General features: G+C 62.7%; 56 protein-coding genes (2 of these 56 running past the window's edge). 27 read left to right on the top strand and 29 right to left on the bottom strand.

The annotated features are described in order from the left end of the window. The 5 genes from NO932_RS17250 to NO932_RS17230 form a co-directional block, all read right to left on the bottom strand. On the bottom strand, positions 1-964 hold the 5' portion of the coding sequence (locus tag NO932_RS17250; protein ID WP_309208627.1) for an ABC transporter permease. Its footprint begins 5 nt before the window's first position; the window shows 964 of its 969 coding nt (coding positions 1-964); it begins with the start codon at positions 962-964; the stop codon falls past the left edge of the window. Between the two features lies 1 nt (position 965). After that, positions 966-1,910 carry an ABC transporter permease gene (locus NO932_RS17245; protein ID WP_309159888.1) on the bottom strand — a complete coding sequence of 315 codons (945 nt, stop codon included), beginning with the start codon at positions 1,908-1,910 and terminating at the stop codon, positions 966-968. Further along, entirely contained in the window at positions 1,907-3,403 is a 1,497-nt protein-coding gene (locus NO932_RS17240; protein ID WP_309208626.1) for a sugar ABC transporter ATP-binding protein, read from the bottom strand. Before NO932_RS17240 ends, NO932_RS17245 begins: the two co-directional genes overlap by 4 nt. Before the next feature lie 99 nt (positions 3,404-3,502). Next, positions 3,503-4,507 carry a substrate-binding domain-containing protein gene (locus tag NO932_RS17235; protein WP_375142895.1) on the bottom strand — a complete coding sequence of 335 codons (1,005 nt, stop codon included), beginning with the start codon at positions 4,505-4,507 and terminating at the stop codon, positions 3,503-3,505. Positions 4,508-4,651: 144 nt separating this feature from the next. After that, positions 4,652-5,023: a hypothetical protein gene (locus tag NO932_RS17230; RefSeq protein ID WP_309208625.1), complete on the bottom strand. Its 372-nt coding sequence runs from the start codon at positions 5,021-5,023 to the stop codon at positions 4,652-4,654. Between the two features lie 197 nt (positions 5,024-5,220). Here NO932_RS17230 and NO932_RS17225 point away from each other — a divergent pair, with 197 nt between their 5' ends. The 3 genes from NO932_RS17225 (at position 5,221) to NO932_RS17215 (ending at position 8,054) form a co-directional block, all read left to right on the top strand. Then, positions 5,221-6,174, top strand: a complete 954-nt coding sequence (locus NO932_RS17225) for a DMT family transporter (RefSeq protein WP_309208624.1) — start codon at positions 5,221-5,223, stop codon at positions 6,172-6,174. A 75-nt stretch (positions 6,175-6,249) separates the two neighbouring features. Continuing rightward, positions 6,250-6,840 (top strand): helix-turn-helix domain-containing protein, encoded by a 591-nt coding sequence (locus NO932_RS17220; RefSeq protein WP_309208623.1) that lies wholly within the window; start codon positions 6,250-6,252, stop codon positions 6,838-6,840. Further along, positions 6,837-8,054 (top strand): MFS transporter, encoded by a 1,218-nt coding sequence (locus NO932_RS17215; RefSeq protein WP_309208622.1) that lies wholly within the window; start codon positions 6,837-6,839, stop codon positions 8,052-8,054. Before NO932_RS17220 ends, NO932_RS17215 begins: the two co-directional genes overlap by 4 nt. Before the next feature lie 7 nt (positions 8,055-8,061). Here the strand turns inward: NO932_RS17215 and NO932_RS17210 are convergent, their stop codons facing one another. Then, entirely contained in the window at positions 8,062-8,850 is a 789-nt protein-coding gene (locus tag NO932_RS17210; RefSeq protein WP_309208621.1) for a DUF3108 domain-containing protein, read from the bottom strand. Between the two features lie 253 nt (positions 8,851-9,103). Between NO932_RS17210 and rpmB the strand changes: the two genes are divergently transcribed. Together rpmB and NO932_RS17200 are read left to right on the top strand one after the other, a co-directional pair. Then, positions 9,104-9,388: a 50S ribosomal protein L28 gene (gene rpmB / locus NO932_RS17205; protein WP_309159894.1), complete on the top strand. Its 285-nt coding sequence runs from the start codon at positions 9,104-9,106 to the stop codon at positions 9,386-9,388. A 157-nt stretch (positions 9,389-9,545) separates the two neighbouring features. Continuing rightward, a complete protein-coding gene (locus NO932_RS17200; RefSeq protein ID WP_309159895.1) occupies positions 9,546-10,181 on the top strand; it encodes a queuosine precursor transporter in 636 nt (211 codons plus the stop codon). Positions 10,182-10,216: 35 nt separating this feature from the next. On the opposite strand, the gene NO932_RS17195 is transcribed toward NO932_RS17200, so the two are convergent. The 6 genes from NO932_RS17195 to NO932_RS17170 all read right to left on the bottom strand — a co-directional run bounded on the left by NO932_RS17195 (position 10,217) and on the right by NO932_RS17170 (position 16,783). Further along, a complete protein-coding gene (locus NO932_RS17195; protein ID WP_309208620.1) occupies positions 10,217-11,260 on the bottom strand; it encodes a M20/M25/M40 family metallo-hydrolase in 1,044 nt (347 codons plus the stop codon). A 4-nt stretch (positions 11,261-11,264) separates the two neighbouring features. After that, a complete protein-coding gene (locus NO932_RS17190; RefSeq protein WP_309208619.1) occupies positions 11,265-12,272 on the bottom strand; it encodes an esterase-like activity of phytase family protein in 1,008 nt (335 codons plus the stop codon). A gap of 128 nt (positions 12,273-12,400) precedes the next feature. Then, a complete protein-coding gene (cobT, locus tag NO932_RS17185; protein ID WP_309208618.1) occupies positions 12,401-14,281 on the bottom strand; it encodes a cobaltochelatase subunit CobT in 1,881 nt (626 codons plus the stop codon). A 5-nt stretch (positions 14,282-14,286) separates the two neighbouring features. After that, entirely contained in the window at positions 14,287-15,024 is a 738-nt protein-coding gene (locus tag NO932_RS17180) for a class I SAM-dependent methyltransferase (RefSeq protein ID WP_309208617.1), read from the bottom strand. A 14-nt stretch (positions 15,025-15,038) separates the two neighbouring features. After that, positions 15,039-16,019, bottom strand: coding sequence for a cobaltochelatase subunit CobS (gene cobS / locus NO932_RS17175; protein ID WP_309159900.1), 981 nt, complete (start codon positions 16,017-16,019; stop codon positions 15,039-15,041). Between the two features lie 110 nt (positions 16,020-16,129). Next, a complete protein-coding gene (locus NO932_RS17170; protein ID WP_309159901.1) occupies positions 16,130-16,783 on the bottom strand; it encodes a J domain-containing protein in 654 nt (217 codons plus the stop codon). A gap of 124 nt (positions 16,784-16,907) precedes the next feature. Here NO932_RS17170 and NO932_RS17165 point away from each other — a divergent pair, with 124 nt between their 5' ends. Beyond that, complete coding sequence (locus tag NO932_RS17165; RefSeq protein WP_309208616.1) at positions 16,908-17,171, top strand: BolA family protein; 264 nt, start codon at positions 16,908-16,910, stop codon at positions 17,169-17,171. Here NO932_RS17165 and NO932_RS17160 read toward each other — a convergent pair. Genes NO932_RS17160 through NO932_RS17150 form a run of 3 tightly spaced genes read right to left on the bottom strand, consistent with a single transcriptional unit; the run spans position 17,155 to position 20,146 of the window. Continuing rightward, complete coding sequence (locus NO932_RS17160) at positions 17,155-18,438, bottom strand: HlyC/CorC family transporter (RefSeq protein ID WP_309208615.1); 1,284 nt, start codon at positions 18,436-18,438, stop codon at positions 17,155-17,157. The genes NO932_RS17165 and NO932_RS17160 overlap by 17 nt on opposite strands. Then, positions 18,438-19,556, bottom strand: coding sequence for a 3-dehydroquinate synthase (gene aroB / locus NO932_RS17155; protein WP_309208614.1), 1,119 nt, complete (start codon positions 19,554-19,556; stop codon positions 18,438-18,440). The genes NO932_RS17160 and aroB overlap by 1 nt, the downstream gene beginning before the upstream one ends. Continuing rightward, positions 19,553-20,146, bottom strand: a complete 594-nt coding sequence (locus NO932_RS17150; protein ID WP_309208613.1) for a shikimate kinase — start codon at positions 20,144-20,146, stop codon at positions 19,553-19,555. The genes aroB and NO932_RS17150 overlap by 4 nt, the downstream gene beginning before the upstream one ends. Before the next feature lie 114 nt (positions 20,147-20,260). On the opposite strand from NO932_RS17150, the gene NO932_RS17145 reads away from it, so the two are divergent. The 5 genes from NO932_RS17145 to NO932_RS17125 all read left to right on the top strand — a co-directional run bounded on the left by NO932_RS17145 (position 20,261) and on the right by NO932_RS17125 (position 24,283). Then, entirely contained in the window at positions 20,261-20,896 is a 636-nt protein-coding gene (locus NO932_RS17145) for a LysE family translocator (RefSeq protein ID WP_309208612.1), read from the top strand. Between the two features lie 17 nt (positions 20,897-20,913). Further along, on the top strand, positions 20,914-21,069 hold the full coding sequence (locus tag NO932_RS17140) for a histidine kinase (RefSeq protein ID WP_309159907.1): 156 nt from the start codon (positions 20,914-20,916) through the stop codon (positions 21,067-21,069). Then, positions 21,066-21,962, top strand: coding sequence for a site-specific tyrosine recombinase XerD (locus NO932_RS17135; protein ID WP_309208611.1), 897 nt, complete (start codon positions 21,066-21,068; stop codon positions 21,960-21,962). Before NO932_RS17140 ends, NO932_RS17135 begins: the two co-directional genes overlap by 4 nt. 127 nt (positions 21,963-22,089) lie before the next feature. Continuing rightward, positions 22,090-23,049 carry an acetyl-CoA carboxylase carboxyltransferase subunit alpha gene (locus NO932_RS17130; protein WP_309208610.1) on the top strand — a complete coding sequence of 320 codons (960 nt, stop codon included), beginning with the start codon at positions 22,090-22,092 and terminating at the stop codon, positions 23,047-23,049. A gap of 193 nt (positions 23,050-23,242) precedes the next feature. Continuing rightward, complete coding sequence (locus NO932_RS17125; protein WP_309208608.1) at positions 23,243-24,283, top strand: murein L,D-transpeptidase family protein; 1,041 nt, start codon at positions 23,243-23,245, stop codon at positions 24,281-24,283. Here the strand turns inward: NO932_RS17125 and NO932_RS17120 are convergent. The 4 genes from NO932_RS17120 to NO932_RS17105 form a co-directional block, all read right to left on the bottom strand. After that, positions 24,280-24,678 (bottom strand): (deoxy)nucleoside triphosphate pyrophosphohydrolase, encoded by a 399-nt coding sequence (locus NO932_RS17120; protein WP_309208607.1) that lies wholly within the window; start codon positions 24,676-24,678, stop codon positions 24,280-24,282. The two genes, NO932_RS17125 and NO932_RS17120, sit on opposite strands and share 4 nt — an antisense overlap. Next, positions 24,675-25,427, bottom strand: a complete 753-nt coding sequence (locus NO932_RS17115; protein ID WP_309208606.1) for a GNAT family N-acetyltransferase — start codon at positions 25,425-25,427, stop codon at positions 24,675-24,677. Before NO932_RS17115 ends, NO932_RS17120 begins: the two co-directional genes overlap by 4 nt. Positions 25,428-25,429: 2 nt before the next feature. Continuing rightward, positions 25,430-26,662, bottom strand: a complete 1,233-nt coding sequence (gene argJ, locus NO932_RS17110; protein WP_309208605.1) for a bifunctional glutamate N-acetyltransferase/amino-acid acetyltransferase ArgJ — start codon at positions 26,660-26,662, stop codon at positions 25,430-25,432. 72 nt (positions 26,663-26,734) lie between these two features. Then, positions 26,735-27,130: a VOC family protein gene (locus tag NO932_RS17105; RefSeq protein WP_309208604.1), complete on the bottom strand. Its 396-nt coding sequence runs from the start codon at positions 27,128-27,130 to the stop codon at positions 26,735-26,737. Positions 27,131-27,244: 114 nt separating this feature from the next. On the opposite strand from NO932_RS17105, the gene uvsE reads away from it, so the two are divergent. Continuing rightward, positions 27,245-28,279, top strand: coding sequence for a UV DNA damage repair endonuclease UvsE (gene uvsE, locus NO932_RS17100; RefSeq protein WP_309208603.1), 1,035 nt, complete (start codon positions 27,245-27,247; stop codon positions 28,277-28,279). 25 nt (positions 28,280-28,304) lie between these two features. Here the strand turns inward: uvsE and NO932_RS17095 are convergent, their stop codons facing one another. Beyond that, positions 28,305-28,595, bottom strand: a complete 291-nt coding sequence (locus NO932_RS17095; RefSeq protein WP_309208602.1) for a hypothetical protein — start codon at positions 28,593-28,595, stop codon at positions 28,305-28,307. Positions 28,596-29,043: 448 nt separating this feature from the next. On the opposite strand from NO932_RS17095, the gene NO932_RS17090 reads away from it, so the two are divergent. Beyond that, on the top strand, positions 29,044-29,658 hold the full coding sequence (locus tag NO932_RS17090; RefSeq protein WP_309208601.1) for a TetR/AcrR family transcriptional regulator: 615 nt from the start codon (positions 29,044-29,046) through the stop codon (positions 29,656-29,658). 59 nt (positions 29,659-29,717) lie between these two features. Here the strand turns inward: NO932_RS17090 and NO932_RS17085 are convergent, their stop codons facing one another. Beyond that, positions 29,718-30,707 carry a peptidylprolyl isomerase gene (locus NO932_RS17085; RefSeq protein WP_309208600.1) on the bottom strand — a complete coding sequence of 330 codons (990 nt, stop codon included), beginning with the start codon at positions 30,705-30,707 and terminating at the stop codon, positions 29,718-29,720. A gap of 268 nt (positions 30,708-30,975) precedes the next feature. Here NO932_RS17085 and secA point away from each other — a divergent pair, with 268 nt between their 5' ends. Together secA and NO932_RS17075 are read left to right on the top strand one after the other, a co-directional pair. Continuing rightward, on the top strand, positions 30,976-33,645 hold the full coding sequence (gene secA / locus NO932_RS17080; protein WP_309208599.1) for a preprotein translocase subunit SecA: 2,670 nt from the start codon (positions 30,976-30,978) through the stop codon (positions 33,643-33,645). A 189-nt stretch (positions 33,646-33,834) separates the two neighbouring features. Beyond that, a complete protein-coding gene (locus NO932_RS17075; RefSeq protein WP_309208598.1) occupies positions 33,835-35,607 on the top strand; it encodes an SLC13 family permease in 1,773 nt (590 codons plus the stop codon). Here NO932_RS17075 and NO932_RS17070 read toward each other — a convergent pair. Then, complete coding sequence (locus NO932_RS17070) at positions 35,604-36,467, bottom strand: SAM-dependent methyltransferase (protein WP_309208596.1); 864 nt, start codon at positions 36,465-36,467, stop codon at positions 35,604-35,606. The two genes, NO932_RS17075 and NO932_RS17070, sit on opposite strands and share 4 nt — an antisense overlap. A 50-nt stretch (positions 36,468-36,517) precedes the next feature. Here NO932_RS17070 and NO932_RS17065 point away from each other — a divergent pair, with 50 nt between their 5' ends. From NO932_RS17065 to NO932_RS17050, 4 genes are read left to right on the top strand one after another with little or no spacing between them, the layout of a single operon-like run. Further along, positions 36,518-37,309 carry a ComF family protein gene (locus NO932_RS17065; protein ID WP_309208595.1) on the top strand — a complete coding sequence of 264 codons (792 nt, stop codon included), beginning with the start codon at positions 36,518-36,520 and terminating at the stop codon, positions 37,307-37,309. A gap of 29 nt (positions 37,310-37,338) precedes the next feature. Next, positions 37,339-37,599, top strand: coding sequence for a glutaredoxin 3 (grxC, locus tag NO932_RS17060; protein WP_309159922.1), 261 nt, complete (start codon positions 37,339-37,341; stop codon positions 37,597-37,599). After that, the gene (locus NO932_RS17055; RefSeq protein WP_309208593.1) at positions 37,596-38,438 is read left to right on the top strand and encodes a carbon-nitrogen hydrolase family protein; all 843 of its coding nucleotides are present in this window, start codon (positions 37,596-37,598) and stop codon (positions 38,436-38,438) included. Before grxC ends, NO932_RS17055 begins: the two co-directional genes overlap by 4 nt. Then, on the top strand, positions 38,435-38,857 hold the full coding sequence (locus NO932_RS17050; protein ID WP_309208592.1) for a DUF1178 family protein: 423 nt from the start codon (positions 38,435-38,437) through the stop codon (positions 38,855-38,857). The genes NO932_RS17055 and NO932_RS17050 overlap by 4 nt, the downstream gene beginning before the upstream one ends. Positions 38,858-38,860: 3 nt before the next feature. Here NO932_RS17050 and ubiG read toward each other — a convergent pair whose 3' ends face one another. Beyond that, entirely contained in the window at positions 38,861-39,598 is a 738-nt protein-coding gene (ubiG, locus tag NO932_RS17045; protein ID WP_309208590.1) for a bifunctional 2-polyprenyl-6-hydroxyphenol methylase/3-demethylubiquinol 3-O-methyltransferase UbiG, read from the bottom strand. A 144-nt stretch (positions 39,599-39,742) separates the two neighbouring features. Between ubiG and NO932_RS17040 the strand changes: the two genes are divergently transcribed. From NO932_RS17040 to prfA, 3 genes are read left to right on the top strand one after another with little or no spacing between them, the layout of a single operon-like run. Beyond that, entirely contained in the window at positions 39,743-41,002 is a 1,260-nt protein-coding gene (locus tag NO932_RS17040) for an aspartate kinase (protein ID WP_309208589.1), read from the top strand. A gap of 52 nt (positions 41,003-41,054) precedes the next feature. Then, positions 41,055-43,319 (top strand): phosphoenolpyruvate--protein phosphotransferase, encoded by a 2,265-nt coding sequence (gene ptsP, locus NO932_RS17035; protein ID WP_309208588.1) that lies wholly within the window; start codon positions 41,055-41,057, stop codon positions 43,317-43,319. Between the two features lie 33 nt (positions 43,320-43,352). Then, positions 43,353-44,426, top strand: coding sequence for a peptide chain release factor 1 (prfA, locus tag NO932_RS17030; protein WP_309208587.1), 1,074 nt, complete (start codon positions 43,353-43,355; stop codon positions 44,424-44,426). A gap of 6 nt (positions 44,427-44,432) precedes the next feature. On the opposite strand, the gene NO932_RS17025 is transcribed toward prfA, so the two are convergent. Both NO932_RS17025 and NO932_RS17020 read right to left on the bottom strand, forming a co-directional pair. Then, a complete protein-coding gene (locus NO932_RS17025) occupies positions 44,433-44,729 on the bottom strand; it encodes a hypothetical protein (RefSeq protein WP_309208586.1) in 297 nt (98 codons plus the stop codon). A gap of 152 nt (positions 44,730-44,881) precedes the next feature. After that, positions 44,882-45,955: an NAD(P)/FAD-dependent oxidoreductase gene (locus NO932_RS17020; RefSeq protein ID WP_309208585.1), complete on the bottom strand. Its 1,074-nt coding sequence runs from the start codon at positions 45,953-45,955 to the stop codon at positions 44,882-44,884. Positions 45,956-46,054: 99 nt separating this feature from the next. On the opposite strand from NO932_RS17020, the gene prmC reads away from it, so the two are divergent. The 3 genes from prmC to clpB all read left to right on the top strand — a co-directional run bounded on the left by prmC (position 46,055) and on the right by clpB (position 50,744). Beyond that, entirely contained in the window at positions 46,055-46,945 is an 891-nt protein-coding gene (gene prmC, locus NO932_RS17015; protein ID WP_309208584.1) for a peptide chain release factor N(5)-glutamine methyltransferase, read from the top strand. A gap of 349 nt (positions 46,946-47,294) precedes the next feature. Further along, positions 47,295-47,951 (top strand): DUF4167 domain-containing protein, encoded by a 657-nt coding sequence (locus NO932_RS17010; RefSeq protein WP_309208583.1) that lies wholly within the window; start codon positions 47,295-47,297, stop codon positions 47,949-47,951. Positions 47,952-48,131: 180 nt separating this feature from the next. Continuing rightward, positions 48,132-50,744, top strand: a complete 2,613-nt coding sequence (gene clpB, locus NO932_RS17005; RefSeq protein ID WP_309208582.1) for an ATP-dependent chaperone ClpB — start codon at positions 48,132-48,134, stop codon at positions 50,742-50,744. A 48-nt stretch (positions 50,745-50,792) separates the two neighbouring features. Here the strand turns inward: clpB and NO932_RS17000 are convergent, their stop codons facing one another. From NO932_RS17000 to NO932_RS16990, 3 genes are all read right to left on the bottom strand, one after another. Further along, positions 50,793-51,479, bottom strand: coding sequence for a hypothetical protein (locus NO932_RS17000; RefSeq protein ID WP_309208581.1), 687 nt, complete (start codon positions 51,477-51,479; stop codon positions 50,793-50,795). Between the two features lie 319 nt (positions 51,480-51,798). Then, complete coding sequence (locus tag NO932_RS16995) at positions 51,799-52,212, bottom strand: GIY-YIG nuclease family protein (protein ID WP_309208580.1); 414 nt, start codon at positions 52,210-52,212, stop codon at positions 51,799-51,801. Between the two features lie 829 nt (positions 52,213-53,041). Beyond that, on the bottom strand, positions 53,042-53,422 hold the full coding sequence (locus NO932_RS16990; RefSeq protein WP_309208579.1) for a hypothetical protein: 381 nt from the start codon (positions 53,420-53,422) through the stop codon (positions 53,042-53,044). Positions 53,423-53,645: 223 nt separating this feature from the next. On the opposite strand from NO932_RS16990, the gene NO932_RS16985 reads away from it, so the two are divergent. Together NO932_RS16985 and NO932_RS16980 are read left to right on the top strand one after the other, a co-directional pair. Further along, the gene (locus tag NO932_RS16985) at positions 53,646-54,557 is read left to right on the top strand and encodes an oxygenase MpaB family protein (protein WP_309208578.1); all 912 of its coding nucleotides are present in this window, start codon (positions 53,646-53,648) and stop codon (positions 54,555-54,557) included. Positions 54,558-54,606: 49 nt separating this feature from the next. Beyond that, entirely contained in the window at positions 54,607-54,951 is a 345-nt protein-coding gene (locus tag NO932_RS16980) for a VOC family protein (protein ID WP_309208577.1), read from the top strand. Here the strand turns inward: NO932_RS16980 and NO932_RS16975 are convergent, their stop codons facing one another. Further along, positions 54,952-55,918, bottom strand: the final stretch of a protein-coding gene (locus NO932_RS16975; protein ID WP_309208576.1) for a M23 family metallopeptidase. 992 nt of this gene lie beyond the right edge of the window; only the last 967 of its 1,959 coding nucleotides appear in the window; its start codon lies off the right edge, out of view; its stop codon occupies positions 54,952-54,954. It lies immediately after the preceding gene.

Below are 55,918 nucleotides of genomic sequence, written 5' to 3'. Positions count from 1 at the left end.
CGCGAAGTTGTTTCTGGCGCCCGTAGAGCAACATCAGTGCGAGCAGTGTAAGACCGAAGATCACCTGACGCATCCACACGTCCATGTTGAGCGTGATCAGGACGCTCTGGAGAATGGTGAGCGCCACCGCGCCGGCCATTGTGCCCCAGTAGCCGCCGATACCGCCGGCGAGCGAAGTGCCACCGATCACTACGGCGATCACCGTGGGCAGGACATACTGGTCGCCCACCGAAATGAAGGACGAGCCGGTATAACCGATGACGCAGAGCCCGGCGAGGCCGGCGAAGAGACCCGAGAGCCCGAAAATCATCACGCGCACGAAGCGCACGGGAATACCGTTGAGGGTGGCGGCGCGTTCGTTGGAGCCCATGGCGTAGACCGCATAGCCGAAGGCGGTGCGGCGCAGCAGGAACCACATGGCGATGGCAATCAGCACCCAAACGAAAAGGATGCCGGGAATGCCGAAGAGGAACGGCCGGTTGATGAAAGCCGAGAGCATGGGCGCGGCCTGACCCGAGGGCACGCCCTGGGAATAGACCACAAGGCCGCCCTGGATCACGGCAGTCATGCCCAGGGTCATCACCAGGGGTGGAATGCGCACGAAGGTGACGCCGAGACCGTTGATGAGGCCAATAAGGAACGGAACACCCGCCGCAACCAGGATGGCAAGCGGGATCATTTCGTTCTGGCCGTTCATCATGTTGCCGGCGAGAACGGCGCCCAAGGAGATCATGGCGCCGACGGAAAGATCGATGCCCTCGCGGCCACCGAGGATCACGAGGTTCTGCCCGGCGGCGACGATGCCCAGGATGGCGGCGACGGTCAGAAGCCGCACGATCTGCTGGCCCTGCGCGAAACCGGGGGAAACCAGTTCGCCGATCAGCAGCAGGGCGATGGAGGCGCCGATCGCCAGGGTGAGCGGATCGGTGAGGATCGATGTGATGCGGGACGTTGGATTGGCCATGTTACCGCCTCGTTACGAATACGCCGCCGGCAAGGGCGAGAAGAACGATGATGCCCTGGACGAGCGTTTGATATTCGAAAGGCAGGCCGGCAAAGAAGATGACGTTGCCGATCATGCCCAGCACCAGGGCGCCGATGATCGAGCCGAAGGCACCACCGAAGCCGCCGGCCAGCGCCGTGCCGCCCAACACCACCGCCGAAATCGAAGAGAGCGCCAGTGTCTGGCCCAGGAGCGGATCGCCCGAAGCGGTTTCGCCGGTAAGGCATAGAGCGGCAAGGGCCGAAAAGAACCCCGCGATCATGAACGAGACGATGCGAATGCTGCCCAGACGAAGCCCGGACTGGAAGGCCCCTGTACGATTGCCGCCGGCCGCCAGAAGGTGGCTGTGGAACACGGTGCGCGAGACCACCAGGGTAAAGACGACGCCGAAGATCAGGACCCAGGCAACCAGCGGAACACCGAAAAAGCTCTCGCCATAGGTGCGCCAATAGTTCTGTGGCACGGGAAGGCCAGCCTGGGGAAGCACCCACAGGGCGAGGGCGGCGAACAGAATGCCGGTGGCGAAGGTCGTGACGATCGGCTGGAAGCGCAGGCCAGAGATCAAGAGGCCATTGACGAGGCCACAGGCCAGGCCCACACCCACGCCGCTGGCCATGCCGATCCAGATAGCGAGGTCGGTGCCACCCATGGCGGCGATCACGGTGACGGTCACCACATTGGCCAGCGCCACGATGGAGCCGACCGAAAGGTCGATGTCACCGGCCAGGATCACGTAGGTCTGCCCGATGGCAACCAGCACCAGGGGCAGGAAGGTGGCGAGATTCGAGCGCAACACGCCGGGATTGGTGAACGAGGGCTGCAGCGCGATATTGATCGCAACCAGCAGCACCAGAACGAGAACGGTGATGAGCCAGGGGCGGCTCCTTACAAATCCCAGCGCGTTCATGCAGCCTCCCCGAAAGCGGCGCGGGCCAGATTGACCGGATTGATGGCATCGCCCATGAGTTCGGCCGAGATTTCACCGCCATTGAAAACGATGACCCGGTCGGCATAGTCGAGGATTTCCGAATCTTCCGACGAATAGAAAAGAATGGTGGCGCCGCCATCGGCCAATTGCCGCATCAAGGCGAAAAGGTCCGACTTGGCGCCCAGATCGATACCCTTGGTGGGGTCGTCGAGCAGCAGGAGCTTGGGCTTGGTTGCCAGCCAGCGGGAGATGAAGATCTTTTGCTGGTTGCCGCCCGATAGCGTGCCGATCGGCGCATCGAGATGAGAAAATTTGGTCTTCAAACCCTTTGAAACCTCCTCGACGCGAGGCTTGAGGGTTCCCGGGTTGACGATCTTCAATCGCTCGCGGACGGTCAGCGCGCTGACGAGGTTTTCAAAGATCGAGCGCCCGCCCAGGGCCGCGTCGCGGGCGCGATCGCCCGAAACATAGGCAAAGCCTTCGCGAACGGCCTGGCCAGGGCGCTTGATCGAAAGCGCGCGACCTTCGAATCGCAATTCGCCCTCGGTAAAGGGCCGGGCGCCGAACAGGCCTTGGAGCAGCGCCGACTGACCCTGGCCCTGCAGGCCGGCAAGGCCGAGGATCTCGCCGCGGTGGGCCTTGAGGGACACGTTGGAAACGCGGAAATTTCTCAGGTTGCGGACTTCGAGGGTCACTTCGCCAGCGGGTTCGGCGGAACGGTCGCGGCGGGCGGGGGCGGTGACATCGCCGACCATGTTGTGAACCACCTCTTCGCGCGTCGTGGCGGCGGTATCGACTGAGGTGATGGTTGCGCCATTGCGCATGACGGTGATGCGGTCACAAACGGCGAAGACTTCATCAAGCCGGTGCGAGATCATGATGGTGGAGACACCTTGCGCCTTTTTTTGGCGCAGGATGTCGAAAAAGCGCTCCGACTGACGGCCATCGAGGGCGGCGGTCGCCTCGTCCATGATCATCAGGCGCGGGTTCTTGGCGAAGACTTTCAGGATTTCGACGATCTGACGCTGATCGGGCGGCAGGTCGGCAACGATGACGTCGGGGTCCAGGCCCACCCCGGCGACACCGTCGAAAAGCGCGATGAGTTCGGCCGATTTTTCACGGAGCGCCTTGCGGTCGACGAAGGCGCCCTTTTTGGGCTCATGGCCGAGGAAGATATTGTCGGCGACGCTCAATTGCGGAATGAGGCTCAGTTCCTGATAGAACAGCGCGATACCGGCATGTTCGGCGGCGCGGGGGCTGGAGAAATCGGCCCGCTGGCCTTCAAAGACGATCTCGCCCGAGGTTGGCGACACGGCGCCGGCGATGATCTTGCACAGCGTGCTCTTGCCGCAGCCATTGGCGCCCATGAGCGCATGGATTTCGCCTTCCTCCACGGAAAGCTGCCCATCGACCAGCGCCTTGACGGCGCCGAAATGCTTGACCACGTCCTTGGCTTGAAGCGCAACAGACATCTGTCCTCCTCGTCGGCTGCCGGAGGCGCCGATCTCGAGTATTCTTATTGGACCATCCGGGCCAACCCAAGGGGGGCGCCCGGATGGTCTATGCGATTGTTACTGGAAGAATTCCTGGGCTTCTTCCGGGGTCACGACTGCGGTGACCGACCAGTAGCCCGGCTGTCCTTCGGAAGCAGCCACGTTCTCGGCGAGGTTGTCGTTATCGACGAACGGGATCGGGATATAGATGGCATTGCCATACTGGCCGGTGAACACGTCTTCGCGGAACTCATTGCCCTGCAGCGCGAGCACGGCGACATTGAGCGCCGAGGCCATCACGCCCGGAGGGTTGACCGAAGCGGCCGAATTGAGGCCCTGCTCCTGCCAGCGTACCAGGAAGTCGCGGCGGATTTCACCGGTGGCGGCAATGTCCTCAGTGCGGCCGGCCGCCTCGATGGCGCGCCAGGCGCCGTCGGCCATGCCGTCCTGGACCAGAACGCCATCGATATCGGGATAGGTAGCGAGCAGGTTCTGCATTACCTGCTGACCCTGTGCCTGATCCCAGTTGGCATTGGCCTGATTGAGGACATTGATGCCCTCATGCTGGGCGAAGACTTCCTCATAGCCAGCGACGCGGGCCTCGTTAGCGGGGTTGCCGGCGATGCCGTCGATGGTGACGACATTGCCTTCGCCGCCGAGCGTTTCAACCAACCATTCGGCGGCCTGCACGCCATACTGCTTCTGGTCGATGCCGACATAGATGGCGTCGGGGGAGGAGACTTCGGCGTCGGTGGCGATCACGAGGATGCCGGCAGCGGCGGCCTGGGCAAAGACCGGATCGAAAGCGGTCGGGCTCTGGGGGTTGATGATGATGGCATCGACACCCTGATTGATGAAATTGCGGATGTGGCCGATCTGGCCCTGGACGTCGACATTGCCGCTCTGGACGATGACTTCGACTTCCACCCCGTTTTCAGACCAGGCCTCGGCTGCGGCCTGAGCCTCCTCGATCATCTGGGTACGCCATTCGCTACCCACGAAACCGTTGGAAAGGCCGATGGTAAAGCTATCCTGACCGAATGCGGTCGAGGACAGGCCGGCAGCCGCAAGGGCCACCAAAATTGCAGATTTGCGCAAGATTTCCTCCACTAAGCGTGCGTGCGGTTTTTAGCACAAGACATTTATGCAACCGGTTGCAGAGTGAGTCAAGATCGCGGTTTTCGCCTGCAACCAGGAAGAGATTTCGCCGCAAGAGCGGCAATGGCCTCATTGCTCGGCGACGAGACCTGCGTCGGTGCAATCCTCAAGCGTGATGGCATCGAGATCGACTGTGGCAAGGTCCTCGTTTTCTTCCGCGGGTTCATCGGCGGTGCCTTCGGAGAGCATTTCCTGGGGCATGCCCTGATCGGCGCGGGCGTCGGTATCGGCGGGTGTGTCGGTGGCCTCGCCGGAAGCGCCTTGCTCGGCGGGATCTTCGAGCGGTTGGCCGGCCAGTTCGGCGCAATGGTTCTCAACGATGGGCCAATCGGCCTCGCTGATCTCCTGACCGCCGACGGTCTGGGCAAAGCCCGCCGAGGTCAGCGACAGCAGCGACGACGTGGCAAGAGCGAGCGTGGCGGCAAGCGGCTTACTGATCATAAGCTCCTCCTTTGGGGGTAGGGTGCCTAGCCACAATGCCGAACGGGCCGAGGCGTTCCTGGAACGCCGACGCCTGCATGTCATGCAGAGCCGCTATGCGCTTTGTCGGGCGAGACAGGAGCGGTTAGGCGCGGTAACGGCAGCAGCGGCCCCGCCAGTCTTGGGGCCGCTTTATTGTTTCAGGTTCGGAGTGCTTGATGGCAACGGCAGTTCTCAATTCGGCGGCACAGAACAGGGTGGGCTATGGCCTTATACTGGCGTTCTCCGCCTTTGCCGTCTTTGCCTGGAGCGACGCATTCATCAAATTCCTGCATGGGGCGATCAATCCGTTCGAGATCGCTTTTTTCGGCGCGGCCTTCGGCTTCGTGGCGCTGCCCTTCCTGCGGCGGCCGGGGGACCAGTGGAGCGATATCGTGCGGACCACCAATCGCCCGCTGTGGCTGGTGCGGTTCGTGTCTTCGGGCGTGGGCGCTGTGGGGAGCGTCACAGCATTCAGCTATCTGCCCATGGCCGAAGCGTTTTCGCTGATCTTCCTGCTGCCGTCCTTCGTCACCATCATGTCGGTGTTTTTCCTCAAGGAGAAAGTCGGCATCAGGCGCTGGGGCGCGGTGATCGTGGGGTTCATCGGCGTGCTGATCATCCTCAGGCCCGGTTTCCGCGAGCTGTCGATCGGCCATCTGGGGGCGATCTTCGGTGGATTGAGCGGGGCGATCTCGATCATCATCTTCCGGGCGATGGGCCCCAAGGAAAAGAACCTCTCGCTTTATGGCGCGGGTGTACTGGGATGGCTGATCATCTGCGGCATCGCCATGATCCCGGTGTTTACGATGCCCTCTCCCGAGCAATGGCTGTTCCTTGCCGGCTATGGCCTGCTGGCCGCGCTCGCCAATGTTTTGATGATGATGTCGGCGGCCCATGCGCCCGCCGCCTATGTGGCGCCCACCCAGTACAGCCAGATGCTCTGGGCGCTGGTCATCGGCTATGTATTTTTCGGTGAATTGGTCGATCTGCCCATGGTCTTTGGTATCGTCCTCATCATCGCTTCGGGCCTTTTGACGCTATTGCGCGAGCGCCAGCGCCACACGCCACTGCCACCGCCAGTGGCCGCCGATCCGCAGGCGGGCGTGGCGGTGACACCGCACGAAGATTGATCGCAAAGAAATATTTGCAAAATATTGTTTGCAGCTCTAGGGTGATCTCATCGATCACCGTAGGGCTGCATTGCAATGCGCGAAATTTCCCAAATCGTTCCCGATGCCCGGGCCCTCAAGGCGCTCACTCATCCGGACCGGCTCAAGATGCTGGGGATTTTGCGGCTTGAAGGGCCGCAGACCGCGACGAGCCTGGCAACGCGGCTGGGGCTCAATTCGGGAGCGACGAGCTATCATCTGCGCCAACTCGCCCAGCACGGTTTCATCGAGATCGATGAAAGCCGCGGCAACAAGCGCGACAAGTGGTGGAGGGCGCGGCACGAATCCACGATGATCGCGCCGGCCGAAGCGGAAGGCGATGCCCGGGACGCCTCGATGGCCATGATGCAGGCCGTGGTCAGTCACCATGCCGCCGCTATGCAGCGGGCGCACGACACCTTCACCGATCTGTCGCCCGAATGGCAAAAAGCGCAAACGCTGAGCGATTTTACGATTGCGCTTTCCGCCGATGCGGCCCGCGCGCTTTTGGACGAGCTTCACGCCCTTCTCTGGAAGGCCAAAGAGGAGGCACCGGCTTTGGGCGAGCCGCTTCCCCAAGGCTGGCGACCCTTCACCATTCATCTCCATGGCTTTCCCTATGTACCCGAGGACGGCGGGGAGACATGAGCGGCCGGCGCGGTTTTTATTCTCTCGTACTGGCCGAGGTCTGTTCCATTTCGGGCACAAGGCTCTCGATGATCGCCATCCCCTGGCTGGTGCTGACCATGACCGGGGATCCGGTGCTCACCGGCGTCGTCGCCTTTGCCGAAATGGCGCCCTATGTCATTGCCAAGGCGCTCGGCGGACCGCTGCTCGACCGGCTGGGGGCGCGGCGGGTTTCGATTGTTGGTGACTTCGCTTCGGTGGGCGTGGTGGCGGCCGTTCCGGTGCTCGATCATTTCGAGCTTTTGGCCGTTCCCCTCCTCATCGCTCTGATGGCGATTCTGGGGGCGCTGCGCGGACCGGCCGATGCGGCCAAGCAGGCGATGATCCCGAGCGTTGCGCGGGAAGGAAAGCTGCCGCTCGAGCGGGTGACGGGCATAATGGGGACGATCGAGCGGCTGGCTTCGACCATCGGAGCGGCTGCGGCCGGCGCGCTGGTTGCTGTCATCGGTCCAGCGCAGGCGCTGGCCTTCAATGGCATTTGCCTGGCCGTGGCGGCGATCGTCCTGCTCGCCGGCACGCGATCCACCACGATAGCCGAGGCCGGGGTGCCTCAGAGCTATGGCCGTCAGTTCGCGGAAGGGTTCGATTTTCTGCGCAAGGATGCGGTGCTGGTCGGGATCGCCGTGATGGTGGCGCTGACCAATTTCATCGATCAGGCCTTTGGCGTCGTGCTGGTGCCGGTCTGGGCCGCCGAGAGCGGGCGTGGCGCGGCGGCTATCGGGCTGGTGCTGGCGGTCTTTTCGGGGTTTTCGATCCTCGGCTCGGCGGTGGCGACAGCCTTTGCCGAAAAGCTGCCGCGGCTGGCCGTTTACATCGGCGCTTTTGTCCTTGTGGGCCTGCCACGCTTCGTTGTCTTTGCATTCGACGCCCCCCTTGCGGCGATTTTGGCCGTGCTGGCGGTGGGCGGGTTTGCATCGGGATTTCTCAATCCGATCATTTCAGCGGTGATCCTCGAGCGCATACCCGAAAAGCTGGTGGGGCGGGTCTCCTCGCTGGTCACCGCTTCGGCCTGGGCGTTGATGCCGTTCGGTGGCATTGTGGGCGGGGTGCTGATTGCCGGGATCGGGCTGGAGGCCACCCTGCTGATCCTGGGATTCGTCTATCTCGCGATCACGCTCGCGCCCTTGGGGCTCAAGCGGTTTCGCGGATTTGCACGGCGGCCGGAGGTGGTTTAGCCCTAGGCTATTGCAGCCCCACCAGCACCATCGAGATATCCCCGAAGCTCGAGCCCATCAGCACGCGATAGGGAATGAAGAATCCCGAATCCGAAAGCGGCATGTACCAGATCAGCATGCGATCGGAATTTGCGAGGTATTGGGTGACTTCGGACGTCTCGAAATGGCCTGACACCGGAACATAGCGCATGGCGCAAAGAACGACCGGCCCCTGATAGGCGGTGCGGGCCGAGGTGGCGGTTGTGGTTTCGACATAGCTCATGGGCATGTCGAAGCGCTCGATGCCGGTATAGATGCGCAGGGTGCGGTTGCAGAGCGAGCCGTCGAGCACCTGTCCGCGCAGGATGAAAGCGGCCAGCGGGTCGTTGACGCCGGAGCGGTGGGACGAGCTGACCGGCACGCGATCGGAATTGGGCGCAAGCGGCGGGGTCACCGTGCCCTCGCTCGCATTGGCATTGGTATAGGCGGTCTGAAGCGCGAAGCGTTCGTTGGCGGTGCGGGTCTCGAGATAGAAGCGGTTGGCCTGCAGCCCCGTCTGGGTGATGACCCCGCCCGAATTGACGGCCCCGGACCCCTGCGCCACGACCTGAGCAAGGCCAGCGACATCGGCCGAAAGATCGAGCTGATAGGCCGAGCCTTCCGTTGCCAGCCGGATCGAGACGTTGGCGACATTGATGCCGCCGATCGAGATCACATAGGTTGCGATCGAGCCCGCCTGCTGGGCGGTTGCGGGGCCGGCAAACCCCAGGGCGAGGGCTGCGGTGGCGAAAAGGGACGGAAGGGAAAAGCGTTTCACGCGAGACTCGTTTCCTGATATTGCCGCAGTGTCCGATCCGCCGCGCCACGAATCAGGGTTGCGTCTAGGTTGCCTGCTGGGATTCGGCGTGTCCAGCATCGAGAAGTCACAACAGTGAGCATTTGTTGCGCTTGTGCTTGACGGACACCCGCCATTTCTCTATATCCGCCCGAAAGTTTCTTCCAACCAGACCCAGACTGGTCGACTGGGGGGCAAGCCCTTGGTCCCGGCATTCGATTGACAGGAATACAAAATGGCACGGCGCTGTGAACTCACCGGCAAAGGCGTGATGACCGGCAACAATGTGAGCCACGCGCTCAACCGGACCCGCCGCCGCTTTCTGCCCAACCTTTGCGATGTGACGCTGATTTCCGAAGCGCTCGACCGCCAGGTCAAGCTGCGCATTTCGGCTGCGGCTCTGCGCACCGTCGAGCACCGTGGCGGTCTCGACGCTTTCCTCATCAAGGCCGACGATGCCGATCTTTCCGATCGCGCCCGCGGCATCAAGAAGGAAATCCGCGCCGCTCTCGCCAGCTAAGGCAAGACAGCGCACAAGAATTGAAAGCGCCGCGCCAGGAACACCCGGCGCGGCGCTTTCGTTTTGGATGCACCGGCCATTTGCCGGTCCGCGTCCGGGGTTTAACCGAAGCATCCGGCGGTCATCTTGCCGCTTTTGGGAAAGGGAAACACGCGATATGGGCGTGCGCTTTTTTTGGGCCGTGCTGGCCATGGCGGTGGTGGTCACCGCATCGAACTATCTCGTTCAGTTTCCGGTACAAGGCACGATCGGCGGATTCGATCTGGCGCAAATCCTCACCTGGGGCGCCTTCACCTATCCGGTCGCGTTCCTGGTCAACGACCTCACCAATCGCCATTTCGGTCCGCGTCCGGCGCGCGTGGTGGTTGTCGTGGGCTTTGCCTGCGCCGTGGCGATGAGCATCTTTCTCGCCTCCCCGCGCATCGCCGTCGCCTCGGGAGCCGCATTCCTTGTCGCCCAGCTTCTCGATGTTTCGATCTTCGACAGGCTGCGCGGCGCGCAATGGTGGAAGGCGCCGCTTGTCTCCTCGACCATCGGCTCGGTGATCGACACGATCCTGTTCTTCGGCATCGCCTTTGCCGCAAGCTTTGCCTTCCTCGATACCGGGTTCGGGCTGGAAGACAGCTCGCTGCCTTTCCCCACTCCGCTGCTCTCGTTCGGGCCGCAAGTGCCGCTCTGGGTTTCGCTCGGCGTCGGCGATTTCCTGGTCAAGATGGCGGTCACTCTGGTGCTGCTCGCACCCTACAAGGTCCTGCGGCGGGTGATCCCCGATCGGACGGCAATCGTCGCTTGAGTTGCAGCGAAAAGGGCGCCAGTGGCGCCCTTGTTTTATTTGCCCTTGAGATAGGCGACGAGGATATCGAGCGCCGCCTGGAGGTCGGATTTCTCGATCATTTCGGTGACGGTGTGGATATAGCGGGTGCCCACCACGATTCCCACGGCGCGGGCGCCGGCAGCGGCCTGCTGGGCGGCGGCTGCATCCTGGCCGCCCGCGGCGAGGACCGTGCGCTGGAAGGGGATCTTCTCCTTTGCCGCCAGGGCTTCGAATTCCTCGACCAGTTCCAGATCGGCGATAAACGAGCCGTCCTTGATCTGGAGGCCAAAACCCTTGCCCTGGGCGGTGACCATTTCGTTTTCCGGCACGCCGGGGGTGTCGCAGGCGAGCGTGGTGTCCACGCCCAGCCCGATATCGGGAGCGACGGAGAAGGACGCCGTGCGGGCGCCGCGCAGCCCCACTTCCTCCTGAGCCGTGAAGGCGACGTGAATTTCGCAATCGTGGTCGACCCCGCTCGCTTCGAGCGCGCGGATCGCTTCGATACCCAGCCAGCAGGCAATGCGGTTGTCGAGCGCCTTGGAGACGATCTTGTCGCCCATCTCAACCAGGGGTTCGTCCATGACGATGAAATCGCCCACATGCACCTTGGAGCGCGTTTCCGCCCCGAAGCCGATATCGACGAAGAACTCCTTGACCGCCGGCACCTTCTTGCGATCCTCGGGCGAGGAGATGTGCAGCGGACGACCGCCGGCATTCATGACGCCGGGATAATCGCCGTCGCGGGTGACGACCTTCACGCGCCGGGCAAAGAGCGTGCGCGGATCGAAGCCGCCGACATTGTCGATGTGGATCCAGCCCTTCTCGCCCACATGGGTGACCAGGAACCCGATTTCATCCATGTGGCAGAGCAGCATGATCTTCAAAGGCTTTTCGGCCTTTGTCCGCGAGCGGCGCACGGCGATGAGCGAGCCCATGGAATCGGTTCTCACCTCATCGAAAAGTCCCTCGATCTCGCGTTCGATCAGGGCGCGGACACGGTGTTCGCGGCCGGGAACGCCGGGGGTTTCGCAGAGCTGGCGGAGAAGGTCGATGTTCATGAAATCACTCCGGATCGGGTAGGGCAAAATCGAGCAGCAGGGTGCGCTGGAAGGAATTGAAATTATCGTCGGAGACCATGGTGATGCGGGTTTCGCCATCGGGCAAGCCGCGCACGCCCAGGGCTTCGAAATTGTCGATCTCCCCGCCCGAGGCTGAAAAGATAACTTCGCCCTCCATGGTTGCGCCGGGCTGGACCTCATCGGCCGGGATGAGGCGGAGCCGGGCCGTGAAGGTGAGGAAAGCAAAGCCGCGTTCGAGAACGAGCAGGTCGCCATTGGGCAGAAAGGCGCAATCGGTGGGATTGACTCCGCCCCCCTGGGCGAGGTGAAGGTCGCCCCGATCGCGATTGCCCAAAAGCGTCGCCGCCCATGTTCCAGGCACAAGCGAATGGGCTTCGGTGATGATCAGGGTCGATCCGGCCACCGGCGAAGCCGGCGGGGCGATGCAAACCGATTCGATCGATTCATTGGTCCGCAGAGCGGTGAGCCAATCTGGAATCGCCACTTCCCGCGCCGCGCCGCCAGGCCGGCCGGCGATCATCTCGAAATCTGCGATGCGGGCAAGGTGTTCGAATCCGACGCGAACCGCGCTCGTGCCGTCCTCGCGGAAAATCGCTTCGACTGCCTCTGAATCCTGCGCAAATTTGCGTGGCAGCGGCGCACCCTTGGAATTGCGGATCACGTCGATTTCGACATCCGCGACCCCTGCGGGAGCACCCTCGGCCAGGGCCAGCGCTCCGGAGATGAACCGCCCCTCGTCAGTGACCATCACGAAGCGGTCGGCATCGAGAAAGGCAAGGCCGGAGATACCGCCGAAATCGGGATGCGAACTGGAGAGCTGGAGGCCACCCTTGAAGATGAGCCCGTCGACCTGCTCCCCGATCGCGGCGCGTTGGAAGTCGGTGATGGGGGACGCGGTGACCGTGATGGGTTCGGCGGATGGGGATTGAGCGAGGGCGGAAGCGGGAAGCAGCAGACTCGTGAGTGCGAGGAAACTCAGCGGACTCCTCATCCGCCCCTTCGGGGCACCTTCTCCCTCAAGGAGAGAAGGAGAGATTGGTGCGGACGCGGCATAAGCCTTCTGCGTCCCTTTGGGGAGAGGGAACGGAGCAGATGGGCAAGCTGAGACGGCTGGTGGTCTCAGCGCCGCCTCCTGGCTTCGCCTGGCAATTCCTCGTCGAACAGCGCTGCAAGGTTGCCAGTCATGGCGCCGGCCAGCTCATCCGCATCCAGAATGGTCACCGCGCGGCGGTAGTAGCGTGTCACATCATGCCCGATGCCGATGGCGACGAGCTGGACCGGCGAGCGGGTTTCGATCTCTTCGATCACGGCGCGCAAATGGGCTTCGAGGTAATTGCCGGGATTGACCGACTGCGTTGAATCATCGACCGGGGCGCCGTCGGAGATCACCATCAGGATGCGGCGGTTCTCCGGGCGGTTGACGATGCGCTTATGGGCCCATTGCAGGGCCTCGCCGTCGATATTTTCCTTGAGCAGCCCCTCGCGCATCATTAGGCCCAGATTGCGCTTGGCATGGCGCCAGGGTTCGTCGGCGCCCTTGTAGATGATGTGGCGAATGTCGTTGACGCGGCCCGGATTGGGGGGGCGGCCGGCATCGAGCCAGGCTTCGCGAGATTTGCCGCCCTTCCAGGCGCGGGTGGTGAAGCCCAGAATTTCCGTCTTCACGCCGCAGCGTTCGAGCGTGCGGGCGAGAATATCGCCGCAGATCGCCGCGATGGTGATCGGGCGGCCGCGCATGGAGCCGGAATTGTCGATCAAAAGCGTAACGACGGTATCTCGGAATTCGGTATCGCGCTCGGCCTTGAAGGACAGGGCCTGGAGCGGATCGGTGACGACGCGGGTGAGGCGCGCTGTGTCGAGCACGCCCTCTTCGAGGTCGAAATCCCAGCCACGGTTCTGTTGCGCCATCAGCCGGCGCTGCAGCTTGTTGGCAAGCCGGGCCACGGCGCCGGCCAGGTGTTCGAGTTGCTTGTCGAGCAGGCCGCGGAGCTGGTCGAGTTCTTCGGGCGGGCAGAGGTCGGCGGCAGAAACGATCTCGTCGAACTTGTCGGTGAAGATTTTGTAGGTCGGCTGGTTGGACAGCCGCTGTTCGCCCTGGCCCGGAGGCGGCGCGGGAGAATCCTCGCCAGCTTCGGCCTGGGCGTCTTCGTCGGTGTCGGCGCTATCGGCTTCCATGCCCTCGACGTCGCCGGCTTCCTCATGCTCGCCAGGGGCCTCCTCGGTGCCGTCCATTTCGGCGTTATCGGCGTCGCCCTCGTTTTGCTCCTCGTCCCCGTTCGTCGCCTGATTGTTCTGAGCGTCTTCAGTGGACGAATCGGAATCGTCAGGGTCGAGCTGGTCGAAATCGGTTTCGGCGATCAGGTCGAGATCGCGCAGGATGGCTCGCGAGCGGCGCGAGAACTCAGCCTGGTTTTCCAGGTGCTGGGCAAGTTCGTCGAGCGAAGTGCCGATCTTGGTCTCGATCCGCTCGCGCCAGAGATCGACAAGCGGGGTGCCCGAGGGCGGCACGGGAATGCCGGCCACCTTCTCGCGCATCAAGAGCCCCAACGCCTCGGCAAGTGGCGCATCGGCGATATCGGTGACATTGGCATAATTGGCGCGGAACAGCCGGTCCTCGATCATCTCGGCGATGTTGCCGCTCATGCCCGCCATGCGGGCACAGCCCAGCGATTCGACCCGCGCCTGCTCCAGCGCGTCGAATGCGGCGCGGGCATCGGCGTCCTTGGGCGCCATCTTGCGGTGGGTGTCGGCATCGTGGCTGGCCATGCGCATGGCCATGGCGTCACCCTGTCCACGCGCCACTGCGATATCGCGGGCGGTCGGCAGGCGGGGCAGGGCGGCAAGGCGGGCCTTGTCGGAGGTCAAAATCGGCCGGTCGGCGGTAAAGCTGACTTCCAGATCGTGCTTTCCGGCCACGGTGCGCACGGCAGCGCCGACCGCTGCCTTGAAGGCAGCGGTGGGATCGGGCTTGTTGGCTTTGTTGCGCGGGGGCTGGGCCATGGTCTTTAGCGGCTCGTGGCCCGCGCTCCCATCAGAAGGAACATCGGGCGGATGCGGTGATCGATATAGTCGGGGTTCTGCACCAAAAGCTCGGGACCGGGTCCCCATTCGTCGATGGCGGAAAGGGAAAATCCGGCGTCGAGCAGCGCGTTGATGTAGGTCGCGATGGTGCGGTGGTATTTTTCCACCCCATCGACCACCCAGGAGGTGACGCGCTTGCCCTCGCCCAGATAGTCGTCGACCAGGAACACGCGCTTGTCGCCCGCGTCGGTCGAAAATTCGGGCTCGGTGCGCACGGCAAAAAGCGGATGCTCGACCGAAAAGACCAGCGCCCCGCCATCGGTCAGCGCCGCGCGGATGGTTCTGGCCAGGGCCGCGAAATCGGCGACGTAGTGAAAGGCGAGCGAGGAAAAGACGACGTCGAAAGTCCGGCCGCCAAGGTCGAGTTTGTCGAGGTCACCACGCTGGTAAGTAACGGCGGCGTTCTCGGTGCGTTCGCGGGCGGTTTCGAGCATCTTTTCGGAGAGGTCGATGCCGAGCACGCTTTGGGCGCCCTCTGCGGCGGCAAAACGGGCAAAGGCGCCGAAGCCGCAGCCCAGGTCGAGCACGCGCTTGCCGTTCAGGTCGGGGAGCATGGCGCGCAACGCCGGCCATTCATTGGCCGCAGCCAATCCCTCGCGCGAACGCGGGAACTGGCTGTAGCCTTCGAAAAAGGCCGGATCGTCGTAGATGTTCTGCGCCATGGCTCTTTGAGGGGTTAGGCCGAAATCGCCAGGTTGGCGGCGGATTCGGGAAGATCGACGCCGAACACGCGCTGGTAGAATTCGGCCACCACCGGGCGTTCGAGCTCGTCGCATTTGTTCAAAAACGTCAGCCGGAAGGCAAAGCCCAGATCGCCGAAGATCTCGGCGTTTTCCGCCCAGGTGATCACCGCGCGCGGGCTCATCACGGTGGAGAGGTCGCCGTTGATGAAGGCCGAGCGGGTGAGATCGGCGACGCGCACCATGTTGGAGACGGTCTTCCGTCCCTCTTCGCTCTGGTTGTAGCTCTTGGCCTTGGCCAGAACGATGCCGACTTCCTTTTCATGCGGCAGGTAGTTGAGCGTCACGACGATCGACCAGCGATCCATCTGGCCCTGGTTGATCTGCTGGGTGCCGTGATAGAGGCCCGAGGTGTCGCCAAGACCGATGGTGTTGGTGGTAGCGAACAGCCGGAAGGCCGGGTGCGGGCGGATGACACGGTTCTGGTCGAGCAGCGTCAGGCGGCCGGACACTTCGAGCACGCGCTGAATGACGAACATCACGTCGGGACGCCCGGCGTCGTATTCGTCGAACACCAGGGCCACATTGTTCTGCACTGCCCAGGGCAGTATGCCGTCGCGGAACTCGGTGACCTGCTTGCCCTCGCGCAGAACGATCGCGTCCTTGCCCACAAGGTCGATGCGGGAAACGTGGCTGTCGAGATTGACGCGCACCAGCGGCCAGTTGAGCCGTGCGGCGACCTGTTCGATATGGGTTGATTTGCCCGTGCCGTGATAGCCCTGCACCATGACGCGGCGATTGAAGGCGAAGCCGGCGAGGATCGCTAGGGTGGTGTTGCGGTCGAACAGATAGTCCGGATCGATCTCGGGGACGTGGTCGGTACGTTCCTTATAGCCCTTGACCATCATGTCGCTGTCGATCCCGAACAGATCGCGGACGGAGTACTCGGTATCGGGCAGGTGGGAAAACTCAGTCATCATCAGCCTCTTGGAGGGCGCGGCGCGTGGCTCTCAGGGAGAAATTCGGTGCGCTTATAGCAGTCCCGTTGCCATAAACCCAGAGAGCGGGGTGCTGCAAGGTGTTTGGATCAGACGAAGCCACGCGATTTCAGGTGATTGTAGGCGGCAATGATCGAGCGCAGCCGATCTTCGGACCCCTTGTCGCCGCCATTGGCATCGGGGTGGTGGAGCTTGACCAGGGCTTTATACGCCGATTTGATCTCCACGGAAGGCTTGCGGCCCTCGAGCCCCAATACCTCGAACGCCGACCGGTCCTGGCCGGTGAGGGTAATATCGCGCTCGGTCCGCTCGCCATTCCCGCTCGCCTTGGCGCGCGAGCGCAGCCGGGCAAAGACGTTGTTGACGTCATGGAACTGACGACCGGTATAATCGCGCGCCTTGAACTTTTTCGGATTGGGGTTGGATTTGCCGAACCGGTTCGACCCGAACGCCCAGGTCTCGCGCGAGCCGGGCGCGTTCATCTTGATGGCGTGCTCGGCAATCTCCTCGTCGTTCATGCCCGAGAAATAGTTGTAGGCCTTGTTATAGTGGCGCACATGCTCGAGGCAGAAATTGTGGAACTGGCCTTCCGAGCGCGCGCCCTTGGGAGCTTTATAGAGCCCCGGATTGTCGCAACCTTCCCAATCGCAGCCGGGGCGCGTCGGGGTTTCCTCGTCGGCCGCGGCGCGACGGGGCTTGATGCGCACGGAATCGAAAAGCTTGGACTTGGTGTTGATACTCATCGAATGGTCTTAACTTTTTACCGGTTCGCCGGGCTTGTGAACCAGGGGCCCGCAATCATATACGGTTTCGGTTCGGATTGCCCGGACCAAAACCACCATTTTATTGCCCATGGGGAATTGACACATGAGCGTTCGCGACCAGATCGAAGCAACCCTTAGGGCCAAATTCGATCCTGCCCTTTTGGAGGTGATCGACGATTCCGAACGCCACCATGGACATGCAGGATGGCGGGAAGGGGGCAATACCCATTTCCGTATCAAAATCGCCAGCACTGCGCTTGAGGGCATGAACCGCATCGAGCAGCACCGGGCCATCAACGCGGCTTTGGCCGATCAGTTCGCCGCCGGCATGCACGCATTGACGATCAAGGTCATCCCTTCGGACTGACCGCCGTTTCCAGCGGCGACACCCTGATCTGGGTGATCCTGTTGTGCTGCTTGCGCAGCACCTTGAAGCGCAGATTGTGGAAGGTGAACTGCTGGCCCGGATCGGGGATCAGCTTGGCCTCGTGGATCACCAGCCCCGCCACTGTCGTTGCTTCGGAATCGGGCAGGTTCCAATCGAGCGCCCGGTTGAGGTCGCGGATGGGGAGCTGTCCGTCGATGATATAGGATCCGTCCGTCTGCTTGCGCACCCCTTCGATCACCGCGTCGTGCTCGTCGGCGATGTCGCCGACGATCTCTTCGAGAATGTCTTCGAGGGTGATCAGTCCCTGCACCTCGCCATATTCATCCACCACCAGCGCGAAATGGAGCTTGGCCTTGAGGAACGCATTGAGCTGGGCCTGAACCGACGTGGTGTCGGGCACGAACCAAGGCTTGAAGGCAATCCGGGCGGGATTGACCTTGGAATAGTCGCCCTCGGCCTTCTGGATGGCGCGCAGCAGATCCTTGGCGTGGACGACGCCGACGATGTTGTCCTGCTTGTCCTTGTAGAGCGGCACGCGGGTGAAGGGGCTTTCAAGAATCGCACCGATCAACTCGTCGGCGGGCATGTCCGCATCGAGAGCCAGCATGCGCGTGCGATGCACCATGACGTCGGAAACCTCGAGCTCGCGCAGGTCGAGGATGCCGCCCAGCATGTCGCGGTCGCCCTTGACCACTTCGCCCTCGGCGTGGAGGAAGTCCACGGTGCCGCGCAATTCCTCATGGCCCGAAATGGCGTTGGCGTTGCTGGCGTCCAGCCCGAACAGGCGCAGGATCGTATTGACGATCGCCTGCACCGCGAAGGTGACCGGCGAAAAGATGGTCACGATGACCCTGATGATGGGGGCGACCGTCAACGCAAACCCGTCAGGGCGGATCAAGGCGATCGTCTTGGGCATCACTTCGGAAAAGATCACCACCGCCGCCGTCATGGCCAGCGTGGCGTAGGCAATGCCGGCTTCGCCGAAAATCTGGATGAGGACGCTGGCGGCCAGGGTCGAGGCTAAAATGTTGACGACATTGTTGCCCAGGAGGATGGCGCCGATCAGGCGCTCCTTCTCGGCGGTCAGCTTTTCGACCAGCGAGGCGCGAGCGTTGCCGCTGCGCGCGAGTTGGTGCATGCGGGCACGCGATGCCGCTGTCAGAGCCGTCTCAGAGCCGGAAAAGAAAAAGCTCATCGCCAGAAGCGCGACGATGGCCAGAAACGAAAGCCAGAGAGAAGCATCCATTATCGCATATCCTCAAGGAAGCTGGCGACGGCCTGCGGGTCGACACCCCGCTCGATGAAGGCCTTGCCGATGCCGCGCGTCAGAATGAAGGTCAACGCTCCGCGCGAGACTTTCTTGTCCTGCGCTATGGCGTCCAAGAGCGTCTCGGTGGGCGGCAGTTCTCCGGGGATGTCGGCCAATGTGGTGGGCAGGCCCGCAGCTTTCAAGTGCGCTTCGATGCGCCCGGCGTCCTGGGACGGTGCAAGGCCCAGCCGGGCCGAAAAGCGATGCGCGAGCACCATGCCGATGGCGACACCTTCGCCATGGAGCAGGCGGTCCGAATAACCCGTGGCCTTTTCGAGCGCATGGCCGAAGGTGTGGCCGAAATTGAGCAGCGCGCGGATGCCGGTTTCCTTTTCATCCTCGACGACTACCCGCGCCTTGGCAGCGCAGGCCCGGGCTATGGCTTCGGCGCGGGCTGGGCCGCCGGCAGCGATTTCGGCGTAATTGGCTTCGAGCCAAAAAAAGAAGTCCTCGTCATCGATCAGCCCGTATTTGACCACTTCGGCATAGCCCGCGGCGAACTGGCGGGCAGGAAGCGTATCGAGGGCCTGCTGATCTGCAAGGACCAGGCGCGGCTGGTGAAAGGCGCCGACCAGGTTCTTGCCATGGGTCGAATTGATGCCGGTCTTGCCGCCCACCGAAGAATCCACCTGGGCCAGGAGCGAGGTGGGAATCTGGACGAAGTCCATGCCGCGCCGCGCAATGGCCGCGGCAAAGCCGGCAAGGTCGCCGATCACCCCGCCACCAAGGGCGATAAGGATGTCGTTGCGCTCGAGGCGCGCGGCCAGAATCGCATCGACCGCCGCCTGTAGATGCGTCCAGGACTTGGTGGCTTCGCCGGCCGGCAGGACGATCTCGGCATGGGACAAGCCTGCGCCCTCGAGTGATTTCAGGAGGCGCGGCAGCTGTGCGGCGGCGACGTTTTCGTCCGTGACGATGCCGTAGCGTGCCCCAGGGAACATGGTTGCCAGCCTTTCGCCGGCGCTGGTGATGGCGTCGGGGCCGATGACGATGTCATAGGCGCGTTCGCCCAGCGGCACATGGACTGTGTGGTGCGGAGGGTGCTGCAGGCTCATGGAGTCTTTGAAATATCCAGATGGTTGCAAAGGGCGGCGAAAATATCGGCGACCACGGTGTCATGGGGTACGTCGCTCGACGCGATGGTGATATCGGCAAGCGCGTAGATGGGGTAGCGCTTGTCCATGAGGTCACGCAACGTGCCGCGCGGATCGGGCGTCTGGAGCAGGGGACGGGTCGGTCGCTTGGACACGCGGGCGAAGAGCACGTCGAAATCGGCCTTGATCCACACAGAGACCGCATGCGCCTTGATGGCGGCGCGTGTCTCGGGATTGACGAAGGCTCCTCCGCCGGTGGCGATCACGCCATTATGCTCGCGCAGCAGGCGGGAAATGACCCGGGCCTCTCCGGCGCGGAATTCGGCCTCGCCATGGGCGGCGAAGATGTCGGGGATCGACATGCCGGCGGCGGTTTCGATTTCCGCGTCGGAATCGGTAAAGGCCAATCCCAGCCGCGTTGCCAGCCGGCGGCCCACTGTGGTCTTGCCCGCGCCCATCATGCCCACCAGCACGATAGGCCGCCCGGCCAGGCGCTCGAGCACCAGGCTTTCGGTTTTCGGCTTTGCGATACCCGACGCGTCGTGCCCCATTCCTCGCCCTTTCGATTGGCTGGTTCAAGCCTTTGGCGGCCAACGTGTCAAGTACACCCATTGCCCAAGTCCCTGCGCCGCGATTAGAATCGGGCTCAACCTGGAGATCGTCCGATGATCGAAATCTACGGCATCACGCTTGTTGCCATCATTATCGCGCAGATCACGCCCGGTCCCAATCTTCTGGCGGTGGCCGGCATGGCGCTTAGCCAGGGGCGGGCCGCCGCGCTGTTGGTGACGCTGGGCGTGGCCACGGCGATCTTCATCTGGGTTTCGGCCATGGCCGCCGGATTGGGAGCGGTCTTGTCGATCTATCCGGCGCTCATCACGGTGATGAAATTTCTCGGCGGCGGCTATCTGTGCTTTCTCGCGCTCAAGGCGTTCCGCGCCGCCCTCAGGGGCGAAAGCCCCACTCTCAAGGCCAATCGCCGTCGGCTTTCGCCCTTGGGCGCGTGGCGGACAGGCCTTCTCGTCAATCTCACCAATCCCAAATCGGCCCTGATGTGGGGCGCCGTCACCACCTTCATGCTCGGCTCGGGCCTTTCGGCCCTGCAGGTGCTGGCCTTCGCACCCGTCGGGTTCATGACCGCGCTCGCCGTCTATGGCGGCTATAGCCTGCTATTCTCGACAGGGGTGGCGCGGTCGATCTATTCGCGTTTCGTTAAGGGAGCGGAAACCCTTTTCGGGCTCGCATTCGGGGCAGTGGGTGGCGGGCTGCTGGTCAGTGGCGTCCGCGATCTGTCCAGGTAATTCGCGGGAGACATCCCATGCCAACACTGTTCCGGTTGCTGGTTGCCATCGCCTTCATCGTCGGCCTCGGCTATGCGGCAATGTTCGCGCTTGCGGTGCTGGTCGAGCCCACCGAGCGCGAGGTGACGGTGCGGGTGCCCACACGGGATCTTCTGCCGGACGCCTCGCGATGAAGGACGGACATCTCATCGAATCCTTCCTTGAAATGATGAGTGCCGAGCGCGGGGCGGCTCATAACACCATAGAGGCCTATCGCGCGGACCTGCTCGATTATGCCGGTTTCCTCGCGCCGCGCGGCAAGGGCATTTCCGAAGCCGGGCGGGACGATGTGGCCGATTATCTCGCCCATCTTGCCGGCCAGGGCATGGCGGCAAGCTCCTCGGCGCGGCGGCTGAGCGCCCTGCGGCAATTGCACAGGTTCCTGGTGTCCGAAGCGATCAAAGGGGACGATCCCACCCGCATCGTCTCCTCTCCCAAGCCCGGTCGGTCGCTCCCCAAAGTGCTTTCGGTTGAAGAGGTCGACAGGCTTTTGGCTCTGGCCGAAAAAGAAGCGGCTGGCGGCGAGGAAAAGGAAGTCCGGCTCTATGTGCTGCTGGAGCTGCTCTATGCCACGGGCCTGCGCGTTTCCGAGCTGGTGGCCCTGGAGCGCAGGGCTGTGCGGCGGGAGGCCGATCACCTGACGATCACCGGCAAGGGCGGCAAGGAGCGGCTGGTGCCGCTCAATGATCGCGCCAAGGACGCGCTGATCGGCTGGCTCGGGGCGAGGGAAAAGGACAAATTCGTCTTTCCCGCCGCCAGCGTCGAAGGGCATCTGGCGCGGCAGGTTTTCGCGCGCGATCTGAAGGCCCTGGCGGCGCGGGCCGGTTTGCCCGCCGCCAAGGTGTCTCCGCATGTGCTGCGGCATGCCTTTGCTTCGCACCTTCTTCAGAACGGGGCGGATCTGCGCGTGGTGCAGATGCTGCTCGGCCACGCCGACATCTCGACCACCCAGATCTACACCCATGTGCTCGACGCGCATCTCAAGCGCCTGCTCGAAGAGCACCATCCGCTGGCGGGCGGCGCTTGACATCTTGAGGGCTAATCGACACTTTCCCGCCACTTTGGAACCCTAGGGCGTTGCAACCCAATCCAGCCAACCTATTTTGCTGGGAACGCTCCAACATGAGAAGGTTGCCCGACAACGGGCGGATCGCATGCAGTCATATCTCGATTTCGAAAAGCCGGTCGCCGAACTCGAAGGCAAGATCGCCGAACTCAAATCTCTTGCCCAGGCCGATCAGGCGGTTTCGATCGGGGATGAGGTTTCACGGCTGCAGCAACGGGCCGATGACGCCTTGCGCGATATCTATAGGAAGCTCACGCCCTGGCAGAAGACGCAGGTGGCGCGCCATCCGCAGCGCCCGCACTTTTCCAACTATCTCAAGGCGCTGGTGACCGAATGGACGCCCCTGGCCGGTGATCGCAAATTCGCCGAGGATTCCGCCGTCCAGGCTGGGTTCGGCCGCATCGATGGCATGCCGGTCGCCATTATCGGCCAGGAAAAGGGCAACGATACAGAGAGCCGGCTGAAGCACAATTTCGGCATGGCACGGCCCGAGGGCTATCGCAAGGCGGTGCGGATCATGGAAATGGCCGACCGGTTCGGCCTGCCCGTCATTTCGTTCGTCGATACGGCCGGCGCCTATCCGGGGATCGGCGCCGAGGAGCGCGGCCAGGCAGAGGCCATTGCCCGCTCGACCGAAAAGTGCCTCGAAATCGGCGTGCCGAACCTTTCGATCATCATTGGTGAAGGTGGTTCGGGTGGTGCGATCGCCATTGCGGCCACCAACAAGGTGCTGATGCTCGAGCACTCGGTCTATTCGGTGATTTCGCCCGAAGCGGGCGCCTCGATCCTGTTCCGCGATGCGGGCAAGGCTCAGGACATGGCGGCGGCGCAAAAGATCACGGCCCAGGATCTTCTGGCGCTCAAGGTGATCGATGGCATCATCGAAGAGCCGTTGGGCGGCGCCCATCGGCAGCCCGACAAGATCATCGCTGACACCAAGGCCGAAATCCTGAAGTTCCTCGGCGAATATGGCGACGATCTCGGCCCGCTCGAGATTCGCGAGTTGCGGCGCGAGAAGTTCCTGGCCATCGGGACGACGCTCGCCTAGCACGCTCCACCCGCGAGAATTTCCGCCTCCAATGCGCTGGGGCGCCGCTTTGCTCACCGCAAAGTGAGGGCGGGCGCTTGCAATTTGCATAAAAATCGCAGCGAATATCCTGGAATCTTACCGGGCATTAACCCTCGCGCGCGATAAGCGAGGGATGTGGAGTAAGAGTTCGTTCGTCAGGGTCAGGGTTTCTATGCTGGCAAGGGTCTTCGGTCTGATTGGCGCGATGCTGCTCGCTGTCGTGCTGGCGTCATGTTCGCCCCTCGAAGGGGATGGGCGGCATCTGGTTCCGCTTTCGGGCGCGGCCAAGGCGCAGCTTGCGGCAATGGGATCCTCCCCCCAGGCTGCCATGATGGTGCGCATCTTCAAGGAAGAATCCAAGCTCGAAGTCTGGAAGCAGACCGCTTCGGGTTCGTTCCGGCTGTTCAAGACCTATGATATCTGCACCTGGTCGGGCGAGTTGGGGCCTAAATTTTACGAGGGCGACCGTCAGGCGCCCGAAGGGTTCTATACGATCACTCCGGGGCTGATGAACCCGAACTCGAACTATTATCTCGCCTTCAACCTCGGCTTTCCCAACAAGTATGACCGCGCCCATGGCCGCACCGGCAGCCATCTGATGGTGCATGGCGCATGTTCTTCGGCGGGCTGCTACGCCATGGAAGACGAGCAGATCGCCGAGATCTACGCGCTGGCGCGCGAAGCGTTTTCCGGTGGCAATCGCTCTTTCGAGGTGCAGATCTTCCCGTTCCGCATGACGGCGGAAAACCTCGCCAAGCACCAATCCAGTCCGCACATCGATTTCTGGAACAATCTCAAGCAAGGCCACGATTTCTTCGAGGTCGCCCAGGTGCCCCCGAGCTGGGACGTTTGTGACGGACGCTACGTCTTCCGCCAGCCTTCCGCCATTTCGGCCGCAGCATCCATGGCGGGCCAGTGCCAGCCGGTGACCGCCGACCAGAGCATCGTTTCGGCCTATATGGCCAAGCAGACAGCCGATGCTGCAGCGCTACAGAGCGCCATCGTGCGCGCCGCCGATGCCGAAGCGGCAGCCGTGCAGGCCGAAGAGCGGCGCGTGGCGACCCAAGCCGAGATGGAAGCCCGTGGCGAGGCGCTCAGCAGCGCCGTCAATGGCTTCTTCGGCACGCTGCTCAGCCCCTTTGGCGGCGCTCAGCCCCAGGCCCAGGCGATGTTCGAACCGGTTGCTGCGGAAACGACGGCGCCCCAGAGCTAAAGCAGGTCGCAGAGCGGGGCGATGAGCGGTTCGTCAGCGGGCGGCATGGGGTAGTCGCGCAGCATCTGCGGGCGTACCCATTTCAGCGCCGAATGCTCCCGGGCCATCGGGGTGCCCTGCCATTTGCGGCAGACATAAAGCGGCATCATCAGGTGCCAGCCATCATAGGCATGGCTGGCAAAGGTCAGCGGCGCCAGGCACGCTTCTTTAGTTTCGATCCCCAATTCCTCTTCCAATTCGCGGATCAGCGCCGCTTCGGGCGTTTCGCCCGCTTCGAGCTTGCCGCCAGGGAATTCCCAGAGCCCGGCGAGCTGCTTGCCCTGGGGGCGCTGGGCGATCAGCACGCGCCGATCGGCATCGACAAGGGCGCAGGCGACGACGAGGGTGATCTTCATTGGCTCGCCTCGGGCTTGCGGCGGTAATGGTAGGGGTAGCGGTATTCGAACCCAAGCGAGAGATAGAGGCCGATCGCGGCGGCGTTGACGCCATGGACCTGCAGCGCCGCCTGGGATGCGCCATTCTCGCCCAGCCAGCTCAGGGCCGAATTCATCATGCGCCGGCCATAGCCCTTCCTCCGCCTGTCCGTGGCCGTGACGACGTTGAGGAACACGCCGATCCCGCCCGTCTCCACGCATAAAAGCGAAGCGACCGGGGTGCCGTCCTCGGCATAGAAGGTCAGTCCTGCGGCGGGAGCCTTAAGGCTTGCGATGATGGAGGCGAAGGTCTCGGCCTGCGCCTTATTATAACCCTGGAGCTTTTTCTGCGACTTGAGGAAGGCCTTTTCGTCCGGTGCGGTCACCACACAGGCTCCGTCAATGCCCGTCGTCGCATCGATCGGCCGCTGCAGCACCAGGCTGAACTCGCCGCTCTGCCAGCCCTGCTCGACAAGCGTTGTGAAGGTGGCCCGGCCGGTCAGAGGCGTAACACGAAAGACCGGGGACAGGCCGCGCTCGTCATAGCGTGCCGAAAGCCGATCGAGCCGTTCTCCGGGGTCGGTATCTTCTGCCGGGTCATTGGATTGGATCGAATTGGCGCGCCGCGTCAGCCCGTTGGAAAAGCGCGCGCACCAGCCATTCGCCTCGATCGTTTCGAGAGCGGGCCAGGCGGCCAGAAACGCTTTTTCGATGTCGGCAACCGAAAGCAAAATCAGCTCCGATAGCTGCCGTTGATGTCGATATAGCCGTGGGTGAGATCGCAGGTGTAGATGGTCGCCTTGCCATCTCCCAGTCCGATATCGACGGTGATCGAAAGCTCCTGGCTCTTCATATAGGCGGTGGCCGCGTCCTCGGAATATTCCGGTGCGCGTTCGCCATTGCGCGCCAGTACGTGCTCACCGAAGCTGATGGTGAGCTTGTCGCGGTCGGCAGGCTGGCCGGCCTTGCCCACGGCCATGACGATACGGCCCCAATTGGCGTCCTCGCCGGCGATCGCGGTTTTGACCAGCGGGCTGTCGGCAATCGAGCGAGCGATCCTTGCGGCGCTCTCATCTGAGACGGCTCCCGTGACGTTGACCGTCACGAACTTGGTCGCACCCTCGCCGTCGCGAACCACCTGCATGGCAAGGTCGAACAGCACGTTCTTGAGCGCATCGCCGAACGCCTTAGTGCGCGGATCCTCCAGGTTTGCCAGGGGCGCGATCGCCGCCTTGCCGGTGGCAAAGGCGAGTAGCGTATCGGAGGTCGAGGTGTCGCTATCGACAGTGATGGCGTTGAAGCTCGTCGCGTTGTGCTCGGCAACCAGGGCCTGGAGCACGTCGGCGGCAACCGGCGCATCGGTGAAAACGAATGAGAGCATGGTCGCCATATCGGGAGCAATCATGCCCGAACCCTTGGCAATCCCCGCAATGGTCACGATAGTGCCGTCGATTTCCACCTTGGCCTCGGCCAGCTTGGGGAAGGTGTCGGTGGTCATGATGGCCTTGGCCGGCTCCATCCACGGCTCGGCGGCGAGCTCGCCATTGAGGCGCTCGAGCACGCCATCGAACTTTGTGGCATCGAGCGGCTCGCCGATCACGCCGGTGGAGGCGAGAAAGATCTCCGAAATATCACACCCGACCGCGCGGGCGGCGATCTCGGCTGTCAGTTGCACCGAGGCCTTGCCCTTCATGCCGGTGAAGGCGTTGGCATTGCCTGAGTTGACCACCAGCGCCCGCGCAACTCCCCCTCCCAGGTTCTGCCGGCACCAGTCCACTGCCGCCGAAGGGCAGAGCGAACGGGTGAGAACGCCGGCGACCGTGGTTCCCTGGTCGAACACGGCCAGAAGCACATCGGTGCGTCCCTTGTACCGGATTCCGGCCTCGGCCGTGGCAAAGTGCACGCCGGCAATGGCGGGCGGGGCGACATAGGTCTTTGGGGCGAGGGGGGAGACGGGCAGGGCCATGGGAAGTCCTTGAGAGAAGCGTTGCCGGCCTCCCGTGTGCCTCAAACCCTGCGGGCGCGCAAGTGGGTGGCCTCAGCCGATCGGCGCGACCAGCATCACCAGATTGCCGTCGGGGTCCTCGACATAGGCGGCGCGCTCGCCCCAGGGTTGGTCCGTGGGCGAAACGACCGTCGGCGCACCGGCCGCATTGAGTGCGACCAGGGCGGCATCGGTATCGGCGACGTTGATGCAAAGCTCGATCCGGTGTCCGCTCGCCGGGCGCAGCGCGCGTCCGTGCAGCGGCGCATCGGAAATCAGCCCCAGGCCCAGCTCGGTCGTGCCGAAGCTGAGGGTGAGGAAAGCGGGCGGGCCTTCTGGCGGAAACCTGTAAACGATCTCTCCGCCCAGCACGTCGCGATAAAACCCGAGGCTCCTGTCGATATCAGCCACCGAGAGCATGGGGATCAACCGGCTGGCAGGTTCAATCATGGTACCCCTCCTCAAGCAAACCGAACGGACCATTGTGCGGCCGGGCCAGCGGCCGCGCAAGTGCAACGGCAGGGGCGGCTGATGCGTTGGCCTCGGTCCGATGGAGAATTCTAGATGGTGACACATGCAATGCGGCTGGGATTTCCGGTCAAGGTCATGGGCCGGCCGGAGCTCAAGAGCAATGATGCCCGCCGCTGGCAGCAGGGCCCCCATCTCGACGTCTCATTGGGCTATGTGGACCAGATCCTGGACTATCTCGCCCGGCACGATATCCGCATGTACCGGCTGAGTTCCGATCTGGCGCCTTATGCTACGCATCCCGACATGCCGCAGTTCCACGATATGGTCCGGCAAAGCGCCGCTGGCCTGAAGGCGATCGGCAATAAGGCCAAGAGGCTCGATATCCGGCTCTCCTTCCACCCTTCGCAATACGTGGTGCTCAACAGCCCCGATCCCGAATTGGTCAAGAAGAGTGCCTGGGATCTGCTCTCGCAGGCCGAAATGCTCGATCTGATGGAGCTCGATGACGAGGCGGTGCTGGTCATCCATGTGGGTGGCGCCTATGGCAACAAGCCAGAAGCGCTACGCCGCTGGGTTGAGACCTTCGCAACGCTTCCCGAACCGGTGCGCCGCCGCCTGGTGCTCGAGCATGACGATCTGCGGTTTTCGGCGGCGGACGTACTCTGGGTGCATGAGCACACCGGGGTGCGGTTGATCTTCGATCACCAGCATTTCCTCTGCCTCAACCCCGAAAGGCAGGAGATGCGCCCCACGGTGGAACGGATTCTGGCGAGCTGGCAGGGGCGGGGGCGGCCCAAATTGCATTTTTCCTCGCCGCGAACCGAAATGCGCACTGTCAAGCGCAAGGGCAGGGACGGCAAGGCCAAGGAAGCGGTTCTGGCACCGGTCTGGACCGGCCATGCCGATTTCTGCCATCCCTTTGAGTTCATCGGCTTCATGAGCGTCATGGAAGGGCTCGAATTCGACGTGATGCTGGAGGCCAAAGCCAAGGATCTGGCCCTCATCCGCCTCAGGCTCGATATGGTGCGCTACGCACCGGAAGTGGCCCGGCGCTTCGGGCTGGGCGCCTCCTCGGAAGATGTGCTCGAAGCCGAGGAGGCGGCGCTGATGGATGCGCCCGAGAGCTAAAGCGTTTTCAATTCATGCTCTTGGGTCAGGATTTGACCGGCTGCATGATAAAGCGGCCGAAAAGCCTCTGAATAGTAGGGATCAGCCAGAACACCATGATGGCGACCATCAGGGGCGCGACAATCAGCGTGGTCTGCCAGATGGGCCAGGCCGCCGTCATCGGTAGCACCACGTAGAGCAGAAGCGTGATGATGGGATAGACACCCAGCAAGGTCACCAGGAACTGGCGGTGGCGAACCGGCGCCAGAGCTGCTTGCGGGCGGGCATTTGCACCTTTGGCCGCCGCTGATCCTGCCGAGGCCGTGGCTTCTGCCATGGTTGTCGCTTTTGCTGAATCGAGATTCTCCAGGCCCGGAGCTCGAGCACCACCCACATTATCGGAGATCTGAGTATTGGAAGCTGACAAGGAAGACATCGCATTTCCTTTCGAAACGATACGTTTCGTTATATACGAAACGAGCCGTTTCGTTCAAGTGGGGTGTCGCGAACTTTTTGCTAGAGAGAGTAGCGTGAAAAGGCAGGGTGATTGCGGATGAGACGCGGTAAAGGGCGTCCTGCAAGCGCCAAACACCGGAACAGGGTATATCCAAAGGCGAGGCAGGTGCTGGAAAATAGCGCACGGCATACTGCTGCAAAACGAACCGTTCCGTTCAGAGCCGTTGCTCACTATATTATTTTCACGAGGCAGCGCTTTGACGCTGATCTGAGGAGGCAAACACGAAGATGCCGGTTCATTACCGGCTATGAAAGGTGTGGAGGGAGCGATGGTAGAGAGCGAGACAGCGGCGGTGAAACGGGCCTCGATCGGGGCTAAGCGCAATCCAGCGAGCCAGAATGCCATTCTCGATGCCGCCGAGGCCATTCTCAACGAGGAAGGGCTGGCGGGCTTTTCCATAGAGGCGGTGGCGCGGCGGGCGCGGGCGGGCAAGCCGACCATCTATCGCTGGTGGCCGACCAAAACCGCGCTGCTGCTCGATGTCTATCAGCGCTTCAAGAACACCCGGCCCTTTCCCGACACCGGATCGCTGGAAGGCGACCTCAAGGCGTTCCTCACCAATCAGCTCATCGGTTTCTGGCACGGCAGGCTCTGCGGCACCGTGTTCCGCTCGATCATTGCCGAGGCGCAGGGCGATGACGATGCCGCGCAAGCCCTGTTCGCCTATGAGCGCGGGCGGCGCAAATTCGCCGAGCAGATCATCGAGCGCGCGAAGGCACGCGGGGAAGTCAGCGCCGACTTCAACAGCGCCGTCGTTATCGAACTGCTCGCCGGCTTTGCCTGGCACAGGCTTCTGACCGGACGGCTGAACAACTCCGACGAGGATATCGACGCGGTCGTCGCCATGATAATGGCTGCCGCGAAAAACGGCCTTCGCAGCTAGGGTAAAAAGAACCCCGGCGGTGAGGCCGGGGTTCTCGTTTTTTCGAAGGTCGGGGAGGCTTAGATGCCGCCCTGGGCCTCGACGGCGGCGGCGAGATCGGCATCGTCGATCACGATCTCGGTGCCTTCCTTGATCTCGTCGATCGCCGCTTCATAGCTCTGATAGAGAACCTGCTGGGCGACCTGCTGACGCACCTGGTCGAGCGGAGGCGCCTCGGAGACGCGGCGCTCCTCGAGCTGGATCAGATGCCAGCCGAACTGGCTCTGCACCGGCTGGGAGAGTTCGCCTTCTTCGAGCGCAAACGCCGCTTCCTCGAATTCGGGCACCATCATGCCGGTCGAGAAGAACCCAAGGTCGCCGCCATTGGCCGCGGTGCCATCCGTGCCGTATTCGGCGGCGGCGTCGGCGAATTCACGGCCGCCTTCGATTTCGGCGCGGATTTCGTTGGCTTCCTCTTCGGTTTCGACCAGGATGTGACGAGCGCGCACTTCCGGGACGGGCTCGTATTCGGCGACCAGTTCGTCATAGGCGGCCTGGATGGCCTCCTCGGTCACTTCGGTTTCCACGATCTGGTTGAAGAATTCGCGGCGCAGCGCCTGTTCTTCGAGATAGGCCAGGCGGCGGGCGAAATCCTCGCTCTCGGCCAGGCCGTCCTCGCGGGCGGCATCGGCCATGAGCTTCATGTCGATCATGACGGTCAGAAGGAAGGCGCGGCGCTGCTCGGCGGGCACCGACTGCAGTTCGGCCTGCAGTTCTTCGGCGGCCAGCATGAGATCGCCTTCGGTGATTTCCTCGCCACCCACGGTTGCGAGCACGGTGGCCGGATCGACAGGCTCGGCAACGGCTTCAGGTGCGGGCTGAGCGGTGGGCGCCTCGGTCGTCGCGGGGGCTTCGGTGGGGGCCGGCGCCGGTTCTTCGGCGGCGGGCGCAGGCGCTTCGGGCGTCTCCTGGGCCAGAACCGGAGCCGCGGCGAACGAGACCGCGAGCACTGCAGGCACCAGCGCCGCACGGAGCAGGCTTGCCACCGGGGCGGCGAAATCGGATGACATGATGAGAACTCTCCTTTTTTGAGATCGGGCCCCCCATCGCCCGAACCGATTGTCCGTAGACGCGTTTAGGCCCGGACTTTGGCGCTGGTTTGGCGGATTTTGCGAACGTTGACAACCCTTGGTGGCACTCTTACATCTCCTGCCGACTATTTCCCGCGCCTTGACGGTGTGCTTCAGACAACCGTCTTTCAACGCGTTTATTGAGATAACCGGGAACGCCGCTTCGGCCCGTACCGGCGTATACAACAGGTTCTAAGGACACTTCTTCATGGCTTTTGCTGCGCTCGCCCGGAAGTTCTTCGGTTCGGCAAACGATCGACGCGTCAGGCGCTACCAGGCCAATGTCGACGCCATCAACGCTCTGGAAGCCGAATACGAAAAGCTCAGCGACGACCAGCTTCGCGCCAAGACCGCCGAGTTCAAGGAAAAGATCGCCGGCGGCGCCAAGCTCGCCGATGTTCTGGTTCCCGCCTTCGCTACGGTGCGCGAGGGCTCCAAGCGCGCGCTGGGCATGCGCCATTTCGACGTGCAGTTGATCGGCGGCATGGTGCTCAACGAGCGCGCCATCACCGAAATGCGCACCGGCGAGGGCAAGACTCTGGTCGCGACCCTTGCGGCCTATCTCAATGCGCTCGAAGGCAAGGGCGTCCATGTGGTCACCGTCAACGACTATCTCGCCCGCCGCGACAGCGAATGGATGGGCCGGCTCTACCAGTTCCTGGGGCTGACCACCGGCGTCATCGTCCATGGCCTCAACGACATGGAGCGCAAGGCGGCCTACGACGCCGACATCACTTACGGCACCAATAACGAGTTCGGCTTCGACTATCTGCGCGACAACATGAAGTACACGCGCTCCCAGATGGTGCAGCGCGGACACAATTACGCGATCGTGGACGAAGTGGACTCGATCCTGATCGACGAAGCGCGCACCCCGCTGATCATCTCGGGGCCCTCCCAGGACCGGTCCGAGCTCTATAAGACCATCGACAAATACATCCCGCTGCTGGTCGAAGACGATTACACGATCGACGAAAAGCACCGGGCGGCCACCTTCACCGACCAGGGCATCGAAAAGCTCGAGGATATCCTCGAGCGCGATGGCGTCATCAAGGGTGGCTCGCTCTACGACATCGACAACGTCTCGATCGTCCACCACCTCAATTCGGCCTTGAAGGCGCACAAGATCTTCACCCGCGACAAGGACTATATCGTCCGCAATGACGAGGTGGTGATCATCGACGAGTTCACCGGCCGCATGATGCCGGGGCGCCGCTTCTCGGAAGGCCTGCACCAGGCGCTCGAGGCCAAGGAAGGCGCCAAGATCCAGCCGGAAAACCAGACGCTGGCCTCGATCACCTTCCAGAACTATTTCCGGCTTTACACCAAACTTGCCGGCATGACCGGTACCGCCGATACCGAGGCGGCCGAATTCGCCGACATCTACGGGCTGGACGTGGTGACCATCCCCACCAACCTTCCCATCGCCCGTATCGACGAGAATGACCAGATTTATCGCTCGGTGGAGGAAAAGTTCCAGGCGATCACTGATGAGGTGGTTGCGTGCCGCCAGCGTAACCAGCCTGTGCTGGTGGGCACCACTTCGATCGAACGCAGCGAGATGCTGGCGGACTTTTTGAAGAAAAAGGGCATCAAGGACCTCCAGATCCTCAATGCCCGCCATCACGAGCAGGAAGCCCAGATCATCGCCGAAGCGGGCGTTCCGGGGGCCGTGACCATCGCTACCAACATGGCCGGGCGCGGCACCGACATTCAGCTCGGCGGCAATCTCGACATGCGCATCGCAAACGAATGCGAAGGGCTCGAGGGCGAGGTGCGCGAGAAAAAGATCGCCGAGATCAAGGCCGATATCGCCAAGAAGAAAGAAGAGGCGTTGGCCGCCGGCGGGCTGATGGTGATCGGTACCGAACGGCACGAAAGCCGCCGCATCGACAACCAGCTCCGCGGCCGTTCTGGCCGCCAGGGCGATCCCGGGCGTTCGAAGTTCTTCGTCTCGCTCCAGGACGATCTGATGCGGCGTTTCTTCCCCGAGCGCATGGAAAAGATCCTCACCTCGCTCGGCCTCAAGGATGGCGAGTCGATTTCCGACGCCATGGTCACCAAGGCCATCGAACGCGCCCAGACGCGGGTGGAAGCGCACAATTTCGACATCCGCAAGAACATCCTCAAATACGACGATGTGATGAACGATCAGCGCAAGGTGATCTTCGAACAGCGCAAGGAGCTGATGGACGCCGAAACGGTGACCGACACCATCACCGACATGCGCCACGATGTCGTGGATTCGCTCATCGCCAAATCGTGCCCCGATCGCTCCTATCCCGAGCAGTGGAACATCGAGCAGCTTGGCGCGGCCTGTAAAACCTATCTCGGCATCGAGCCGCCGCTGGCCCAGTGGGTCGATGAAGAAGGCATGGATGTGAGCGAGCTGCGCGAGCGCATCGTCACCATGGCCGACGAATATGCGGCCGCCAAGGCCGAACGGGTCGGTCCGGAAAACATGCGCCAGATCGAAAAGAGCTTCATCCTGCAGTCGATCGACGGGCTGTGGCGCGAGCACCTGATCACCCTCGACCATCTTTCCAAGGTCGTGGGCTGGCGCGGGCTTGCCCAGCGCGATCCGCTCAACGAATACAAGCAGGAAGCCTTCGAGCTTTTCTCCCAGCTTCTGGGCAATCTGCGCGAGCTGGTGACGACCCAGATGAGCCATTTCGAGCTGCGTCCCGCCCCGCCGCAGGAGCCCGACCAGAGCCAGCTCCGCGAAACCCATATCGACCCCACCACGGGCGAGAACGAGGTGCGTGACGATGGTCCCAAGGGGCAGTTGAGCCCTGAAGTGATGGCCCGCACCCGCCGGAACGATCCGTGCCCCTGCGGGTCGGGCAAGAAGTTCAAGCACTGCCACGGCGCGTTCTGATCTTCGGAACCCCAATCAATCCCCGGTCTGAACGGCCGGGGATTTTTCTTTTGCCTGCTCCCGGACACGGAACCGGCATGGGCGGCATGGCGTTTTCACCACTCGCCTGGCATTTCTATCGCAATCCTGCATCGAAATCGTAAGATCGGCTTGCCCGGCCCAACCTCGGGCGGCGTATGGGGGAAGTTTTTGACTTACGAACAGATCGTCCTTTTTGTTCTTCTCGTTCTGGTGCTTGCCGGTCTTCTCTGGGGCAGGTGGCGCTACGATCTGGTGGCTTTTTCGGCGTTGATCCTGGGCGTGATCCTCGGCGTGGTGCCGGTGGACACCGCGTTTTCCGGCTTCGGCGATCAGGCGACGATCATCGTTGCCCTCGTCCTGATCGTTACCGCCGGCTTGTCGCGCTCGGGGGCCGTCGACCTTGTTACCCGGTATGCGATCTCGGCGGAGCGGAGCCTCCCCGCCCATATCTCGATCCTGAGCACCCTGGGGGCGGCGCTTTCGGGGTTTATGAACAACGTCGCGGCCTTGGCGCTGCTCATGCCGGTCGATCTGCAGGCGGCGCAAAAGGCGGGGCGATCGCCGGCGCCCTCGCTCATGCCGCTCGCCTATGCGACCATTCTGGGCGGCGTCGTCACGCTGATCGGCACCCCTCCCAACATCATTGTTTCGACCTACCGGCAGGATGCCTTGGGCGAAGGCTACAAAATGTTCGATTTTGCCCCGGTGGGATTGTTGATCGCCATTGTCGGGGTGGTTTTCATTTCGCTTTGGGGCTGGCGGCTGCTGCCTAACCGTGGTGGAAAACAGGGCGCGGTGGCAGAATTGCGCGCCTCGGGAACCTATACCGCCGAACTGGTTGTGACCGAGCGGTCCAAGGCGGTCGGGCAAAAGGTGCGCGATCTCGATGAGGCCGCCAACGAGCATGATTGCGTTATCGCTGGACTTATCCGGCGCAACCGGCGCTTGGCGGGACGGGCGCGGGCCACCACCATCAAGGATGGCGATCTTCTGGTGGTCTATGGCACGCCCGATGCGCTTAGCGCATTGGCCGGAGCGCTGGGGCTCGACCATCAGGGAAAATCGGGTGAACGGGCCGAGCTTTCGTCCGATTTGCGGATGATGGAAGCGATCGTTGCTGCGGACAGCCGTCTCGTGGACCGCTCGGCAAATGACATCCGAATGTTGCGGGGGCAGGGGTTGTCACTGCTGGGAATCTCTCGCCAGGGGCGAATCTTGACCGAACGCGTGCGGCGCACCCCGCTCAAGATCGGTGACGTGCTGCTGCTGTTGGGCCAGTCTGAAACCATGGATGATGCAGTGGCGCGGCTGGGGCTGTTGCCCATGGCGTCATCAGTGTCCATCGTCAGGCACGAAAAGGGATTGCTGGCGGCGGGCCTGTTCTTGGGCGCGGTGGTCGCCAGCAGCTTTGCGCTCGTGCCTCTGCCCATCGCGCTGGGCGCGGTATGCATCCTGTACGTATTGCTCGACATTTTGCCGGTGCGCGACATCTACGATGCGGTGGAGTGGCCGGTGATCGTGTTGCTGGGCGCTCTGCTTCCGGTGGGGGCGGCGCTGGAAACATCGGGCGCCACGGCGCTGCTTGCGCAGAATCTGGCAGGAGTGGGTCAGCATCTGCCCGGATGGGTTGCGCTTGCCGCCATCCTCGTTGTGACCATGGTGCTTTCGGACATCCTCAACAATGCGGCCACGGCGGTGATCGCCGCGCCATTGGCCTTGGCGCTGGCGCAATTGCTCGGGCTCAATCCCGACAGCTTCCTCATGGCGGTGGCCATCGGGGCGAGTTGCGCATTCCTCACCCCGATCGGACACCAGAACAGCGCCTTGATCATGGGGCCGGGCGGATACCGCTTCGCCGATTACGTTCGGCTCGGGTTGCCGCTCGAAATCATCGTGGTGATCGTCGCGGTGCCGGCCATAATGGTGTTCTGGCCGCTTTAAGTCCGGGATTTATCCCCCAGCACATCGCGCAGGCTGGTGGTGGCCGAGCCTGGACGCAGCGGCTTTTGCTGGTTTTCGTGCGGAGCCCAGCCCGAAAGCCAAAGGATTTCCAATGTCGCGCGCACCCGCCCGTCGGGATCGGAGAATTTTTCCGTATAGATCTCGGCCGCCCGCATCAGGTGACGCGCGGTCAAAAACCGCTGCCCCCGGTCCAATAGCGGATTGGTGGCGCCGATCGTGCGAAGCTCGTCGAACAGCGCCAGCGGCGTACGGTACCGCACCGTGTGGGTCTCGAGATCGGTGACGGGCAGGGCAAAGCCGGCGCGCTGGAGCAGGGCGCCGGCGTCACGCACGTCGATCATCGGCGCCACGCGCGGGATCACGCCGCCCAGCATCTCAACATCGGCAGCCAGGAATGCGTCGCGGAGTTCGGTGAGCGTGCGTCCGCCCACCAATGCGGCGACCAGCAGCCCGTCGGGGGCCAGGTGCCGCCGCAGACTGGCGAGAAAGCCGGGCACGTCGTTGACGGTCTGCAGGTCGAGCAGGGAAACGATAAGGTCGTAATCGGATGCGGGAAGAACAAGACGTTCGGGATCGACAATGGCAAATCCCGAAACCGGAACGAGCGTCGAGACGATTTCGAACTCGATCCCGCCATTGGACGAATGCGCCGTTTTGGGCAGCAGCCTTGGATCGGGCCCCATGATGAGCGCTCTGGTAAAATCGCGCGTCACCGGCGCCAGCCGATCGGCCAGGTCCGCGATGACGAGATCGGTCACGAAATCGGAAGCGCCGTTGCGGCGCGCGACATTGGCAGCAAGCCGGGCGCGATCGAAAACCAGGGGAGGCTGGGTGGTCATGGTGAGCCCCATATGGCGCGCAGACATGCGCCGTGCAATGATCGGCACTTATGGAGAGACAAACCGGGCTTGTCAAAACGGGTTGGGCAGGGGCACGCGCCTTGATCGGCGGTCTGGGTGCGCTCGTCCTCGATACCGCCTTCCCGCCAGTCTGCCTTGCCTGCTCTGATGCGGTTGCCACACCCGATGGGCTATGCCCTGACTGCTGGCGTCAGCTCATTCCCATTTCGACGCCTTACTGCCCCGTTCTCGGCCTGCCTTTCGCTTCCGACATGGGCGCGGGCGCGCTTTCGGTGCAGGCCCTCGCCAACCCGCCGCCGTTCGATCGCGCGCGCTCGGCGGTGGCCTATACCGATCTCGCCCGTAAGCTGATCTCGAAGATGAAATATTCCGACCGGCCGGAGATCGCCCTGTTCTGCGGGCGCATGATGGCGGCAGCCGGGCATGAGCTTCTCGGTCCCGATGCGGTGCTGGTGCCCGTCCCGCTGCATCGCTCGCGTCAGCGCGAGCGGCGTTACAATCAGTCTGCCGAACTGGCGCGGGCCGTGGCCCGGCTTGCAAAATCGCCCCTCCATACCGATCTGATCATAAGGCACCGGCGCACCATCCAGCAGGTGGGCCTCAACGCCGCCCAGCGCGCCCGCAATGTCGAAGGCGCCTTCCGCGTCGACCCCAAGCGGCTGGATCGACTTGCCGGGCGGCGCGTTGTGCTCATCGATGATGTGCTGACGACAGGCGCTACGGTTTCAGCCGCAGCCAAGGTGCTCAAGCGGGCCGGCGTGAGCCATGTGGATGTGCTCAGCTTTGCGCGCGTTGTCTTCGATACCGATATGGCAGTATAACTGCCCGATCTGATGGAGTTTGAAGTCCTATGCAAAAGGTCGAAATCTATACGACCCCCACATGCCCCTATTGCCACGCTGCCAAGGCGCTTTTGAGCGACAAGGGCGTGGAGTACCAGGAGATCACCGTTCTCGATCCGGCGCTGCGCGAGAAGATGACCCAGCGCGCCCATGGCCGTCGCACCGTGCCGCAGATTTTCGTCGGCGAAACCCATGTGGGCGGCTATGACGATCTGGCCGCGCTCGAACGCCAGGGCAAGCTCGATCCCCTGCTCGAGGGTGCGGCGTGAGCGAAACGGTTACCGTCGCTCTCGTCCAGATGAATTCGGGACTCGAGGCCGACGCCAATCTGGCTGAAATCGCCCGCCGGGCCGCCGAGGCCAGGCAGGCGGGGGCCGCCTACATCCTCACCCCGGAAATGAGCGTCGTCTTTGCCGAAAACCGGGCCGGCCTCGCTCAGCGTGCTGCTGGCTGGGAGGGCAATCCCGACATTTCCCGCCTGGCCGAGATCGCCCGGGAGAACGCGCTGTTCCTCCATATCGGTTCGCTCGCCATCGCGCTGGAGGATGGGCGGTTCGCCAACCGCTCGGTTCTGTTCGCGCCCAGCGGCGAGATTTTAGCGACCTACGACAAGATCCACCTCTTCGACGCCGACCTGCCGGGCATAAACGCCTATCGCGAAAGCGCCACCTATGCCGGCGGCGAAAACGCCGTTCTCGCCGATCTCGGTGCATTCACGCTGGGCTTTTCCATCTGCTACGACATGCGCTTTGCAGCGCTCTACCGGGCTCTGGCCCAGGCCGGCGCGCAGGTGATCGCGGTGCCCGCGGCCTTTACCGTCCCCACCGGGCAAGCCCATTGGCATGTGCTGCTGCGCGCCCGCGCCATCGAAACCGGCTGTTTCATCCTCGCCGCTGCCCAGGGCGGCCAGCATGCCAACGGCCGGGCGACCTATGGCCATTCCCTGGTCGTTGCGCCCTGGGGTGAAGTGATCGCCGAAGCCAATGGCGATCAGCCGGGCCTGGTTATCGCCACCCTTGAGCTTGACGCCGTTGCCTCGGCGCGCCAAAGGGTTCCCGCGCTCGCCAATGGGCGCGATTTTGAACTGCCAGCGAGGATCTCAGGGTGATCCAGTATACGCTCACCTGCGAAGCCCATCACAAGTTCGACGCCTGGTTCCGCAATGCGGATGCCTATGACGATCAGGCGGCGCGCGGAATTCTCACCTGCCCGGTGTGCAATTCCCACCGGATCGAAAAAGCCCTGATGGCTCCCGCAGTCTCAACCAAAAACGAAACGGTTTCGCTCTCTTCGGGGCATCCCGACCATGCCAAATTCCTCGAAGCCATGCGCGCCCTGCGCAAGAAGATGACGGCCGATGCCGATTATGTCGGCGACAAATTCGCCGAGGAAGCGCGCAAGATCCACTACGAGGAAGCCCAGGCGCGCGGCATTTACGGCGAAGCGACCCGCGACGAGGTTTCGAGCCTTCTTGAAGAAGGCATCGAATTCATGCCGCTCCCCAACGTGCCCGACGAGCACAACTAAAGGTTAGGCCGAAGGCTTCTCCAGCAGCAGCATGTAATTGACCGCCATGTCGCGGCTCCTGCCCCATTCGTTTTTTAGCGGATTGAATGTCACCCCGGTCTTGTCGATCACCCGCATGCCATTCCGTCCCGTGATCGAGGTGATCTCCTCGGGCGTCACCAGCTTTTCGTATTGGTGCGTGCCCTTGGGCAGCCATCCCAGCACCCGCTCCGCGCCGACAATCGCCAGCGCATAGGCGCGCGCCGTCCTGTTGATCGTGGCGACAAACATCAGCCCGCCGGGCCTGACCAGCCTGCAGCAGCTTTGAAGATAGAGCGGCACGTCGGCCACGTGCTCGACAACTTCCATGTTGAGCACCACGTCGAATTGCTCCCCCGCCTCGGCCAAGGCTTCGGAGGTCGTGGCGCGATAGTCGATATCGAGCCCGGATTGCTCGGCATGAAGCGCGGCGATCTTGACGTTCTTTTCCCCCGCATCGGCGCCCACCACCGTTGCTCCAAGTCGCGCCATGGGCTCGCACAGCAGGCCCCCGCCGCAGCCGATATCGAGAAAGCGCAGCCCCTCGAACGGGCGCATCTGATTGCCGTCCCGCCCGAAATGAGCCAGCACATGCTCGCGGATATAGGCGAGGCGCACGGGGTTGAACTTGTGCAGCGGCCGGAACTTGCCCTTGGGGTCCCACCAGTCCTCGGCCATCTTGTGGAAGCGGTCGATCTCGTCGGGGCTGATGGTGGTGCTCATGGGCTCATCCTTTTCGCTTGGAGCCAGAGGTGACCCTCAACGCCACGCAAGTCAAGCGATCCGTATTGCAAGGCGGGCCGCTTTGTCGTACTCACCGCGCCACAACCGTACGGTCCGTTACGGCTGATAGGTAAGGTCTGGGTCATGGCGCGTATTGTGATGAAGTTCGGCGGCACGTCCGTCGCCAATGTCGAGCGGATCCGGCAGGCGGCCCAGCACGTCAAACGCGAGGTCGAGGCCGGTCATGAGGTTGCCGTGGTGGTTTCGGCCATGGCGGGCAAGACCAATGCGCTGGTGGGCTGGTGCACCGAGGCTTCCCCACTGCACGACGCGCGCGAATACGACGCCGTTGTCGCCTCGGGCGAGCAGGTGACGGCGGGGCTGATGGCGATCGTGCTCTCGGACATGGGCATCCAGTCGCGCTCCTATGCCGGCTGGCAGGTGCCGATTAGGACCGACGATGCTCATGGCTCGGCCCGGATCACCGATATCGACCCAAAGAATTTGAACGAACGGATGAGCTCGGGCTGGGTGCCCGTTGTCACCGGCTTCCAGGGCATTTCCGACAAGAACCGCATCACCACGCTGGGACGCGGCGGGTCTGATACTTCGGCGGTGGCGGTGGCTGCGGCGGTCAAGGCGGATCGCTGTGATATCTACACCGATGTCGATGGTGTCTACACCACCGATCCGCGCATCGCGCCCAAGGCCAAGCGCCTCGAGCGCGTGAGTTTCGAAGAAATGCTCGAAATGGCCTCTCTGGGCGCCAAGGTGCTCCAGACCCGGTCGGTGGAATTGGCCATGGCCCAGGGCGTGCGTCTTGTCGTGCGTTCGACTTTCGAGGACCCCACGGCCGGCAACGCTCCGGGCAGCGAATGGGGCATGACGGGCACGCTTGTTTGCGATGAGGATGAGATCATGGAAAAGCAGATCGTTTCGGGCGTCACCCTTGCGCGGGCCGAAGCCAAGATCACCTTGCGCAAGGTCAAGGACAAGCCCGGCGTCGCCGCCTCGGTGTTCGGCCCTCTCGCCGATGCGCGGATCGTCGTCGATATGATCGTCCAGAACATTTCCGAAGACGGGCAGACCACCGACATCACCTTCACCATCCCCGACAGCGAATTCGACAAGGCGCTCAAGGTGCTCAAATCGGCGCCCGAGCTCGAATATGAATCCATTTCGGGCTCCAAGGGCGGCGCCAAGATTTCCGTGGTCGGCGTGGGCATGCGCTCGCATGCGGGCGTTGCCGCCTCGATGTTCCGGGCGCTTTCGGAAAAGGGAATCAACATCCAGTTGATCACCACATCCGAAATCAAGACCTCGGTGCTGATCGATGAGGAATATGCGGAGCTTGCAGTTCGGGCTCTGCATACCTATTACGGATTGGACAAGACCGAGGGGTGATCCTCATCGGGTGGGCAATCTGTAGGGCGGGCATCCGCCGGGCGAAATGGTGATGGCAACAGCAATTGGCGGACCGCGTATCCTTCTGCGCCAGTTGCGCGAAACCATGGCCGAGCCCTTGGCCAGCCAGGAACGCCTCGACAAGATCGTCGATCTGATCGCCCAAAACATGCGGGCCGATGTGTGCTCGTTCTACGTTTTGCGCGACGACGGCGCGCTTGAGCTTTTCGCCACCCATGGCCTCAAGCGCGATGCCGTGCACATCACCACCCTGCGTCTGGGCGAGGGCCTTGTGGGCCTGATCGCCGCCGAGGCCGAGCCCCTGAGCCTTCAGAACGCGCCCGAGCATCCCTCATTCGCCTATCGCCCGGAAACGGGCGAAGATCCGTTCTTTTCGTTCCTTGGCGTGCCCGTGCTGCGGGCGGGGCAGACGCTCGGCGTCCTCGTGGTTCAGAATTCGGAACGCCGCATCTATGGCGAGGATGAAACCGAGGCGCTGCTGACCACGGCAACGCTCTTGGCTGAAATGATTTCGACCGCCGATTTCGACGCGCTGGTCAAGCCCGGATCCGACATCGATCTGCGCCGTCCGCGCATGTTCGAGGGCGTGGCCTTTTCCGAAGGCATCGCGCTCGGTCAGGTGGTGCTGCATGATCCGCGTGTGGTGGTCACCAATTTCGTTGCCGACGATACCGACGCCGAAAAGGCGCGCCTTGAGGCGGCGCTGGAAACCATGCGCGTTTCCATCGATGGAATGCTCGCAACCGGCGATATGCAGATCCCCTCGGACCACCGCGAAATCCTCGAAAGCTATCGCCTCTTTGCCCATGATCGGGGCTGGGTGCGCCGGCTCGAGGAAGCCATCGAATCCGGGCTCACCGCCGAGGCCGCGGTCGAGCGGGTGCAGAACGATACCCGCGCGCGCATGCTGCGCCAGACCGACCCCTATATCCGCGAGCGGCTGCACGATCTGGACGATCTCGCCAATCGCCTGCTGCGCATCATCACGGCCGATGGCTCGGTGGCGGGCAAGGAGCTGCCGGATAACGCCATTCTGGTCGCCCGCAATATGGGTCCGGCCGAACTGCTCGAATATGACCGGACCAAGCTGCGGGCCGTGGTGCTCGAGGAAGGGGCCGCCACCGCGCATGTGGCCATTGTCGCGCGCTCGGTGGGCCTTGTCGCGGTCGGGCAGGCCGAGAACATCGTTTCCATGGGTGAGGACGGGGACGACATCATCGTCGATGGCTATACCGGGGCCGTGCATCTCCGCCCGACCCCGGATATCGAAGCCACCTATATCGACAAGGTCCGGCTTTCGGCCAAGCGGCGCGCCCATTATGCGGCGCTCAAAGATACGCCTCCGGTCACCAGGGATGGGGTGCGCATAACCCTGCTGCACAATTCGGGGCTTCTGGCCGACATGCCGATGCTGGAGGAAACCGGCGCGGAAGGCGTGGGACTGTTCCGCACCGAACTCCAGTTCATGATCGCGAGCAAGATGCCGCGCGTCAAAGACCAGGTCGAGCTTTATTCTGAAGCCATGCGGCTGGTGGGCAAAAAGCCTATCGTCTTCCGTCTGCTCGATATCGGGGGCGATAAGGTCGTCCCCTATATGCGCTCGATGGCCGAGGAAAACCCGGCCATGGGCTGGCGCTCGCTGCGCTTGGCGCTCGACCGGCCGGCTTTGCTGCGCACCCAGGTGCGGGCCTTGCTGCAGGCCGCCAATGGCAGGGCGCTCAAGCTCCTGGTCCCCATGGTCACCGAAACCACCGAGTTCCTCAAGGTCAAGCGCTTCATCCTGCGCGAGATCGAGCGGCTGCCGCGCCTGGGTTTTCCCAGGCCCGAAACGCTCGAGATCGGCGCGATGATCGAGGTGCCTTCGCTGCTCTTCGAACTCGACCGGCTGCTGCCGGAGACCGATTTCGTTTCCATCGGCTCGAACGATTTAATCCAGTTTCTGACCGCTGCCGATCGGGCCAATCCGCGGGTGGCGCGCAATTACGACGCCATCGCTCGGCCGCGCCTGCGGGCGCTCAAGCTCATCGTCGATGCGGCCAACAAGTTCGGCAAGCCGGTCACCATGTGCGGGGAGCTGGCGGGACGCGCCATCGAGGCCATGGCGCTGCTTTCGATCGGCATGACCCGGCTGTCCATGGGCGCCTCCTCGGTCGGGCCGATCAAGGAAATGATCCTGGGGCTTGACCTTGAAGCGCTCAAGGCCGAAATGAGCGATTACCTCGACAATGGCGATACCGACGGCTCCGCCCGCGAGCTGCTGAGTGAATTCGCCGAGCGCCACTCCATCCCCGTTTAGGGGTTCAAGCGCCTTTTTCCGGATTTGACCACGATGGCAGGATTGCCCACAGACAAGCTCGACGCTCTCGAACGTCGCTTCGATTCCATCGAACACGCGATGAGCGCCAATCCCGATCCCGACAAATATGTCGAGCTCTCCAAGGAGTATGCCGAGCTTTCCCCCATGGTCGCCAAGGTGCGCGAATATCGCACGGCGCTGTCCGATCTGGCCGGGGCCGAGGAATTGGCCAAATCCGGCGACAAGGAAATGGCCGAACTGGCCTATGAGGAGATCGGCGAGCTCAAGGAGCGGATCGAAGCGCTGTTCCAGGAAATCCGCATCATGCTCCTGCCCAAGGATGCGGCGGACGAAAAGAGCGCCATCCTCGAAGTGCGCGCCGGCACCGGCGGCGACGAGGCGGCGCTGTTTGCTGGCGATCTGTTCAGGATGTATCAGCGCTACGCCCAGGACCAGGGCTGGAAGGTCACGGTCATGGAAGCTTCCGAGGGCGATGCCGGGGGCTACAAGGAAATCATCGCCAACGTTTCGGGCGCGGGGGTGTTCGCCAAGCTCAAATATGAATCGGGTGTCCATCGGGTGCAGCGTGTGCCCGAAACCGAGGCCTCGGGCCGCATTCATACCTCGGCAGCCACCGTTGCGGTGCTGCCCGAAGTCGAGGACATCGATATCGAAATCCGCAGCGAGGATATCCGCATCGATACCATGCGGGCCTCGGGCGCCGGCGGGCAGCACGTCAACACCACCGATTCGGCGGTGCGCATCACCCATATCCCCACCGGCATCGTCGTCACCTCGGCGGAAAAATCACAGCACCAGAACCGTGCCAACGCCATGAAGGTCCTGCGCGCCCGTCTCTATGACGAGCAGCAGCAAAAGGCATCCTCCGAGCGGGCGGAAAGCCGCAAGAGTCAGGTGGGGTCGGGCGACCGATCCGAGCGCATCAGGACTTATAATTTCCCGCAGGGACGCGTCACCGATCACCGGATCAATCTCACGCTCTACAAGCTCCCCCAGATCATCACTGGTGAAGCGCTGGGCGAGGTGATCGATGCGCTGATTACTGAAAACCAGGCCGCGCAACTGGCGGCCATGGAGCAGGGCTGAGAAGAATCAGAAAACCCCGACTGCCGCGTCGGCCCAGATGAGCAGGAAGGCAAAGAGCGCCAGCGCGGCGCCCGCCGCCCGCACCCATGGAGACAGCCGCAGACGGAAGAGGATTTCCATCGCCAGCCCGAGCGCGCCGAGAAGAATGGCCGCGAACAGGAAGTCCTCGGATCCCCACGCCACTTCGGTGGTAAATTGCATGGCCATCAGCGGGACGATCAGGATCAGGGCAAGGCTGCCCCAAAGCGCGGCGCGCCAGCGGCTCTGGCGCCAGGCGGGATAGAAAGAAAGATGCTGGTTCACGGCGTTCGTCCGCAACAACTGGCTCGTGCGCCCATTTTTCCAGCCCATTCGCGGCTTTTTTAGGGATGAGCGAAAGAGACGGCCGGACCTGGCGCACCCTTCCAAGCGCGATGGGCGAGGTGATCGCGCAGCTGCCGGGCCATGGAACAGGCCTAATTCTGCCCGCCCTTGAGTCGCTTCTTGCGGAAGAACACCAGCCGCGCCAAAAGCTTGAACAGCGGGTTGGTGAGCAGCAGATCCAGGGCCCAGTTCGGCGCGAAGCGCTCGAAAACGAAGCGCTGGATGTGCTTGGCGCGGAAGCGCGGATAAGCCCTGGCGATCGCTGCGGCGGGATGTGGGCCGCCCTCGTCGTGGGCTATGATTGCCTCGGCCAACAGGTTTCCATAGTGATCGGCGGTGTGGATACCCCCGGCCGAGAGCGGGGAAACGGTTCCCGCGGCGTCGCCGAGGAGAATGACGTTGCCCGCCGAAACCGGGTCGACCACCCCGCCGATCGGGATCAGCCCGCCGCGCCGGGCGATGATGGTTTCCCGCGCAAGCCCGAACATCGGGCCGATGCGTGCGATGAAACCGTCGATATCGGGCGTTGTGGGCGATCGGGTGGCAAGGCCCACCTGCACCACCTCGACGCCCGGCACCACCCAGCCGATATAGCCGCGCGCGAAATCCTGGTTGAGAAAGCAGTGGAACGCGTCGGTGGCGGGTAGGTCGGCGCTGGCGAATTCGGCTTCGACACCGACGAGGAACTCCCGGTTCTGGCCCAGCCCGAAGGCCTTGGCGACCGCCGAGCGCGGCCCGTCGGCACCAATCAGATAGCGCGCCGTTAGCCCCAACTGCGGCAGCGTTACGCCGCCTTCGGGCAGGAGAGTCGCCCCAGGAAAGGCACACCCAAGCCGGATTTCGACGCCCGCCGCCACTGCCCTGTGCGCCAGGTGGCGCAGCATGGCCGGTGTGTCGGTGGCGAGAAAGAAATAATCGTCCGATGTGAGTTCGATGTGGTCGAGAGAGGGGGAATAGAGCCGCACCCGGGAGATCGGCCGGGTGAGGTGGGCTGGCAGGTCCAGCCCAGCGGCGGCTTCCTTGACCACGATGCCAGTGGTGTGACACGCCTGCCCGGGCTCTTTCTTGCGCTCGATGACCAGCACCCTGCGGCCCGCCTGAGCGAGCCGGCGCGCGCAGGCGAGCCCGGCAAAGCTCGCGCCGACAATGATGGCGTCATAAATCACGGCGAGTTCCCCCTAAGCCCCGATTCCACCGGCACCGAGCAAGCAGGGTGTCAGTGTCTTTTTTAGGACAAGCCGCTTGACGGAAGCACAGTGAAAAGAGTGAAACGGCCTACCGTGATCCGCACCGGCTTTCTCATGTCCCAAACCATTGGCCAGACCTGGCGTACCCTGCGCGACCGCCTGGCGGCTGCCGATCTGCCCACCCCCGCACTCGATGCGCGGCTTTTGGTCCGCCATGTCCTCGGGCTTGACGAAACCGGGTTGATCGCCTCGGAAACCGATCCCTTTCCGCCCGATAAGGCCGATCCTCTCGCCGCCCTGTTCGCCCGCCGCCTTGAGGGTGAGCCCGTCGCCCGCATCCGCGGTGTGCAGGAGTTCTATGGCCTCGATTTCGGTCTCAACGCCGCCACCCTGATCCCGCGTCCGGAAACCGAAATGCTCGTCGATTTCGGCATCGATGCGCTCAAAGATCGATCCAATCCCCGCATCCTCGATCTGGGCACCGGGACCGGATGCATCGTCCTCTCGCTGCTCGCCAACATCCCCGGCGCCACCGGGGTCGGCGTCGATATCTCCCCCGAGGCAATCGGGCAGGCCCGCGCCAATGCCCAGGCCTTGGGCCTTGCCGCGCGATTCGAAACCCGAGAGGGGAGCTGGTTCGCGCCGTTGGGCGGCGAATCGTTCGATCTCATCGTTTCCAATCCGCCCTATATCGAAAGCGCGGTGATCGAAACGCTCGAGCCCGGAGTGCGCCGGTTCGATCCCCCGGCCGCCCTCGATGGCGGCCCCGATGGGCTGGCGCCCTATCGGGTGATTGCCCGGAGGGCCAACGATTATCTGCGCCCCGGCGGCGCGCTTGCCCTTGAAATCGGGTTCGACCAGGGCCACATGGTGAAAGCACTGCTGCAGCAAGCAGGATTTTCATCCCCTTTGGTTGCCAGAGACCTTGCAGGACATGACCGGATGGTCACCGCCCGGGCGCAGAAATGACACAGCGCTCGCGCCAATTTGCAGCAGGCCAATATTTTTCTTGGAAACCGAAGGATATGCGGTTAGGTTGCCCATGCTGACGCGGTGCTTGGTCATCGCGGTGGACCCCACCCTGACATCGGCGGCTCAAAATTGCCGGCAGCGGAACCGACCTCCCTTAAGGTCGGCATCAGCATTTGACAGGGTCGGAGATCACGCAGCCTTTTTGGGGCAACCAGAGAGAGCGATCGGCACAGCGCGGCCCCCTTTATGGGTTCCGTGTCCGCCGTGCCCTGCGCCCGCCGTGCTCGAATTTTGCGGCAGGCCCCCAACAAGCGCATACCTTCACGGAACGTGTTGAAGCGAGCAGATGAGACCAAACCAGCAGAACAACAAGCAGCGTTCGCGCGGCCGCAACAATAATCAGCGCCGCGGCGGCGGTGGCGGCGGCAATCCCTTGTCGCGCAACTACGAGAGCAACGGCCCGGACGTCAAGATCCGTGGCAATGCGGCCCATATCGCCGAGAAATACGTGCAGCTCGCCCGCGACGCGTCCTCGGTCGGCGACAATGTGATGGCCGAGAACTATCTCCAGCACGCCGAGCATTATTTCCGCATCATCCTTGCCGCGCAGGCCCAGTATCAGCCGCGCCAGGATCAGCAGGTCGACACCAGCCCCGAGGACGACGAGGAGCTCGAGACCGCTTCCGCCAATGGTGGGGCCGAGCAGTCCGAGCGCTCTTCCGAGCCCCAGGAGACTGCGGGCGAGGGTGAAGAGCAGCCGCGTCAGCGGCGCCAGCGCCGTCCGCGCCGCGAAAGGATCGAAGCCGAAGCCAAGGACGGGGAAGCGAGCGATCAGCAGCCCGCCCAATCGACCCCCGCTCCGGCGGCCGAAGCTGCCGCCGAGGAAGAGGCTCCCAAGCGGACCCGCCGTCCGCGCCGCAAGAAGGCCGAGAGCGAGGATGAAGGGCCGGCTCCCGAGCTGCCCGCCTTCCTCACCGTGGGCCGGGAAGCAGCCGCCGAATAAAAATGAGACCGGGCCTTGTGCCCGGTCTTTTCGTTTCGAAATCCTCTCCTACATATCCTTTGACTTGGGTCAGTGCCGCGCCTGCGGATTGGTCTAAAATCAAAGTCAACGCTTCGGGCGTTGCCGGACTGTGCCGCAAGACGGGCAGGGGCGACGCGCCAGCCAAAGGAGAGTTGAAGCATGAATATCGAAAAATACACCGAGCGGACGCGCGGGTTCATCCAGAGCGCGCAGCAGCTTGCCCTATCGCGCGGCCACCAGCAGTTTACCCCGCTCCACATCCTCAAAGTCCTCGTCGATGACCCCGAAGGCATGGCCACAGGGCTGATCGAGCGTGCCGGCGGCAATTCCCAGGCCGTGCGCGCCGGGGTGGAAGAGGGATTGAAGAAAATCCCGTCGGTTTCCGGCGACAATGGCCAGATCTACCTGTCGCGTGAACTTGCCCGCGTTTTCGAAACCGCCGAAGCGGCGGCCCAGAAGGCTGGCGATTCCTTTGTGGCGGTCGAGCGCATGCTGCTCGCGCTGACCATCGAGAAAGACACCGACGCGGGCAGGATTCTCGCCTCGGCCGGCGTCACCGCCAATGGTCTCAACGCCGCCATCGAAGCCATCCGCAAGGGCCGCACCGCCGATTCGGCATCTGCGGAAAACACCTATGATGCGCTCAAGAAATATGCCCGCGACCTCACCGAGGACGCGCGCGAAGGCAAGCTCGATCCGGTGATCGGGCGTGACGAGGAAATCCGCCGCGCCATCCAGGTGCTTTCGCGCCGCACCAAGAACAATCCCGTCTTGATCGGCGAACCCGGCGTCGGCAAGACCGCCATCGCCGAAGGCCTGGCCCTGCGCATCGTCAATGGCGACGTGCCCGAATCGCTCAAAAACAAATCCCTTCTCGCGCTGGACATGGGGGCGCTGATCGCCGGCGCGAAATATCGCGGCGAGTTCGAGGAACGCCTGAAATCGGTGCTGAGCGAAGTCTCCGCCGCCGAAGGTCAGATCATCCTCTTCATCGACGAGATGCACACCCTGGTTGGCGCCGGCAAGTCCGATGGCGCCATGGATGCGTCCAATCTTTTAAAACCCGCCCTGGCGCGCGGCGAGCTCCACTGCGTGGGCGCCACGACGCTCGACGAATACAAGAAGTATGTCGAAAAGGACGCGGCGCTCGCCCGCCGTTTCCAGCCGGTTTTCGTCAATGAGCCCACCGTCGAGGATACCATTTCGATCCTGCGCGGATTGAAGGAGAAGTACGAACTCCACCACGGGGTCCGCATTTCCGATTCGGCACTGGTCTCGGCCGCGACGCTCAGTAACCGCTACATCACCGACCGCTTCCTGCCCGACAAGGCCATCGACCTGATGGACGAGGCCTCGGCGCGCCTGCGCATGGCGGTGGACTCCAAGCCCGAGGCGCTGGACGAACTCGATCGCCGCATCATCCAATTGAAGATCGAGCGCGAGGCGCTGAAAAAGGAAGAGGATGATGCCAGCAAGACCCGTCTCGCCCGGCTCGAAGCCGAACTGGCCGGGCTCGAGGAAGAATCCGATGCCATGACGGCGCGCTGGTTGGCCGAAAAGGAACGCCTTGCCGGAGGCACCAAGCTCAAGGAACAGCTCGACGCCGCCCGCACCGAGCTCGAACTGGCCCAGCGCAAGGGCGATCTCGCTCGCGCGGGGGAACTTGCCTATGGCGTCATCCCCGATCTCGAAAAGCGGTTGAAGGATGCCGAATCGGCTGAGGCGACGGGCACCGAGATGGTCGAGGAGGTCGTCACCCCCAACCATATCGCCCAGGTCGTCTCCCGCTGGACGGGCGTTCCGGTCGACAAGATGCTCGAAGGCGAGCGGGACAAGCTGTTGCGCATGGAAGACGAGCTGGGCAGGCGCGTCATCGGCCAGGCCGAGGCGGTCGAGGCGGTTTCCCGCGCCGTGCGCCGGGCCCGTGCGGGGTTGCAGGACCCCAACCGCCCCATCGGCTCGTTCATGTTCCTGGGCCCCACCGGCGTGGGCAAGACCGAGCTGACCAAGGCGCTCGCGCAATTCCTGTTCGATGACGAGACGGCCATGGTCCGGCTCGACATGTCCGAATTCATGGAAAAGCACGCCGTGGCTCGCTTGATCGGCGCGCCTCCGGGCTATGTAGGCTATGATGAGGGCGGCGTGCTCACCGAAGCCGTGCGCCGGCGGCCCTATCAGGTGGTCCTGTTCGACGAGATCGAAAAGGCCCATCCGGACGTCTTCAACGTGCTCTTGCAGGTGCTTGACGATGGCCGGCTGACCGACGGCCAGGGCCATACCGTCGATTTCCGCAACACGCTCATCATCATGACCTCGAACCTGGGCGCCGAATATCTCGCCGCCCAGCCGGACGGGGAATCGGTCGAGCTTGTGCGCGGCAAGGTGCTCGATGCGGTCAAGGCGGCCTTCCGGCCCGAGTTCCTCAACCGCGTGGACGAGATCTTGTTGTTCCACCGGCTCGAACGCGGTCAGATGGGCGCCATCGTCGATATCCAGCTCCAGCACCTGCAAAAGCTGCTCGACACCCGCGAGATCACCCTCGAGGTCACTCCCGCCGCCCGCGAATGGCTGGCCCGCGAGGGCTACGACTCCGCCTACGGCGCCCGCCCCTTGAAGCGCGTCATCCAGCGTTCGGTGCAGGACGAACTGGCCGAAAAGATGCTGGCCGGCGATGTCGTCGACGGCGGCACCGTTAAGGTCGACGCTGGCGAGGACGGACTGGTGATTCTGCCCGTAGTCGAGGGCGAGGCCGTGGAGAAGGCGGCGGAGTGAGGCTGCCTCAATGCTGCGAATAAAAAGGCCCCGGAGACGGAGCCTTTTTCATTTTCCATGATTTAACGCGGTGACTAGATAGCTCGAGTCCACTACGTAGAGGTGGCCGCTGCCGCCGCGAACGATTATGCCATCAAGGACAATTTCGAAGCTTCCGAGGTCGCCTATGAGCGAGAATACGGCTCCACCACTCATTCCATCTACAATCCGGTTTAACGGTTGGTATTGATACAGCTTGAGATTGCGAGCGTTTGTTTTAAAGTCGCCTTTGATACGGCAATCAAAGATCGCTCTTTTCAGGTGTATCGCTCCGATGGAACCAGATAAAAAGCTATCGTGATACTCTTTCATCACTGACGGAATGGCTGGGTAGCCCACAGCGAACGAGGCCGGCCGCTCAACAGAAGCGAATTCGCGAAGTTCGGCAAAGTATGGAGCGTCACTGCTAGCGTTCCATTTGGAAAAGACTTCAAAGATAAGGATGTCATGGAACTCTTCTTCGGGATTGGCTATCTCGTACAGGCACGACTGGAGAGGAATGTTAGTTAGACCATCATTTCTCGTAGCATGTACTCTGACGGTCTCAAGATTCGATTGGGATATCGGATCGCCGTCGGCTGTTGTGATCTGATGTCGCGTAAGTGCGCAGTATCTCTTATTCTGGTGCTTGAAGAGGGTTGCAGAACCACCTCGGCCCATGGGCAGATTTTTGTCAGTAGCTTCATGAAGCACCATGCGACATGCTAGCGTAATTGTCTGGCTTATGCTGGTCGGCTTCAGATACAAGTTTCCAAATTTAATAGAATTCTTAGCGGGTAGCTCTGTCACAAACACAGCAATTTTCCAGCTCCGCGAAAGCGTTCTTTCTAATGGCAACGATTTTGTCCAAGGTATGCGATTCTGTACTCAGGCGCAGGATTCTTCTTACCGGTAGACACGCAGCCCCAACGTTGGTCACCCCGGGCTTGTCCCGGGGCAAGGTACGCTCGCCGTTCTCGACACCTGCACTAGCGCTAGCACAGTACCCAACCGAACAAGCCCCACGCTCCACCCATCACGGCCGCAGCCTGGGAAATAAATCCACCCAGTTCGGATTTTCCCGCTCGATCATCGTCACCTTGTCCCGCCGCGACCAGCGCTTGATCCGCTTTTCCCGCAGGATAGCCATCGCGACGTCGGTGTGGACCTCGTAATAGACGAGCCGATCTATGCGGTTCTCTCTCGTGTAGGTTCCGCCCTTGCCTGCCTTGTGCTCGGGAATCCGGCGGAAGAGATTGTTGGTGACGCCGACATAGACCTTACGCCCGATTCCGCTGGCGAGAATGTAGACGAAGTATTGCTTCTCATCGATCATGACGATGCCCCCAGGCCGGAAGCTAGTTTGGAGCGTGTCGCCGATCAAGGCAGTGCGGCAGGCGCGCGACACGGAAGGAACCGAAAACGGCGCGCATACCTTGTCCCGGGTCAAGCCCAGGGTGACACGTTGGGGGTGAGGCAGGGCACTGCACCGTCTCCACCCCTCACCACGCTCCACCGCCGAAGTCTTCAGCAACCCAACTGCTTATCCCCATCATCACACTACCCCAACCGTCATCCCGGCCTTGAGCCGGGATCAGTACACTCAGCGCTTGAGCCCCAGCCGCAACCTTCCCCCAAGAGCCCCCTTCTCCCCTGGTGGGAGACTTCGAGCCGTCCCTTGGCCAATGGTGCCGGTGGCACGATTGGAGGTGAGAAGGCCATGAGAGCTACGCTCGAATGGCAGGGGATGAGGGGGGCGCTGAGCTTCCACAGGCACCGGCGCAAAAACTTATCCCCGCCCTCTGCACTTCCCCCATACTCCCCCTCACGACCCCGCGCATATGGACGCAAGCGCTACGAACGTTTGGGCGGGATCGGTTCGGGTTCCTCGCGGGTCGCCGTGGGGAAGGCCCAAAGCGGACAGATGGCCGGATGTGGATAAAAGGTGTGAGCGGACCACCAATCCAATCACTCCCACGTCGCACCGGGGAAACCCGGAGGGGCAGCGAGGCAAACGGGAGACCGGGCGCTTCAACAACCCCCAGCCCGAGACGCCGCCATAAGCCTAAAATCCCGAGCGCATGGGGCGATGGTCGCTTCATACTAACAAATACAGCACGAGGCGTTCATCGCCCCATGCCGTCTATTGAAATCGCGATGACCCGAAGGCACCGCCGGAGGGCGGTTTGGTGTGCCTGGGCGCGAAGGGTCGGCTTTAGCTCTAAACAAGAAAGGCCGCAGCTTGCGCCGCAGCCTTCCAATGCAATCACGTTCAGATCTTACGAGCGGTGATAATCGATGCTCGAGCAGAAGATCGCAGCCTGGCAGCCGGTGATCTTGATGGTATCGGGTCCGGTCATTTCGACAGTCGCGGTGGCGTTGCCGCCGTTGAGCGCGATCGAGCCTTCCCACTTGTTGGGACCGACCATATTGCCCCGAACGACCTCGGTGCCGACATATTGCAGGTTCTCTTCGGTCCGGGAATCGCCCTGGATGTCGTTGAGAGTGCCGCAAAGCTGGGTGCCGTCGCCGCACAACTGGAAAGTAAAGCTTGTGCCCCAGCGATCGACCCAGGTCCCGTTGGGGTTCATCTCCTGCCCGATGGCGGGAGCCACGAGAAAGGCTGCAAGCGTAGCGGCCGCAATAAGGGGTTTCATCATATCTTGCTCCGTTTCGCAGGCACGCATTTGAGTCGTCGTGCTCTGATTTTGTATTCCCGCGTTGGCAAACGCCCAAGCAGGTCAATGGTTGCCGTCTCATGGATGGACGTCGGTATCTCGGGATAGGCTTTTTCCTCTGAACCGAACCTGAATGCAGCACCCGCCCCTTTTGCGGGCCGATCACCGCAGTTGTATCGGCGTTATGTCTTCCCACATGTAGACAATGGTCAGCGACGCAATTCTAAACCGCCTCATCGGACCGGTCGGCGCCCTGATGCAGCCTCCCGAGGGCATGGCGTTCGACTATGCGGCGCCAGCCGGAGCGCCGGCGCTGGTTTCGCCAGATTCGCTCTCCTGGCGGCTGTTCAAAAATCCGGTTTCGCTTTTCGTGGGTGGCGTGGCGGCAGTGATTCTCGAATTGGCCGAACCTTCGGTGCGCTCTGGCGTCTGGGAGCATTCGAGCTTTCGCAAGGATGCCATCACGCGGCTGCGGCGCACGGGCGCGGCGGCGATGATGACGGTTTATGGCCCGCGCGAAGCGGCCGAAAAGATGATCGCCCGCGTGGTGCGCGTCCATGAGCGGGTGGTGGGAGAGACGCCTGCCGGCATTTCCTACCGCGCCAACGATCAGCGTCTGCTCGATTGGGTGCAGGCAACGGCGGGTTTTGGGTTCATCACCGCCTATTCCGCCTTCGTTCGACCATTAACGCCCGCTGAACAATCGATGGCCTTTGCCGAAGGCGCCGGGGCCGCAAGGCTTTATGGCGCTTTGGGCGCGCCCGACTCGCTTAACGCCTGGCATGCAATGCTGGCGCAAACGCTGCCAGACCTCGAGCCTTCGCCAATCGTCTTCGAATTTCTCGGCATCATGAACCGCGCTCTCATTCTGCCAGCGCCGCTGCGCCCCATGCAGCGCCTGATGATACGCGCCGCCATCGATATCGTACCCGCCGAGGTTCAAGAACGCCTCGGGCTGGAGGGCAGGGGACTTTCAGCTCCAGAACGTAGCGTGGTGCGCTTCATCGCACGGCTGGCCGATCGCATCCCGATCCTCGACGCTCCACCGGCACAGGCCTCTATCCGAATGGGCCGTCCGGCCGATTTCCTCTACCGCAAAACCGGTTTTCGCCATTGACAGGCGCTTGGGTCGATGAGAACATAATAGGAACAAACAGGAGGTAGATATGAGCGCTGTCCCCATCAACTACGTCGAGTTCGTCAGCGGCGATTTCGCCGCCAGCCGTAAATTCTTTGAAGGCGCCTTCGGCTGGCGCTTTACCGAGTACGGACCTGACTATGTCGGCATCGAAGATGCGGGTCTCGATGGCGGCATAGCCAGGGCCGAAGGCGAGCGCCGCGTACCGCTCGTCATCCTCTTTGCCGACGATCTCGATGCCGCCGAAGCCGCAGTGCGCCAGGCCGGAGGAGAGATCACGCGGCCGCAATATGATTTCCCCGGCGGCCGGCGGTTCCATTTCCGCGAACCTGGCGGGAACGAGCTGGCGGTCTGGGCCGAACCGAAGGGATAATTACTCGCTCGCTGCGACCGTCACCGGATCGGCCGGCGTCCCGTCCTGGTTGATGAGCGCGCGCACCTGGGCGATGGTTGCCTCGAACTCGCCCTGATACTGCTGGGGCAGGGTGTTGGCACGAGGGAGTTTCACCGCCAGTGGATCGACGGTATTCCCGTTGATCTTGATCTCATAGTGAAGGTGCGGACCTGTCGACTGGCCGGTGGACCCCACATAGCCGATCACCTGCCCCTGGGTTACCCGCGTACCCGGCGTGATCCCATCGGCGATGGCGCTCATGTGGCCGTAGGCGGTGTTGTAGCCATTGGCGTGGCGCAGTTCCACATAACGGCCATAGCCCGAATACCATTGGGCCATCTCGACGATCCCGTCGCCGCCCGCATAGATCGGCGTTCCGGTCCGCGCCGCGAGATCGACACCGGTATGAAGCCGGTAATCCCCGAAGATGGGGTGGCTGCGATAGCCATAGCGCGAGCGCAGCGTCCCACCCCCTTCGAGCGGCCGGCGCAACAGAAATTGCTTTCCGGTCTCGCCATCGGGATTGTAGAAATCGATGACCCCGTCCTCGGTCTGGAACCTGAACAATTCGCGCACGGTATTGCCCAGGGTCAGGGCCACATAGAGCAACTCCTGCTCGCCGTCCTCGGCGGTTCCCGAAAGCAGGATCTCGATGGAGTCACCTGGTGACACCCGACGGGTGAGGTCGAGGTCATAGGCAAACATCGCCGCGATCCTGTCGATGGTGGCGTCGTCGAGCTCATGCTTGCGCCCGGTTTCCCAGATCGAACGATAGATGGTGGGCAAATTGCCGAGATTGACCTCTTCGGTGTCTTCCTCGGAAAATTCGATCACCGGCGGCTCCAGTGCCGTCACATAACGCCCCTGGTCGGTCAGCGCGACCGTCACCCGGTGGACGGTGTCGTCATAGATCGAGACGCGGTATGGAATCAGCGTGTCGGTCCCA

The sequence above is a fragment of the Pelagibacterium sp. 26DY04 genome (assembly GCF_031202305.1).
In the GTDB taxonomy this organism is placed as follows: domain Bacteria; phylum Pseudomonadota; class Alphaproteobacteria; order Rhizobiales; family Devosiaceae; genus Pelagibacterium.
The sequence above is the reverse complement of the archived record's forward strand: the minus strand, read 5'-3'. Positions and strand labels throughout refer to the sequence as shown.

Coding starts and splice junctions, on each gene's coding strand:
- ubiG (WP_309208590.1), bottom strand. CDS start 39,598: ATGAGCACCACCATCAGCCCCGACGAGATCGACCGCTTCCACAAGATG.
- NO932_RS17120 (WP_309208607.1), bottom strand. CDS start 24,678: ATGAAGATCACCCTCGTCGTCGCCTGCGCCCTTGTCGATGCCGATCGG.
- NO932_RS17240 (WP_309208626.1), bottom strand. CDS start 3,403: ATGTCTGTTGCGCTTCAAGCCAAGGACGTGGTCAAGCATTTCGGCGCC.
- grxC (WP_309159922.1), top strand. CDS start 37,339: ATGCAAAAGGTCGAAATCTATACGACCCCCACATGCCCCTATTGCCAC.
- aroB (WP_309208614.1), bottom strand. CDS start 19,556: ATGAGCCTGCAGCACCCTCCGCACCACACAGTCCATGTGCCGCTGGGC.
- NO932_RS17010 (WP_309208583.1), top strand. CDS start 47,295: ATGAGACCAAACCAGCAGAACAACAAGCAGCGTTCGCGCGGCCGCAAC.
- NO932_RS17140 (WP_309159907.1), top strand. CDS start 20,914: ATGCCAACACTGTTCCGGTTGCTGGTTGCCATCGCCTTCATCGTCGGC.
- NO932_RS17070 (WP_309208596.1), bottom strand. CDS start 36,467: ATGACCACCCAGCCTCCCCTGGTTTTCGATCGCGCCCGGCTTGCTGCC.
- NO932_RS17160 (WP_309208615.1), bottom strand. CDS start 18,438: ATGGATGCTTCTCTCTGGCTTTCGTTTCTGGCCATCGTCGCGCTTCTG.
- NO932_RS17105 (WP_309208604.1), bottom strand. CDS start 27,130: ATGATTGAACCTGCCAGCCGGTTGATCCCCATGCTCTCGGTGGCTGAT.
- NO932_RS17225 (WP_309208624.1), top strand. CDS start 5,221: ATGGCAACGGCAGTTCTCAATTCGGCGGCACAGAACAGGGTGGGCTAT.
- NO932_RS17200 (WP_309159895.1), top strand. CDS start 9,546: ATGGGCGTGCGCTTTTTTTGGGCCGTGCTGGCCATGGCGGTGGTGGTC.
- NO932_RS17095 (WP_309208602.1), bottom strand. CDS start 28,595: ATGGCAGAAGCCACGGCCTCGGCAGGATCAGCGGCGGCCAAAGGTGCA.
- NO932_RS17090 (WP_309208601.1), top strand. CDS start 29,044: ATGGTAGAGAGCGAGACAGCGGCGGTGAAACGGGCCTCGATCGGGGCT.
- NO932_RS16990 (WP_309208579.1), bottom strand. CDS start 53,422: ATGATGAAACCCCTTATTGCGGCCGCTACGCTTGCAGCCTTTCTCGTG.
- cobT (WP_309208618.1), bottom strand. CDS start 14,281: ATGGCCCAGCCCCCGCGCAACAAAGCCAACAAGCCCGATCCCACCGCT.
- rpmB (WP_309159894.1), top strand. CDS start 9,104: ATGGCACGGCGCTGTGAACTCACCGGCAAAGGCGTGATGACCGGCAAC.
- clpB (WP_309208582.1), top strand. CDS start 48,132: ATGAATATCGAAAAATACACCGAGCGGACGCGCGGGTTCATCCAGAGC.
- prfA (WP_309208587.1), top strand. CDS start 43,353: ATGGCAGGATTGCCCACAGACAAGCTCGACGCTCTCGAACGTCGCTTC.
- NO932_RS17165 (WP_309208616.1), top strand. CDS start 16,908: ATGAGCGTTCGCGACCAGATCGAAGCAACCCTTAGGGCCAAATTCGAT.
- NO932_RS17000 (WP_309208581.1), bottom strand. CDS start 51,479: ATGGTGCTTCATGAAGCTACTGACAAAAATCTGCCCATGGGCCGAGGT.
- NO932_RS17040 (WP_309208589.1), top strand. CDS start 39,743: ATGGCGCGTATTGTGATGAAGTTCGGCGGCACGTCCGTCGCCAATGTC.
- NO932_RS17135 (WP_309208611.1), top strand. CDS start 21,066: ATGAAGGACGGACATCTCATCGAATCCTTCCTTGAAATGATGAGTGCC.
- NO932_RS17215 (WP_309208622.1), top strand. CDS start 6,837: ATGAGCGGCCGGCGCGGTTTTTATTCTCTCGTACTGGCCGAGGTCTGT.
- ptsP (WP_309208588.1), top strand. CDS start 41,055: ATGGCAACAGCAATTGGCGGACCGCGTATCCTTCTGCGCCAGTTGCGC.
- NO932_RS17190 (WP_309208619.1), bottom strand. CDS start 12,272: ATGAGGAGTCCGCTGAGTTTCCTCGCACTCACGAGTCTGCTGCTTCCC.
- NO932_RS17230 (WP_309208625.1), bottom strand. CDS start 5,023: ATGATCAGTAAGCCGCTTGCCGCCACGCTCGCTCTTGCCACGTCGTCG.
- uvsE (WP_309208603.1), top strand. CDS start 27,245: ATGGTGACACATGCAATGCGGCTGGGATTTCCGGTCAAGGTCATGGGC.
- NO932_RS17195 (WP_309208620.1), bottom strand. CDS start 11,260: ATGAACATCGACCTTCTCCGCCAGCTCTGCGAAACCCCCGGCGTTCCC.
- secA (WP_309208599.1), top strand. CDS start 30,976: ATGGCTTTTGCTGCGCTCGCCCGGAAGTTCTTCGGTTCGGCAAACGAT.
- NO932_RS17180 (WP_309208617.1), bottom strand. CDS start 15,024: ATGGCGCAGAACATCTACGACGATCCGGCCTTTTTCGAAGGCTACAGC.
- NO932_RS17130 (WP_309208610.1), top strand. CDS start 22,090: ATGCAGTCATATCTCGATTTCGAAAAGCCGGTCGCCGAACTCGAAGGC.
- NO932_RS17220 (WP_309208623.1), top strand. CDS start 6,250: ATGCGCGAAATTTCCCAAATCGTTCCCGATGCCCGGGCCCTCAAGGCG.
- NO932_RS17145 (WP_309208612.1), top strand. CDS start 20,261: ATGATCGAAATCTACGGCATCACGCTTGTTGCCATCATTATCGCGCAG.
- argJ (WP_309208605.1), bottom strand. CDS start 26,662: ATGGCCCTGCCCGTCTCCCCCCTCGCCCCAAAGACCTATGTCGCCCCG.
- NO932_RS17245 (WP_309159888.1), bottom strand. CDS start 1,910: ATGAACGCGCTGGGATTTGTAAGGAGCCGCCCCTGGCTCATCACCGTT.
- NO932_RS17065 (WP_309208595.1), top strand. CDS start 36,518: ATGGAGAGACAAACCGGGCTTGTCAAAACGGGTTGGGCAGGGGCACGC.
- NO932_RS17085 (WP_309208600.1), bottom strand. CDS start 30,707: ATGTCATCCGATTTCGCCGCCCCGGTGGCAAGCCTGCTCCGTGCGGCG.
- NO932_RS17170 (WP_309159901.1), bottom strand. CDS start 16,783: ATGAGTATCAACACCAAGTCCAAGCTTTTCGATTCCGTGCGCATCAAG.
- NO932_RS16980 (WP_309208577.1), top strand. CDS start 54,607: ATGAGCGCTGTCCCCATCAACTACGTCGAGTTCGTCAGCGGCGATTTC.
- NO932_RS17125 (WP_309208608.1), top strand. CDS start 23,243: ATGCTGGCAAGGGTCTTCGGTCTGATTGGCGCGATGCTGCTCGCTGTC.
- NO932_RS16985 (WP_309208578.1), top strand. CDS start 53,646: ATGGTCAGCGACGCAATTCTAAACCGCCTCATCGGACCGGTCGGCGCC.
- NO932_RS17150 (WP_309208613.1), bottom strand. CDS start 20,146: ATGGGGCACGACGCGTCGGGTATCGCAAAGCCGAAAACCGAAAGCCTG.
- cobS (WP_309159900.1), bottom strand. CDS start 16,019: ATGACTGAGTTTTCCCACCTGCCCGATACCGAGTACTCCGTCCGCGAT.